Origin of the sequence: Actinosynnema sp. NPDC053489, assembly GCF_044544865.1 — a bacterium.
Taxonomy (GTDB): domain Bacteria; phylum Actinomycetota; class Actinomycetes; order Mycobacteriales; family Pseudonocardiaceae; genus Actinosynnema.
The window spans coordinates 1-44358 of sequence record NZ_JBITXT010000022.1; the positions used below are offsets into that span (position 1 = coordinate 1).

The following is a 44358-nucleotide window of genomic DNA, read 5'->3' on the forward strand; positions in this document are numbered from 1 at the left end:
TGCCGCGTGCGGCGGGAACGCCGGCGGCGGTGACAGCGGTTCGGGACATCACATCCTCCAAGGGGGTTGACGAGCGGGAGCACTGCCGAACCGGATCGAAAGTTGCGATACAGCCGGTTTACGCTTTCGCAAGCTAGGTCCGTTGATCGGCGCAGTCAACCCTCGACATCCGCCTATAGAGACGCAAGGCAGCAGGTAGTCCGGCAATGAGACCATTCGCACCAACCAGTCCGACTTGCGCAACTCCCCAGCGGCAGCCCGGCACAGGACTCCCCCGACGGACGCCGATTGGCCACGCACCCACCCGCCACCGGACTGCGACAGCGCTGCGGAAAACGCTTTCTCGATTAGTGGCGGGAGTGCTGTCCGTGACCGCGCTGGAGTTCGTCGACCCGCTGTCCGAGGGGCTCCGCACCTCCGCGGCCGACCGGGGCGTGCGCCTGTCGCGGCAGGCGCCGGCCCGGCTGGTGCGCGGCGGACGACGTTCGTGGTCGCCCGCCGGCTGCGCGGCGCGGACCGCATCTCGTGATGCGCGACGGGGCGGTCCGGGAGATCGGGCCGCGCGGGCGGTCGCCCCGCCGCGGAGGCGCTGTCCGGCCGTGCGGGCGGTCAGCCGCCCAGGACGGCGGTGTGCGGCTCGGGCGCGGTCTCGTGGTGCACGGTCAGCAGGGCGATGTCGTCGGAGGCCGGGTGGTCGCCCACCAGCTCCGACATCAGCCGGACGCAGGCGACCTCGGCGGGCATGGCGGACGCCACGCCGCGCAGCAGGTCCATCCGGTCGTCCAGGTTCTCGTCCCGGCGCTCGACCAGGCCGTCGGTGTAGAGGACGACCAGGGCGCTCGGCGGCAGTTGGAGGGTCGTGGTGCGGCGACCGCCGGCGCGCAGGTTGAAGCCGACCGGCGGCTCGACGGCCTCGTCCAGGAACCGGGCGGGCTCGCCGGGGACGGCCAGGACGGGCGGCGGGTGGCCCGCCACGCTGAGGTCCATGCGCCCGGTCGCCGTGTCGATCACCGCGTAGGCGACGGTCGCCATCGTGCTGTGCTCGAAGTGGGCGGCCTTGCGGTCGAGCTTGACGAGCACCTGACCGGGGTCGTCGAACTCCAGGGCGTAGGCGCGCAACGCGCTGCGCAACCGCCCCATCACGACCGCCGCGCCCAGCCCGTGGCCGACGACGTCGCCGATCACCAGGCCGAGGCGTCCGCCCGGCAGCTCGAACACGTCGTACCAGTCGCCGCCGACGCCGCTGTCCGCGCCCGGCACGTACCGGGCGGCCAGGGACCAGCCCTCGGTCGAGGGCAGTCGGCCCGGCAGCAGGCTGTCCTGCAGCAGCGAGGCCGCCGCCCGCTCGGCCCGCGCGCGGTGCGCGCCGACACCGCCCGCCAGCCGGTCGGCGATCAGCTGGAGGAGGTCGACCTCCTCCTCGTCGAACCGCCGGTCGACCACCGAGCCGATGTGCAGCACACCGACGAGGTCGCCCGCCGCGACCATCGGCACGCCGAGCATGGCCCGCAGTCCCCGCTGCCACAGCAGGGGGTTCACCACCGTGGACTGGTCGACGTGCGTGATCTGCACCGGGGCCCGGCGTTGCGCCACCCGCCCGGCGAAGCCCGCGCCGATCGGCACGCGGACGCCCTGGAAGACCTCCTCCTCCAGACCGCGGGTGGCGCGGGCCACCAGGTGCCCGCCGCCGGAGTCGGTGAGCAGGACCGTGACGGTGTCGACGGAGAGCAGTTCGCGCACGCGGCCCAACAGCACCTCGAACAGCTTGTCGAGGTCCAGTTCGCGCAACGCGCTGTCAGTGATCGCCTCCAGCACGCGAAGCCTCGTCTCCGAGGCCCGATCGCGACCCATCGCCAACTCCGTCCACATCCGAACTCGCGCCCGAGTGGCCGGCGGGAACGTGGCGAACGCACCACGGGGCAGCACCGGACAGACGGCTCCCCGCGACGATACAGCCGAGCCGGCCAACTCACGATCGCTGTTCGCTCGTGGCGCGCACGGGATCGGCCGGGCGGTCACGACCTCGCCCACCAGCGGCGTTGCGCCATCCGGCCCAAGGTCGCCGAAGTGGTCCGCCGCGCCCGACCGGTGGTCCGGCCGGGCGTGGCGAGGCCCTACACGAGCGACAGGTACGTCAGGGCCAGCAGGGGGCCGGGTCCGGCGAGCACGCCGAGGCCGAGCACGCCGTAGAGCGGCTTGTCCTTGACGAGCATGTACGCCAGCAGGCCGAGCGCCGCGAGGACCGCGACGCAGAGCAGCACGAGCACGACAACAGACACGGGTCTTCCCTCCGGGGGAACGCTGCGAGGACCGCGCCGGGTTATCGGGCGCGGTGAGGGCAAGGGGGAGGAACCGACCGTTCACACCCACCACCGCCGCACGCGTGCGCGGAGGCGGAAGGATCCGGGCCACCGCCGCGGTTCGCGGGAAGGCGCACGCGATCACCGGTACACGCGCGGCGGAGCGGACGAAGTCCGGTCACCGCACGAGCAGGCGTGGCGGCACGAACCCACCACCAACGCACGTGTGGCGACGCGGACCAAGCCCGGTCACTGCACGACCAAGGCACGGCGGCACGAACCCACGTGCAGCGACGCGGACCAAGTCCGGTCACCGCACGACCAAGGCGCGGCGGAGCGGAGCAAGCCCATCCACCGCCGACCGAGGCGTGGCGGCACGAACGCCGCCACCGACGCGTGGCGGGCCGGATCACATCCGCCACCGCCACCGGCGCGACGCGGCGAGCCGCGTCCCGAGCGGGCGTCACCGACGCGCGGTGAAGTGGACCGGGCTCCGCCCGACCGCCGGGCGCGGGCGCCGGATCAGGCCGGCCGCCGGCAGCACTGCCGGTGGGAGCGCTGCCGGTGGGAGCGCTGCCGGTGGGAGCGGTTCAGGGTCGGTTCGCGGTTGCCGGTGGTGCCCGGCACGACCTCGCCGTCGGCACGGCGGTCGCCGCGCTCCCGGTGCCCGCCACGTCCGGGCCCGGCCGGCCGCCGGGAACGCTCAGACCGGGCGCTGGTTGGCAGGCGATCCACCACGTGTCCGGGTACGGCGACGCCGGCACGTGCCGCGCCGTCACCGTCAGCCGGAGCCAGTCGTGGCGGTCGTCGTGCATCGACGGCTCGGGCGACAGCGACCAGCCGCTCACCGCGACCGGCGCCCGGTCGGCCGGCCCGGTGGAGGCCGGCCCGGTGGAGGCCGGCCCGGAGGAGGCCACCCCGATCGGGACGCCGAGCGCGAGCAGCACGGCGAGCAGGAGCCGCACCCGGCTCGTCCCCGTCGCTGAGCGCACCCGCCCGACCTCCCACCGCGTCCACAAGTGCGCCCAGCCTACGTGCGCCCCGCCTGCACGTCGTCCCCCGCTCCAAATGGGCGTTCGCCCCGATACCGCCGACGCCCACCGCGGACCAGGCTGTTCGGTGTCCGAAGATCCGGAGCGCCGGGAGGGAACCATGAGAGCCTTCGCCGCGCTCCGGCAGGTCCACCGCGGAGTCCGACGGGACGGTGCCATGCAAGCCTCCGACATCGCCGCGCACGTGCCGACGGTGACCGTTCACGACCCGGTGTCGTGGGCGTTGCGCGTCATGGCCGTCAACCGACTGCCGGGGATGGTCGTGGTGGACGGGTCGGGGCGGCCGCTGACCGTGCTGCCGGGCACCCAGGTGCTGCGGCTGGCGGTGGCCGAGTCGTTCCAGCAGGACCCGGCGCTGGCCCGCACCATCGACGAGGCGCACGCCGACCTGTTCTGGGAGGAGCTGGCCGACCTGACCGTCGGCGACTGCCTGCCCGCCAAGCGCGCCAAACCCCTCACGGTCGCGGCCGACGCGACGCTGCTCGAGGTGGCCGCCCTGATGTGCCGGGAGCACAGCCCGCTCATCGCGGTCGTCGCACCGGACGGGTCGCTGTCCGGCGCGATCACCCTCGAACGGCTGCTGACCAGCCTCGCGGTGTCGCGCCCCGAGTCCTGACCCCACCCCTCGCCCACCCGCACCGGCGCGGCCCACCAGCGCGCCGGTCCCACCCACGCCCGGAGGTCGTCCTTTGCCGTGCCCGTGGTCCCCCACATGACCCCGATCCTCGCCATCGGCGTGTTCGCCGTGGCCTTCTTCTTCATCGCGACCGAGAAGGCCGACAAGGTCAAGGTCGTGCTCATCGCCTCGGGCGTGATGGCGCTGGTCGGCATCGTCCCGGGCAGCGACGTGTTCTTCTCCGAGCACGAGGGCATCGACTGGAACGTCATCTTCCTGCTGTTCGGCATGATGGTGATCGTCGGCGTCATCAAGCGGACCGGCGTGTTCGACTACCTCGCCATCTGGGCGGCCAAGCGGTCGCGCGGCAAGCCGTACCGGCTGATGGTGCTGCTCATGGCGATCACCGCGGTCGCCTCGCCGTTCCTGGACAACGTCACCACGATCATGCTGGTCGCGCCGGTGACGATCGTGGTGTGCAACCGGCTGCGCATCCCCGCCCAGCCGTACCTGATCGCGGAGATCCTCGCCTCCAACATCGGCGGCGCGGCCACGCTGATCGGCGACCCGCCCAACATCATCATCGGCAGCCGCGGCGGGCTGACGTTCAACGACTTCCTGGTGCACATGGCGCCGGTGGTGGTCGTGGTCTTCGCCCTGTTCGTGCTGTTCACGCGGGTGATGTTCCGCAAGTCGTTCGAGTACCACCCCGAGCGCGTCGAGGCGGTCATGGCGTTGCAGGAGCGGCGCGCGATCACCGACACGCGCCTGCTGGCGCGCTGCTCGGTCGTGCTGGGCGCGGTCGTCCTCGGGTTCGGCCTGCACGCCGTGCTGCACGTGGACCCGGCGATCGTGGCGCTGCTGGGCGCGGGCGCGATGGTGCTGGTGTCCGGGATGGACGTCGGCGAGGTGCTGCGCGAGGTCGAGTGGTCGACGCTGGTGTTCTTCATGGGCCTGTTCGTGATGGTGTCGGGCCTGCTGCACACCGGCGTGATCGGTGCCATCGGCGACTGGTCGATCGCGGCGGTCGGCGACAACTACTTCGCCGCCGCGACGGCGCTGCTGTTCGGGTCGGGCGTGCTCGGCGCGTTCTTCGACAACATTCCGTACGTGGCGACCATGGCGCCGGTCGTGGAGGGCCTGGTGGCGCAGGCGCCCGACGCGCGAACCGGCCAGTCCCTGTGGTGGGCGTTCGCGCTCGGCGCGGACTTCGGCGGCAACGGCACGGCGGTGGCGGCCAGCGCGAACGTGGTGGCCATCGGCATCGCCAACCGCGCCGGGCACCGGATCACCTTCTGGCAGTTCACCAAGTACGGGGCGGTCGTCACGGCGCTGACGATCCTGATCGCCTGGGGCTACGTCTGGCTGCGGTACTTCGCGTGACGGTCACGGCTCGATCAGGCCGACGCGGATCGCGTAGCGGGTCAGTTCGAGCCGGTCGCGCAGGCCGAGCTTCTGCAGCAGGTTGGCGCGGTGCCGCTCGACGGTCTTCACGCTGATGAACAGCAGGTCGGCGATCTCCTTGGAGGAGTGGCCCTCGGCGACCAGCTTGAGGATCTCCTCCTCCCGGTCGGTGATGGCCTTCGCCGGCGCACCGCCCTCCCGGGCGCGGTCGAGGTAGTCGCGGATCAACGCGGTGACCGCGCCCGGGTAGAGGAACGGCTCGCCCCGCATGGTGGCGCGGCACGCCTCGACCAGGTCCCGGTCGGCGACGGACTTCAGCACGTAGCCGGACGCGCCGACCTTGAGCGCCTCGAAGAAGTACTGCTCGTTGTCGTACATGGTCAGGACCAGGATGCGCAGGCCGGGTTGGGCGCGCGACAGCTCCCGGGCCGCCTGCAACCCGGTCATCCGGGGCATGGCGATGTCGAGGATGGCCAGGTCGGGCCGCTCGCGCCGGGCCAGGGCCACAGCCTCGGCGCCGTCACCGGCCTCGGCCACCACCTCCAGGTCCGGCTCGTTGTCGAGGATCAGCCGGACACCCCGCCGGACCAGCGCGTGGTCGTCGGCGAGCAGGATGCGCACGGTCATCGCCCCTCCCCCGGCACCCGCAGCCGCACCTCGGTCCCGCCACCCGCGGCCGGACCGAGCTCCAGGTCGGCCCCGATCAGCAACGCGCGTTCCCTCATGCCCGTGATGCCCGCCCCTTCCGGCGCTCCCCGCAGCCCGCGCCCGTCGTCGCGGACCAGCAACTCCACCCCCGGACCGGACCGGCGCAGCGCCAGCTCGACGCGGGTGGCGTCCGCGTGCCGCGCGGTGTTGGTCAGGCACTCCTGGGCCACCCGGTAGACGACCAGTTCGGCGTCCTCGCCCAGCGGCGGCAGGTCGTGGTCGAACCGGCTGCGCGCGCCGAGGCCGTGGTGGTCGCCCATCTCCGCGGTGAGGGCCTTGAGCGCGCTGGTCAACCCCAGCTCCTCCAGCACGCCGGGCCGCAGGCGGCGGGCGATGCGGCGGATCTCGTCCAGGCCGGCGCGGGTCGTCTCCTGCACCTCGCGCAGCTCCGCCCGGACGTGCTCGGGCGCGCGGTCGGCCACCCGCTTCAGGTCCAGCAGCACGGCGGTCAGCGTCTGGCCCACCTCGTCGTGCAGCTCACGGGCGATGCGGCTGCGCTCGGCCTCCTGCGCGGACAGGGCGCGGGCCGCGCTCAGACCCCGCTCGGCCTCCAACCGGTCCAGCATCCCGTTGAACGCCCGGATCAGCTCCTGCACGTGACCGCGCCCCTGCGCGGCCGGCCGCGGGTGCGGCTTGAGCAGGTCGGTGTCGGCCATGGCGCGGGCCAGCCGCTCCAGCGGCGCGAGGCCGACGCGCAGCAGCACGGCGTCGATGACCAGCATCGCCACCAGGCCCGCCCCCACCACCAGCACCTCGCGCAGCAGCACGGGCGTCGACACGGTCACGGGACCGAGCGTCAGCACGACGGTCGCCACCACCAGCACCGCCGCGTTGAGCAGGAAGATCCGCCAGAACAGGAACACGCACCGCCTCCGCCCGCCAGGCTCCCCGGACCGGCGCCCGCCCGTCCATCCGTGGCGACACCCATCTTGGCCGGTCCGGCCACCCACCGCGGGCCACCGCGTCCCGCACCCGGCTCCCCAGACCGCGGCGTCCGATGTGGACGCCTTCGGCGCGGGCGCGGCTCACGGGCGCTTGCGGCCCCAGCGGAAGTAGGCCACGGGCCCGGCGAAGTTCACCGCGATCACCAGCGCCCACCACTTCTTGCTGCCGTTGACCGCACGGGCGGGCCGGCGGGCCAGGTCCGCCCACGCGACGCCCGCGAGCAGCACCTCGACCGCGCCCAAAGCCACCACGGCCCACTTCCGGGCAGGGCTCAGCTCCGGCCACTCCCTGTGCCTGTTCCCGACCACGGCGGTGCTCCTCCGGCTCGGCCACCCACTCTGCCGCAGCCGGCCGGTCGCCACCACTCCACCGGGAACCTGTCGCCTTTTCCGGTCCGATTCGGCGGCCTCCGACGCAAAACCGCAGCTCACTGCCGGTCCACCGCTGCGCTGCGAGCCCGGGCCGGCCGCGCGCTCACCCCTCGGCCACGGGTACCCGCCCGGTCACCAGGGCCTCCCCCAGCGTGGTCAGCGAGTGGACGGTCCGCGCGCCGTGCCTGGTCGTCCGGAGCAGCCCCGCGCCGCGCAGCACGCCGGTGTGCCGGCTCACCGACGCGGGCGACGTGCCGACGCGGTGGGCCAGCTCGGTGGTGCCGGCGCCCGTGCGGGCGCACTCCAGCACGGCCCGGCGGGTCGGGCCGAGCAGCTCGTCCAGCGCGCCCGGCTCGGCCCCGGTCCACCGGTCGGCGTCCGAGATCGGGTGCACGAGCACCGGTGGCCGGTCCGGGCCGAGGCGCGTACCCGGCCGGACGCCGAAGTACGTGGGCACCAGGCGCAGGCCGCGGCCGCGCAGGCTCACGTCCCGGTCGTGCGGTGAGTCGACCTCCAGCACCGAGCCGTCCCACCGGGCGTGCGGGCGCAGCCCGGCGAGCAGGCCGTGCACGCCGGCGTCCACGAGGTCGCGCGCCCGGCGGGCGCGGTCGGCGTTGACGCTCTCCCGGACGACCTCGGCGTGCGGCTCGACCAGCACCGAGTGCAGGTGCCGCAGCACGTCCGCGAGCACCGCCGGGCCGCGCGGCCCGCCCAGCACCCGGTGGACCCACGCCGGCAGCGGTCCCAGGCGCTCCAGCTCCGCCGCCAGCCGGTGCGGCGACGTCGCCCGCAGCGCCGCCAGGCCCGCCTCCAGCCCGTCGGCCGACTCCGGCGGCGTGAGCAGGTGCGGCGCCGGTGCCAGCAGGTGCAGCAGGCGCGGAGCCGGGTCGTGGCGGTCGAGCGTCCTCCGCACGGCGTTGACCCAGCCGCGGAACACCGGCGGGTGCACGCGGTCGCGCAACCGCTCGCCGGCGAGCAGGACCTCCCACAGCGGGTCGGCGGTCGGCGCGACGGTCGTGCGCACGAGGTCGTCGATCGTGAAATGGATGCGCAGCAAGATGATTCCCCCCTGGTCGGACACCCCCGGCGCCATGATGGCCGGACGTTTCCGCTCTGGCGCAACACTCTTGCGAAGTTCACCCGTCGGGACGAAAGTCGCTCCTGCCTGGGGAAACACGACCAAGGGGGAGAACATGAAAGGATTGTTGAAGTCGGCGGCGGTCGTCGTGGGGGTGGCGCTGCCGGTGGTGCTGGTGGCGGCTCCCGCCCAAGCGGCGGGGCCCAAGGGGGACGACGTGACCGTGCAGCACTACGCGTGCGACAGCACCGTGGTGCCGCCGAACACGGACCCGGTGTCGGCGATCACGGGCGGCACCTCCGGTGCCCGCATCCGCACCGGATCGTCCACGTCCTGCACCCCGGTCGGCTCGCTCGAGCCCTCGCACCGGCTCGACTACTACTGCTACACGCTCGGGAACGACGGCTACACGTGGACCTACCTGCGTGACGTCACCACGGGCAAGCGGGGCTGGGTCCGCGACGACCTGCTGCCGAACTACGGCAGCAGCTCGCACTGCCCGAACTGACCGCCGGGAGGACGACCGGGCGCCACGGCACGCAGCCGCGGCGCCCGGCCCCGCGCGAGGCGGGTGCCACCGCCACCGAGCGTCGCGAGAACCCCGCCCGACACCAATGCCGCGCGGACGACGAACAGCGCCGACAGCGTTTCCCTTTCGCGATACCGCCGACGGTTCCACGGGTGGAAACGCGGAATGTGCCGCGTTCACGTCCAGCGGGCGGTTCCTCCGATCGTCTCGGAATTCGCGCGACCGGCCCGCACGCCCGACCTCGGGACGTGGTCTGCACCAATCTTCGACTCGGACCGCGCCGCGGTCGACCGGGGCCGCGACCCCTGCCTCCGGCGCTCGCGGAGCTAAAGGAATTCACGTCACCTTTAGCAATCCACAATGCCGAACAACCACCCCGCAAACCCGCGCGAAACTCTTTCGCGACATCTTGACCACGCGGAAATCATCCTCCACAGTCTGGTGATGCGACCGGCACCCGCGGCAGTGGCGCCCCGGTCCGTGCGCCCGTTCCCAGTACTCGGGCTGTCCGCGCCGAGGTAATCCCCGCTCGTCCACCGGACGCGCGGCGGACCACCCGGCGCGAGCGGTCGTGCGGACGGCCGTGCCGCGGTCTGCCCCCACCTCGACGAAGAGGAGCACGCTCATGGCCGGATCAGGCCTTCACCCGCCCACCGCCGCCGCTCGTCGTGGCGGGCACCGCCTGGTCGGTGTGCTCGCCGCGGTCACCACGCTGTTGGGTGGTCTGGTCGTGGCGTTGGGCACGACCCCGGCGTCCGCGGCGACGGTGGACACCACCGCCTGGTACGTGCTGGTCAACCGCAACAGCGGCAAGGCGCTCGACGTCTACAACCTGGCCACCAACGACGGCGCGCGCATCACCCAGTGGACGCGCAACGACGGCAACCAGCAGCAGTGGCAGTTCGTGGACTCCGGCGGCGGCTACTACCGGGTCAAGTCGCGCCTGTCGGGCAAGGTGCTCGACGTCTACAACTTCTCCACCGCCGACGGCGGCTCGATCGTGCAGTGGACCGACAACAACAGCACCAACCAGCAGTTCCGGCTGGCCGACTCCGACAGCGGCTACGTGCGCCTGGTCAACCGCAACAGCAACAAGGCGCTGGAGGTCCAGGGCGCCTCCACCGCCGACGGCGGCAACATCGTCCAGTACACCGACTGGGGCGGCGCCAACCAGCAGTGGCAGTTCGTCCGCGTCGGCGGCGGCACCAACCCCACCACCACCACGAGCAACCCCGGCGGCGGCTGCACCCTCCCCTCGACCTACCGATGGACCTCCACCGGCTCACTGGCCAACCCCAAGTCCGGCTGGGTCTCCCTCAAGGACTTCACCAGCGTGATGTACAACGGCAAGCACCTGGTGTACGGCTCCACGGTCAACACGTCCGGGCAGTACGGTTCGATGAACTTCGGCACGTTCACGAACTGGTCGGACATGGCCTCGGCCGGCCAGAACGGGATGAACGGCGGCACGGTCGCGCCCACCCTGCTGTACTTCGCGCCGAAGAACATCTGGGTGCTGGCCTACCAGTGGGGCCCGACCGCGTTCAGCTACAAGACCTCGACCGACCCCACCAACCCCAACGGGTGGTCGGCGGCACAGCCCTTGTTCACCGGCAGCATCTCCGGCTCCGGCACCGGCCCGATCGACCAGACCCTGATCGGCGACGGCACCAACATGTACCTGTTCTTCGCCGGCGACAACGGCAAGATCTACCGAGCCAGCATGCCCATCGGCAACTTCCCCGGCAGCTTCGGCTCCACCTACACCACCATCATGAGCGACTCGACCAACAACCTCTTCGAAGCCGTCGAGGTCTACAAGGTCCAAGGCCAGAACCAGTACCTCATGATCGTCGAGGCCATCGGCGCCAACGGCCGCTACTTCCGCTCCTTCACCTCCAACAGCCTCAACGGCTCGTGGACCCCGCAAGCGGCCAGCGAGAGCAACCCCTTCGCCGGCAAGGCCAACAGCGGCGCCACCTGGACCAACGACATCAGCCACGGTGACATCGTCCGCGCGAACCCGGACCAGACGAAGACCATCGACCCCTGCAACCTGCAGTTCCTCTACCAGGGGAAGAACCCGAGCGCCGGCGGCGACTACAACCTGCTGCCCTGGCGGCCGGGCGTGCTCACGCTGCAGCGCTGAGCAACCGGCGCGAGCCCTCCTGAACCGGGCCGGCACCCCCACCCTCGCGGGTGCGGGGTGCCGGCCCGTGGATCTGGGTCAGGTCGCGTCCGGGAGGGCGATCGCCGACGGATTGTCCGATCGTCGCGATAAAAGGCCGAAGAATGCGCGGACCGGATGACCGGAAACAGTGTTCCACCGGCACGTGGCCCCGCGGCTCCCACGACCGACTTCGGGTCGTCGGCGATCACCTCGCGTTCATCCGGTCACCGCGTCGACGCGTGGGTGATCTCGGCGCGCATCCGCTCGTCCGGCGTCGCGATGTCCCACACCCGGACGGTGCCGTGCGCGTCGCGGTAGGCGTCGGTGCCGCCGGTGATGGCCATGTCGAGCGGGTTCTCACCGGTGACCCAGAGCGACTGCATGGTCAGCGATCCGCGCTCCAGCCTCACCGTGAGCAGGCACTGCGTGGTGATCCTGGCACCGTCCACCTGCACGACCTGGCACGAACCCCCGCCCTGCCCCACCCTGCGGCCGTCCTGGACCAGCCACCCGGAGTACACGTGGAGGTCACCCACGCTCGGGCCAGCCGGGGGCAGGTCGGGTGCCGCGTACTGGTCGTTCTCGACCGCGAGTTCCAGGACCTCGGTGCGGTCCGGACGGCTCGCCGAACCGGCTCCCTCACCTCGGGCGCTGAGCCCGCCGCCGACCAGCAGCGACCCCACGACCGTCACGACAATGGTTTTCCCCAGCACGTTCATCGGATACCTGAGCCTTTTCTCCGTTTCGGATCCAACCGACACCGGAGAAGTTATGAGGCCGACGACACCTTGACCAAGACCAATATCGCTATGACGTCATGACCGCGGGGGCATGCGACCCGGCGGACCCCCAGTCCCAGTCGGTGAGCGTGTCCCGCAACCTGCGGGCGGCGGCCGGGAGGTGGTCGTCGGCGGCCCAGTGCAGCGTGAGCGTCCGGCGGCAACCCGGGTCGTCGACGGCGATCCAGGCGGTGGCACCACCGGAGGTCGAACGCCTGGCGAGGTCGGGGACGAGGCCGATGCCGAGTCCCGCCTTGATGAGCTCCGCGACCGCGCCCAGCTCGTCGCCCTCGCAGACGACCCTCGGGGTGAGGCCCCGGGCCGCGAAGAGCCGGTCGAGGAGCCGGCGGTGCCAGTGCCCCCGGCCGGCGGCGATGAAGGGTTCGTCGGCGATCTCCTCGACGGTCACCGAGGTCCGGCCCGCCAGCGGGTGGTCGGGCGGGGTGGCCAGCCACACCACCTCGTCCAGCAGCCGGACGGCCTCCACGCCGTCGGCGCGGATCGGCTGGGAGGCGACGCAGAGGTCGACGTCCCGGGCCAGGAGGCGACGGGCCATCTCCCCGGCGGGCAGCCGGCGGAGTTCGACCTCCACGCCGGGGTGGGCCTGCTTGAAGGCGGTGAGCGGCCCGGTGAAGGTCAGGAACGTCTCGGAGGCCAGCCGCACGGTGCCGGACTCCCCGCGTGCGGCCTCGGCGACGGCCCGCCGGCCCGCCTCGATTTCGCCGAGCGCGCGCTCGACGTGGTCGCGGAAGAGCTTGCCCGCGTCGTTCAGCCGGAGCCGCCCGGCCCGGTCGAACAGCGGTGCGCGGAGTTCGCCCTCCAGCCGGGCGATGGTGCGGCTCAGCGACGGCTGGGCGACGCGGAGCTCGTCGGCGGCCCGGCTGAGGTGTTCGAGCCGCGCCACCACGAGGAACTGCCGGAGCGCGTTCAGGTCCACGATGTCCTCCTCCTGCCCCCGCGATCAGCCGAGGGCGACTTGCAGGCCGCGCAGTTCGTAGCCGGCGATCTCGTCCTTGAACGCGACCCGCGGCGGCCGGAGCATCCGCGCGCCGGCCGACAGCAGCTTGTGCAAGAAGATGTCCGTCTCCAGCATGGCGACGTGCGAGCCGGGGCACCTGTGCGGGCCGTCGCCGAACGACAGCCCGGTCGGCCCGGCTCCCCCGCCCGTCGACCGGCCGGGGCACAGCTCCAGCGGTCGCTCGCCGACCGCTTCGGCGTCCAGGTTGGCGTGATCGAGCTGGACCCGGACGACGGAACCCGCGGGCACGGTGACCCCGCCCACCTCGACGTCGGCGGTGGTGCGCCGCTTCAGGTGGCCGATGACCGGTTCCAGGCGCAGCACCTCGTGCAGGACCGCCAGCCGTTCCGGTTCCCCGGCCGCGAGGTACCGGGCGCGCAGGTCGTCGTCGGTGAACAGGTGCCACGCGGCCACCACGACGAACTCGCGCGTGGTCACCATCCCGGCGGCCGCGAAGGTCAGGCACTCGCCCAGGATCTCCGCCGACGAGCAGCCCTCGTCGAGCAGGTGCGAGATCAGGTCGTCGCGCCGGCGCGCCCGGCGCGCCCGCACCGCCGGCCGGACGTCGTTGACGTAGATCGCCGACCACCCGCGCAGCTGCCGCCAGATCCAGTACAGGCCGTGGAGGCTGGTGAACCCGGGCTTGCCGAACTCCTCGGGGAAGAAGTAGTCCAGCCGCCGCCTGATCCCCGGCCTGCTGTCCGTCAGCCCGATCACCGCCGACGTGATGTCGACGACGAGCTGGAAGCCCAGGTCCGCGAGGTCGGCCACGCCCCTGGCGCGCAGCGACGCCACCTGCTCGTCGGCGACCCGTTCCATCAGTGCCCGGTAGGACTCGTCCACCCGCCGGGGCGTGAAGAACCGCGCCGTCTGCCTCCGGTGCTCCCGGTGCTCCGGCCCGTCGCGGTAGAGCACGGGACGGCGGATCCCGCTCGGGAAGTTCTCCGTCGTCTCCACCCCCAGACCGGCCTGCACGGTGTTGTGGTCGCGCAGGAACGCGCGACCGGCCGCGTAGCCGTCGACCTGCCACGTCCCGTCCGGCTCCCGGTGCACGGGGCACCCGGCCCCCGGCAGGCCCCGATCAACCTTGCGCGTGCCCACGGCCACCACCTCTCCTCGGAACCTCCCTTCTAGCGGACCCTCCTGCGTCTTGGGAACGCCCCGCCCGGTGCCGCCCGGTGGATACGATCAAGTCAGGCGCGAATCGGGATGCGGGGGTGGGCGTGCGACAGCCGAAGGCACTCGTGGTCCGGGGCGGCTGGGAGGGGCACCGGCCGGTCGAGGCCACCGAGTTGTTCCTCCCCTTCCTGGAACGCCACGGCTACGCCGTGCGGGTCCACGACTCCCCCGACGTGTACGCCGACGCCGACGAGATGGCGCGGACGGACCTGGTCCTCCAGTGCGTGACGATGTCGGAGATCACCGCGGGGCAGGTGGCGGGCCTGCGCGCGGCGATCGAGGCGGGCACCGGCCTCACCGGCTGGCACGGCGGCGTCGCGGACTCGTTCCGCGCCTCGGCGGACTACCTGCACCTGGTGGGCGGCCAGTTCGCCACGCACCCCGGCAAGGAACCGGGCGAGCGCCGCGGCGGCCCCGAGGACAACTTCCTGCCGCACGCGGTGAACTTCACCGCGCTCGGCCGGGAGCACCCGGTCACCGCGGGCATCGAGGACTTCGAGCTGGTCACCGAGCAGTACTGGGTGCTGCACGACGACCTGAACGACGTGCTGGCCACCACGACCCACGCGACCCGGCCGTGGCACCCGTGGCACCGGCCCGTCACCTGCCCGGCGATCTGGACCCGCCTCTGGGGAGCCGGACGGATCGTGGTGACCACCCCCGGGCACGACCTGGACGTGCTGCGGCACCCGGCCGTGCGCACCGTCATCGAGAGGGGAATGCTGTGGGCGACCCGCACCGCGTCGGGATCGTAGGTCTCGGGGTCATCTCCCGCGCGTACCTCGACACGCTCGTCGGGCACCCCGCGGTGCGCGTCACCGCGGTCGCGGACCTCGACGCGAGCCGGTCCGCCGAGGTCGCCGCCCGGTACCCGGGTGTCGCGGCGGTGGACGTGGAGCGCCTGCTCGACGGGTCGGACGTCGACACCGTGCTCACCCTGACCACCCCCGCCGCCCACGCGCCGATCGCGCTGCGGGCGATCGCGGCGGGCAGGAACGTCTTCACCGAGAAGCCGCTCGCCGCGGCCTTCGCGGACGGCCGGGAGGTCGTCGACCGGGCCACCGCCGCCGGGGTCCGGGTCGGCTGCGCACCGGACACCGTGCTGGGCACGGGCACCCAGACCGCCCGCGCGGCGGTCGACCGCGGGCTCATCGGGCGCCCGCTGTCCGCGTCGGCCGTGATGGTCACGCCGGGGCACGAGCGCTGGCACCCCAACCCCGACTTCTACTACACCGCGGGTGGCGGCCCGCTGCTCGACATGGGGCCGTACTACCTCACCGCGCTGGTCCACCTGCTCGGCCCGGTGCGGGCGGTGATCGGCGCGGCGGGCCGGTTGCGCGACGAGCGCGTGATCGGCTCCGGTCCCCGCACGGGCGAGCGCATCCCGGTCGAGGTGCACAGCCACGTGTCCGGGGTGCTCGAACACGTCAACGGCGCCCTGTCCACCATCACCACCAGCTTCGACGGGGTCGCCACCACGGCCGCGCCGATCGAGGTGCACGGCGAGGAGGGCACCCTCGCCGTGCCGGACCCGAACCGCTTCGACGGCGACACCCGGCTCTTCCCGCTCGGCGGCGCGGAGTGGCGGACCCTCCCCCCGAGCGCCGGGTACGACGGCGCGGGCCGGGGCGTCGGCCTGCTGGACCTCGTGGCGGCCGACGGGCGAACCCCGCGCGCCGGCGGTGCGCTGGCGCTGCACGTGCTGGAAACGATGACCGCCGTCCTGCGGTCCGCCGAGGAGGGTCGCCGGATCGTGCTGACGACCACGGCGGAGCGCCCCGAACCGGTACCCCTCACGCCCGCCGGGCAGTGGTGACGCCCCCGCGGTCCCCATCGCGGCACGGGGTTCGCCGCAACACCGGCGAACCCCGTGCCGATCACGGGCTCGGTCCTCAGGGCTCCGGGTGACGCCCCGTCACGCCGGGTTCGGGCGGTTCAGCGGTTGCGCCTTCGGGCTCGGCGACGCCGGCTGGACGCGCTTGGCCCCCGCCGACGACCCGGACGCGGCCGCCGTCGGCCGCGACACGTAGTAGAACGAGCCCACGACGTCGACCAGGAGGTGGGTCCGGCCGACGTTGTTGTAGACGTGGAACCGGTTCTCGGAGCCGATCATGGTCTGCACGGCGTTGGGCACGATCGCCCCGGCCGCCGGGTTGAGGTTGGACGTGCCGGGCCGCTCGGCCCCCTCCAGCTCCGCGGGCCACACCGTCAGGTACGTCGCCGAGGTCGGCTGCACGGCGGTGACGTTGGTGGCCAGCGCCCAGGTGTCCGGACCCGCGATGGAGCCGGGTGCGGCGATGGTCGCCGTGGTGGCCGGGCCGAGTGCCGAGGGCCAGCCCTGGCCCGCTCGGGTGTCGGTGATCCGCGAGGGCACGACGGGCTCGAAGCGCAGCCCGCCCGGCAGCGTGCCGTCGTCGTAGAAGCCCACGATGTCCACGATCACGTGGGTGTCCTGGCTGGTGTAGACGCCGATGGACGGCGCACCCGTGGCACTGCCGCAGTCGGCGCACGGGATGCTGGGGACGACCGCGAAGTTCGTCGCGGTGGCGTTGGTCGCGTAGTTCAGCGTGGAGGTGTTCGGCAGGCCGGGGCCGTAGCCGTTCCACGCGGTGAGGTAGCCGGGGGCGCGCGTCTCGGTGGCGGTGATGTTGACCGCGAACGCGCGGACGCTGCGGTTGATCGCGTCGTCGTCCCACGACGCCGACACGGTGACGTAGTAGTCCGCCGGGAGCCGGCCGATGCCCCACTCGCGGGTGTCGGCCAACCGCACCGGGTTGGCCAGCGGGTGGTACTGGCCGCCCTGGTAGGAGGGGCGGCCCTGGGAGTAGTAACCGTTGACGTCGGCGATGAGGTGGACCGGAGCGCCGTTGTTGTAGAGGTTGACCGCGCCGTCCGCACCGACCTTCACGGTGACCGAGTTCGCACCCGTCCAACCCGGCGAGTAGTTCAACGACGAGACGGTCGGCCGGGTGACCCCCGTGGGGTAGACGGAGACGTGGCCGGGACCGGTCGGCTCGGTGACGGTCACGTTGAGCACCACGGTCGACGCCTCCGCCGGGACCCCGGCCCGGCCGGTGACCTGGAGCCGGAGCGTCTGGCCCGACCCGACGGCCGCCCGCGGCGCGCCCTGCCCGGACCGGGTGTCCAGCACGCGCGTGGGCGTCAGCGGGTAGTAGGTGCCCCGATCGCCGAGCGCGTCGAAGCCCTCCAACGACAGCAGCCTCCTGACCCGGCCACCGAGCGAGTCCTCCGGCAGGGTCAGCTCCGCGGTCTGCGCGCCGATCGCGGTGGCCGTCGGCGTGACGGTCAGCGCGCACCTCTGCCCGTAGGTCAGTGTCCTGCCCGAGCAGGTGTCCGCCGTCACCCGGAACGCGGTCGGGTTCGCCCCCGTGAGCGCCGCCGCGCCGAACGTCGTGGGCAGGGTGCCGGTCACCTCGACCGGGACCTCCAGCGGCGCGCCTTCCCCACCCCACGGCTGCCGCCCGAACTGCAGGCGGTAGTCCGGGCTGTCGACGGCCCGGTAGCCGAGCCCGGACCGGAACCGGATCTCGCCGCGGGCGGTCTTGTCGAGGCCGCTGCAGCGCACCGAGTAGTCGGCCGCGAACGCGGTGAAGCGACCGGTGGCCTCGTCGTAGGCGGCTTCACGGACGTTGAGGGTGCCCGAGGTCGCCGCGGCTTGGTCGCACCCCTGCCCGTCGCCGCTGACGTTGAGCACCGTGATCGAGTCCGACGGGTGGAACGAGCTGTTCGTCGGGTACGACCGGCCCGCCTCGAACCGCGTGCCGATCGGTGGTGTGACGTCGACGTTGTGCCAGTGGTCGGCGCGGAACCCCCTCATCACCAACGCGTAGTCGTTGGCCGTCTGCTGGTAGACCTCGAGCGTGGTGCGCGACGGCTCGTAGGAGAAGCTCCCGTCGAGGTAACCCCACCCCTCGAAGTGCGCCATCAGTGCCGTGTACGGCGCGGCGGGCGGCTCCGCGGCCGCCGCGGTGGGCGCCGCGACCGCGAGTGTCGTCGCGACCAGGACCGCGGCGGCGCAGGCTTTGGCGCCACGGGAAGTACGCACGGAATCCCCCTGTTGGCAGTGCCTCGACCACGGGAATCCCCGGGTCTCGCGCAGGATAGGGGGAGCGCTCCCGCGCGGAGGGCCGATTGCGGGAACCGGTGCGGTGGCCGCCCCGGTCGGCGACCGTCCTGAGTGGACTTCCCGTCGGGTGCGGATCGAGCGGTCCGCACCCGACGGGCGGGTCAGGCCGCGATCGGGCCGAAGATCCAGTTCCCCCGGGCGTCCTCCTCCGGGCTGCGGAAGAACTGCTCGTTGGCGGCGTGCAGTTCGGCGCGGTCCAGCCAGCCGTTGCCGTCCAGGTCCAGCTTGTCGAACGCGGCGTTGCCCGCCTCCTCCGACAGGCGGAAGGCGCTGGCCGCCATGCGCACGTACTCGGTCCTCGTGATCCGGCCGTCGCCGTCGACGTCCATCAGGTCGTAGAAGGCGTCGGCGACCGGCGCGATGTGGGTACGGTAGCCCTCCTCCGAGGCGGTCACGAAGCGGTCCATGCCCGAGGAGTACTCCCGGACGTCGACGCGCTCGTCACCGTCGCTGTCCATCGGGAGGGTGACCGTCTCCCACAACCGGTCGTAGCGCTCGCGGACGCGTTCGCTCTCGGGCGAGCCCGGCGCGTAGCCGAACGCGGTGACGAGGCGGTCCGCGGACGCCGTGTAGTCCATCCTGTCGATGGTGCCGTCGTCGTCCACGTCGAGCAGGGCGAAGAGGTGCGCGAGTTTCCGTTCGAGCAGTTCGTTGAGCATGGCGTGCCGCTCTTTCTCCCGGGGGCATTACCCTGGCGACGCTAACGCCGCCACCCGTGACGCGGCCACAGGGAGGTTGCCCCATGGATAACCACGTGGTAGATGGTGCCAATGGTTTCGTGGCCTCACATCTCATCGGCGCCCTCGTGGCACGCGGCGACTCCGTGATCGCATTGGCGCGGGCCAGCGAGGGAGTCGTGAGGAGGAAGGTCTCCGACGCCCTCGCCACCCTGGACCTGAACCCCGCACTGGTAGAAAAAGTGCAGGTCAGGCCGTTCTCACTGGCGGAACCGGACCTCGGAACATCGACTGCCGAAGTATTTTCCGAGCCTTGCGCGTATTGGCACAGCGCCGCTCTCATCACCTTCTTCCCCCGCCGCGAGGCGGAACTGCACGCGGTCAACGTGATCGGCTCGGCCAACGTCGCCGCCGCGTTCGCGGAACACGCGAAACCCGGTTCCCGGTACGTCCACGTCAGCACGGCCTACCAACACGGGACCACGCAAAGTAGAGCGTTGGAGCAATGGCCCTCCTACGGCCACCCGTCCGAGTTCAGAAATGATTACGAGCACTCGAAGAGAGTGGCTGAAGTAGCACTTTCGCAGACCGGATTAGCGCGTAGGGGTGACGTCCTCGTCGCCCGATTGGGTGTCATGGTTGGTCACTCCGCCACCGGACGGGCGTTGACCGACCTCGGCATGTACGACTTCCTCCGGGTCGTCGCGCTGTTCGCCCGGCGCACCCCGGGCCGGCGCGTCCGCTTCGTCTGCCACCCGGCGGCGGCCCTGCACCTGACCACGATCGACGGCACCGTGGACCGGTTGCTGGCACTGGCGGGCGGCCCGCTCGACCGCCCGGTGCGCCACCTCGTGCCGCCGGTCGCGGTGCCGGTGACCGACCTGTTCGCCGCGATCTCCGCGCACCTGCCCGTCGAGCTGGTCGCCGTCACGGCCGCGGACGTGGCGGCCGAGCCGTTCGACAGGTTCGAGGCGATCGTCAACATGCGCTGCAAGTTCACCTCGCCCTACCTGCGCCACGAGTACGACTTCGAGTCCCACCCGGACGCCGAGCCGCCACCCGTCACGCCCGAGGTCCTCGACCGGCTGGTCTCCTGGTACGTCCGCGAGGGGCTCCCCGCATGACGGACTTCGTCACCGGCTTCCGCGCCGGCTCCCGACCCGACCGGACGGTCACCTACCTCCCCGAGGGGCGCCCCGCGGTCGGGCTGACGCACCGCGACCTCGACCGGAGGGCGCGGGCCGTGGCGTCCTGGCTGGCCGCGTCCGGGATGGCGGGCGAGCCGGTGCTGCTGCTCTACCCCGCCGGGCTGGACTTCCTCGTCGCCTTCCTCGGCTGCCTCTACGCGCGTGCGGTGGCGGTGCCCGCGCCCCTGCCGCTGTCGGGGTCGTCGCGCGTGGACCGGGTGGACCGGCTGCTCCGGGACTCGGGCGCGCGGATGGTGCTCACCGACGAGGCGCACGTCGCCGTGCTGGGCGACCTGTCGGCGCGCACCTTCGGCGAAGGCGCGTCCCCCGACCCGTGGGAGCCGCCGGACGCCGGTGCCGTCGCCTACCTCCAGTACACCTCCGGGTCGACGAGCAGGCCGCGTGGCGTCGAGGTCACCCACGGCGGCCTGACGCACAATCTGGAGGTGTTCCGGCGGGTCAGCGGGGACGTCCCGGTGCGCCGGATCGGCGGCTGGCTGCCGCACCACCACGACATGGGGCTCGTCGGGTTGCAGCTCCAGGCCCTGCACGCGGGGGCGGACCTGGTCCTGCTCTCGCCGGAGGCCGTGGTCGCCCGCCCGATCCGCTGGTTGCGCGCCATCAGCGACCACCGGGTGGACTGGACCGTGGCCCCCGACTTCGGCTACGCGTGGGCGACCCGCCGGGTCTCCGACGAGGAGCGCGCCGGACTCGACCTGTCCTGCCTGACGATGGCGGTCAGCGGCGCGGAGCCGATCCGCATCGCCACGCTCGACGCGTTCACCGAGCGGTTCGCGCCGGTCGGGTTCCGGCGCACGGCGCTGAACCCGGGGTACGGGCTCGCCGAGTCGACCCTGGTGGTCACCTGCACGTCACGGGGCCGCGGGCCGACCGTCCGCCGGTTCACCCCGGCGTCGCTGGCGGCCGGCGAGGTGGTGCTCGCGCCGGACGACGACGGCGTGCCGCTGGTCGGGTGCGGCGAGCCGGGCGACCTGGACGTGCGCATCGTCGACCCGGCCACGGGAGCCGGGGTGGCCGACGGCACGATCGGCGAGATCCGGGTGGCCGGGCCCAGCCTCGCCGCGGGCTACCACGGCGACCCGGCCGCGACGCGGGCCGCGTTCGTCACCGGTCCGGACGGCCGGTGGCTGCGCACCGGCGACCTGGGCTTCCTGCTGGACGGGCAGCTGTACGTCACCGGGCGGCTCAAGGAGCTGATCATCATCCGCGGCCGGAACCTGTACCCGCAGGACGTCGAGTTCGCGGCGCGGGAGGCGCACCCGGACGCGGGCCGGGGCGCGGCCTTCGGCGTGCGGGACGCCGACGCGGGGGAGCACGTCGTGCTGGTGCAGGAAATCCGCCGCTCCTCCCCCGACACGCCCGCCGGGTTCGCCGACGTCGTGCAGGACGCCGTGACGAGGCGGTTCGGCGTGCCCGTGAGCCTCGTGGTCGTGCGGTCGAACACCATCCGCCACACCACGAGCGGCAAGGTGCGCCGGGGGCACATGCGCGACCTGTTCCTCGGCGGCGGGATCACGGCGCTGCACAGCGCGCTGTCCCCCGCCGTCGCCACCATCGTCGCCACCGCGGAGGCCGACCGTGCCTGACGAGTCGTTGGAAGCCTGGTTGGTCGCGACCGTGGCGGGCTACCTCGGCCTGCCGCCGTCGCGGGTCGGGACCGACGTGGCCCTGCGCTCGCTCGGCTTCGACTCGGTGCACGCCATGGGGTTGTGCGTCGACATCGAGGAGCGCTGGGGCGTCCTCGTGGAACCGACGCTGGCCTGGGACTTCCCGACCATCGACGCCATCGTCGCGCACCTGGGCGGGCGGATCGGGCCGGCGTGAGCCCGGCGCCCCACCGGTGAGGGGGTGGGCGGCGCGTGCCGCCCACCCCGCCGGGTCACGGCGCCACGAAGGTCAGCACCGAGTTGGAGCGGATCGAGTCGGCCCGGTCGGCCTTGACCCGCACCGCGCCCACCGCGGTGTGGGTGAGCGTCACCTCGCCGTTGGCGTCGGTGGTCGCGCCGTTCACGGTCGCCCCGGCGATCGGCGCACCGCTGGAGGCGTCCACGACCTTGTACGTGGCCGGCTTGCCGACCCGGGCCACCGCCGGACCGGACAGCGACAGCACGTGGGACTTGCTGAACGCGTCGAACGCGAACAGCACCTCGTCGCCGAACGCCACCTGCTGCTGGCAGCCGCCGACGGGGGTGAACTCCTTGTTGAGCAGGATGCCCCAGAACTCGGTGGCGGTCTGCTCGTCGCCGGCGACCCTGGTGATGAAGAAGTCGTCGAAGGACGCCCAGTAGGTGCCGTCGAAGGTGAAGCCGCCCAACCGGGCGCCGTCGTCGAGCGCGCCCGTGGCCGTGGGGCCGGGCGTCGGATTGGTGCCGTTGTTGGTGCCGTCGCAGTGGTGGGTGCCGCCCGACGGCGTGGTCACGTCGTGCGGGGTGGTGAACACCGGGGCCTCGAAGATCGTGCCCGAGCGGCCCTCCACCCGCAGCCTGACCACCGTGCCGTGCGCACTCGTGTCGGCCGCGGCGGGCGCTGCCTGGGCCGGGGCCGCGACCGCCGCGGAGGCGACGGTGACCGCCACCGCGCCGAGCAGCGCCGACAGCGCGGCCCTGACGCGCCGACCCGATAAACCTGACGACATGGGCAATCCTCCTGTTGTGTCGGGCGGCCGTCCGGCGCCGAGCCGTGGACGTGCCACCGCCCTGGACCCGCTATCGCCGCCGCCGGAGCCGGTGTTTCACCCGGGAGATTCCACGCCGGCGCGCATGTCCGAATAGCCGGAACCATTCGACGCAACCGCGACGAACGTTTGCCGCAGTGGCGGGCGATAGGTCGGGTCATCCGAACTTCGACATTCCGAACCCGTTCCGGCGGGCACCGTTCGGGCAGGTTTGCGCCGAATGCCCCCGCCGCGTGCCGCGTGCCGAAAACCGCTGCGGGGAGGACTCATTCCCGGGCACCACGGGCGATTCAGCCGTTCGGTCGCCCGCAACGGTCGGGCGACCCGATCGCAGCACCACTCCAATGTAGTCGCGCCTCAACTGGAATAGCGCCCCCGAACACGGGTGATCCGGCGTCGCCTTAACATCCCGTTGACAGTCCCGTTCGCCCGCCTTTAGGTTTGGCCATCATCGCGCTTGCCTGGAGATCAATCGGGGAAAGGTCTTTTATGCAAGACGACGTCATCGCTTCCGCGGTACGGGAGTTCGGCACCCCCTGTTACCTCTACGACGAGGCGCTCATCAGGCGCAACGCGGCCAGGTTCGGCGCGCTGGACTACCCCAGCAGGTCGGTCCACTTCGCTTCGATGGCGAACAACAACCCGGAGCTGCTGCGCCTGGTGCACGGCCTCGGCCTGGGCATTTTCGTGAACTCGGTCCGGCACCTCAAGCTGGCCCTGGACTGCGGTTTCGGCCCCGAGGAGATCATTTACACCTCGACCGGTGTGCGCCGCTCCGACCTGGAGTTCATCGCCGACCTCGGCGTGCACGTGAACCTGGACTCCGTGGGCCAGCTCCGATTGTTCGGGGAGATCGCGCCGGGTCGGTCGTGCGGCATCCGGCTCAACATCGACGAGAACTCGCTCGGCAACGTCTTCATCGGCGCGGAAAGCCGGATCGGCGTCCTGGAGACGGAGATCCCCGAGGTGTTGGAGATCGCCGCCCGGTACGACCTGAAGCTGATCGGCACGCACGTCTACCTGGGCACGAACATCGTGTCGCTGGACACCATGATCGCCGGGGTGGAACGCACCCTGCAGCTTTCCAACCACTTCGCCGACCTGGCGTACGTCGACCTCGGCGGTGGCTTCCCGGTGCCGGAGGAAGGCGTCCCGGAATTCGACTACCCGGAGTACAACCGCCGGATCACCGACCTCTTCACCCGCTACTCCGCCGAACGGGGGCGCGAGATCCGGCTGGTGCTGGAACCCGGTCGGGCCATGTTCGGCGACACGGCCGTGTTCTGCACCGAGGTGCTCGACGTGAAGGACCGGCCGGACCGCAGGCTCGCGTGCGTCGACGCCAGCGCCTCGCTCATGCCCCGCTCGCTGTTCTACGGCGAGTTCAACGCGGTGGACGTGCTCGGCCGCGCCGGCGATCCGGTCGAGGACAAGCCGACCGACGTCGTGGGCTCCACCACCTACTCGCGCGACTTCCTGGCCAAGGGCGCCAAGCTGCCCGCCGCCAAGGTCGGCGACGTCCTCGTCTTCCGCAACACCGGCAGCTACGGCTACTCGATGATGACCCAGTTCCTGGGCCAGGACGCCCCGACCGAGGTGCTGGTCGCCGCCGACGGCACGGCCCGGGTGATCCGGGAGCGGGGCGGTGCCCGCCCGTGATCGAGTTCGACGGGTCCCGCTGGACCTTCGAGGAGATCGCGCCCGGCGAAGCGCACTGCCACCGCGTGGTCGAGGTCGTCGCCGCCGAGCACAGCGACGTGCAGCGCGTCGAGGTGCTGGAGACGGAGAGCTACGGCCGCGGCCTGTTCCTCGACGGGCGCATCCAGCACGTCGCCGCCGACGAGTACCTCTACAGCGAAGCGCTGGTGCACCCGGCGATGACGCTGCTCGGCGGCCGGGCCGCCCGGGTCCTGTGCATCGGCGCGGGACCCGGCGGCGCGGTGCGCGAGCTGCTCGGCTACCCCGGCGTCGGGGAGGTCGTCCAGGTCGAGATCGACACCACCGTGCTGGACGTCGCCCGCCGCCACCTGCCGGGCTCGGCCGTCGCGACGAACGCCGCCGACCCCCGGTTCCGCCTGGAGGTCGCCGACGCGCTGGACTACCTCGCCCGCCGCGGCGAGCCGTTCGACCTCGTGGTCAACGACCTCAGCGAGCCGTTCGACGGCAGCCCGGCCGCCCGGTTGTTCGGCGCGGAGGCGTTGCGGCTGATCCGGTCGCGGCTGCGGCCCGGCGGCGTCTACGCGTCGTGGGCGGGCTCGGTCGGGCCGCGGTCGTCGACCATGGCGGCCCGGATCGCCGCCGAGGTGCGCTCGGTCTTCCCGCACGCCCGCGAGTACGTGCTGCACCCCCAGTCCTACGGGACGGTGTGGTTGAACGTCCTCGGCCTGACGTCGCCGCTGGACCCGCTCGCGCCGACGCCCGAGCGCATCGACGCGCAACTGGCCGGGACGCTGCGCGCGCCGACGCGGTTCTACGACGGCATCACCCACCACCACATGTTCCTCGTCCCCAAGGACATCCGTGCCGCCCTCGCCGAGCGCGGCGGCGGGTCGACGCCCATCGGCCTCGGGATCAAGGTAAGGAGCGCGTCGTGACCACGCACGACCACCAGGCGACGGCCGAGGACTTCCACGCGGTCGCCGCCCTCTACGACGACGCGATGGAGGGCAACAACAGCGTTCACGACCTGGTGTACCCCAAGGTGTACGGCGAGGGCGAGTACGTCGGCCAGTTCAGCGACAACAGCGCCGGCGAGCTGCTGGCGATGGCCGCCGCCATGGACCTGCCGCCGGGCTCGCACGTGCTCGACATCGGCTGCGGGACCGCGCCGGTCGCCGCCCTGTTCGCCGACCGGTTCGCCTGGCGGGTCACCGGGATCGACGTCTCCGCCACCCCGCTGGCCAAGGGGCGGCGGCGGATCGCCGACGCGGGCCTGGGCGACCGGGTGCGGCTCGTCCAGGGCGAGGTCTACCAGCACCGGTTCGGGCAGCTCTTCGACGGCGCCTACGGCACCGGCGCCTTCTGCCACTTCGACCCCGCGCGGCTGTTCGCCCGCTGCGCCGCGCTGCTCCGACCGGGCGGCAGGCTCGCGTTCATGGAGCGGGTGCGCACCGGCGAGTTCACCGAGCGGGAGTGGCGGCACCTGACCTCCGAGTGGGCCTGCCCCACGGTCAGCACCACCGAGGAGTACCGGACCGCGTTGACCGGCAACGGGTTCCGCGTCGAGGAGGTCCGGGACCTCACCGCGACGTTCCGCGACTGGCAGGACCGGTCGGTGGTGGTGCGGCGGGAGCTGCGGGACGAGATCGTCGCGCTCACCTCGGTCGAGTACTACGAGACCAGCGTGCGGCTCGCCGACTACGAGAACGCGGTCACCAAGGCGGGCAAGCTCGGGTACGCGCTCGTCGTGGCCACCCGGGAGGTCGGGTGACCGCCCTGTGGCCGCGGCAGGTGGTGGAGCCGATCTCCCCGCACGAGGCGCACGTCCACGAGGTGGTCGAGGTGCTGGCCGAGGGGCGCACCGCGGTCCAGTCCTACGAGGTCGTCCGGCTGGGCGGGCACGGTCGGGCGATGGTCATCGAGGGCCGCGTGCAGTCCACCGAGGCGGACGAGGCGATCTACCACGAGGCTCTGGTGATGCCCGCGCACGCGGTCGCGCCGTCGGTCGGGCGGGTGCTCTGCCTGGGCGGTGCGAACGGCGGTCTGCTGCACCGGGTGCTCGCGCTGCCGGGCGTGACCTCGGTGCGGCAGTTCGACGTGGACGCCGAGCTGCACGAGCGCTCCGTGGAACTCCTGCCGCACATGCACCTCGACGCGCTCGCCGACCCCAGGGTCACCCTGGAGTTCGGCCACCCCCGCGACCTGCTGGACGGGCTGACCGGGACGTTCGACCTCGTCCTGGCCGACCTGCCGGACTCGGTGCCGGGCTCGCACGTGCCGGCCCTGTTCACGGCGGAGTTCTACGCGCGGATCCGCGAACTGCTGGGCGGGACGGGCGTGTTCGCCACCCAGGCCGGACCGGCGAACCCGCTCGCGCCCGACTTCTTCGCCGGTGTCCTGCGCACCGCGCGGTCGGTGTTCCGGCACGCCACCCCCTACACCTCGGCGGTCCCCTCGTTCGGCGTGCCCTGGGGTTTCGTGGTCGCCTCCGACCACCCGGGCGCCGCCGACCCCGGCCGCGCGGCGGTCCCCGAACCGCCTCGTCCGGTCACCACCTACGACGCCGAGACGCACCGCCACATGTTCGCCGTCCCCCGGTTGCTGCGCGCCGGCCTGGAGGGCGGCGGACGGGTGATCACCGACGCCGACCCGATGTGGCAGGCTTGACCCGCTCGTGCGGACGACTGGCGAAGGGCTCCCGGTGCAGGGGAAGACGGAGGTGTCGGCCGGCATCGCGGTCGGCGTCCTGGCGAACATGGCGTGGGGACTGGCGTTCCTGGTCCCGGTGCTGCTCGCCGAGTTCGACCCGGTCGTCATCACGGTGGGCCGCTACCTGTGCTACGGCCTGGTGTCGCTGGTCCTCGTCGTGGCGACCCGCAACCGGCTGCGCTACCCGGCGGCCGCGTGGCGCTCGGCCGTGCTGTTCGCCGTCACGGGCAACATCGGCTACTACTTCCTCGTCGTGCAGGGCGTCGCGCTGGTCGGTGCGCCGGTGGTCACGGTCGTCATCGGCACCCTCCCGGTCACCGTCGCGCTGTACGGCAACCTGCGGCACCGCGACTACCCGTTCCGCCTGCTGGTCCCGTCCCTGCTGCTCATCGGCTGCGGCCTGGTCCTGGTCAACCTCGTGGAGGTGGACTGGTCCGGCGCGGGCGGGCGCGGCCTGGTCGGCCAGCTCGTCGGCATCGCCTGCGCGGTCGTGGCGCTGGCGTCGTGGACCTGGTTCGGCGTGGCCAACTCGACCTTCCTCAAGGCCAACCCGTCGATCACGTCGGCGGAGTGGTCGACCCTGGTCGGCGTGGTGACGCTGGTGCTCTCGCTGCTGGTGACCCCGTTCCTGGTCGGCGGCGGCGTGGCCGCGCCGGGCGCGAACCCGTGGTGGCTCCTGGTGGGCAGCCTGGTGCTGGGCCTGGTGGTCTCGTGGGGCGGGACCCTGCTGTGGAACCGCGCCTCCACCCTGCTCCCGGTCTCGGTGGCGGGTCAGCTCATCGTGTTCGAGACCCTGAGCGGCCTCTTGTACGTCTACCTCGCCACGGTTCGCGTCCCACCGCTGTTGGAGGTCGTCGGGATCGTCCTGGTCGTGGCGGGGGTCCTGATCGCCCTGCGCCGGGCCCGGCGGCACGCGGCGCGGGTGGTGCCCGCGGACGGCCCGGCCTGAACCGCGGGCCGGTGGTGGGGGGCGACCCGGGATGAGCGAGGAACCTCGCGGTGGAGCGCGCAACCGGATCGCCGGCGACGCGAGCGGCGTGGTGCAGGCGGGTCACGTCCACGGTGACGTCCACGTGCACGCGCGACCGGTGGCACGACCGTTCGACGGCCGGGTCGTGGTGGGTGACCTCCCCCGCCGGCCGGCGGCGTTCCAGCCGCGCACCGCCCTGGTCGACCGGTTGGCGGCGACCGCGTTCGCCGTGCTCGTCGGCGCGCGCGGTACCGGCAAGACGCAGCTCGCCGCCGCGTATGCCCGCACGGCGATCGAGGACGGGTGGCGCGCGGTGGTGTGGATCGACGCCACGGACCACGACAGCACCGCCCTCGGATGGCAACGGCTCGGGCAGGCGCTGGACCCCAACTCCTCGGACGGCACGGTCACCGACGTCGCGGAGGCCGCCCGGGAGTGGCTGGAGGGCGCGGCCGACCGGGCGCTGGTGGTGTTCGACAACGCGGTCGACCCGGACGTCGTCGCCCGCTGGCTGCCCCGCCACGGACCGGCCCGGGTCGTCGTGACCACGACCGACCACGCGATCGCGGACTTCGGCACCGCCATCGCCCTCGACCTCTTCGACTGGCGGGAGAGCCTCGCCTACCTGCGGGAGCGCACCGGGTCGACGGACGAGGAGGGCGCGCTCCGACTGGTCGCGGAGGTGGACCGGCTGCCGCTGGCCCTCGCCCTGGCCGCGGCGCTGGTCCGCCGGCAGCGGATCACCTACGAGGTGTGCGTCCAGCGCCTGCGCGCCTTCCCCGTCGAGCGCTACCTCCCCCGCCACCCCGGCGACCCGTACCCGCGGGGCGTCGCCTAGGCGGTGCTGCTGTCCGTGGAGGCCGCGACGGAGGCCGACCCGACCGGGTTGGCCGAGGTGCTCCTCGGCGCCCTGGCCGTGCTGTCGCCCGGTGGGACGTCCCGGCGCCTGCTCCACGAGGTCACCCGGAACCTCACGCGGTTCCGCGACGAGGCGGAAGCGGCGGCGGACGCGGTCCTGGGCAGGCTGGCCGAGGAGTCGATCGTGACGTTCGACGTGTCCGGCGGGCTGGCGGCCGTGCACCGGGTCACCGGTCGCGTGCTGCGCGACCGGTTGGCGGGTGCGGAGATCCGGCAGGTGGTGATCGAGGTGGTGGTGCGCGCGCTGGAGAGGTTCACCGCGCACGACCTCGAACGGCACCTGCCGGAACGCGCGTGGGTCGAGCACCTCGCCGAGCAGGTCGACGCGGTGCGCTCGCACGACCTGGACGACGACCACGCCCGACGGGTGCTCCGGCTGCGGCGTTCGATCGGCGGGTACCACCTCCAGGTCGGTGACGACGACCGGGCGATCACCGTGCTGACCGAGGTCGTCGACGAGTACCGTGCGCGGTCCGAGGACGCGGGCGACGACCTGCGCCTTTCGATGACCTCGCTGGCGCAGGCCCTCGGCCGGGTGGGACGGCACGGCGAGGCGATCGCCGTGCAGGAGGAGGTCCTCGCCGCCGCGTGCGCCCGGCACGGCCACGTCGACCCGGTGCACGTGGCGCTCACCCGCTCGAACCTCGCGCACTTCCACCGGCGGGCCGGGAACGTGGACGAAGCGCTGTGGCTGGAGAGGCGGAGTTGGCAGCACCGCAGGGCGTTCCTCGGCGTCGAGCACCCCTCCACCCTCATGGCGCAACTGCGGGTGGGCGTCGCCCACCTGGCCGCGGGCGACGTCGAGTCGGCCATCCGGCTGCTCGACTCGGCCGAGTCGACGTGCGCCCGCGTCGACCCGGGGAGCCTCCTCCTGCTCGACCTGAAGGTCACCCTCGCCTCCGCACAGCTCGAAGCCGGTCGCCAGGAGGACGGGATCACCCGGTACGAGGCGGTCCTGGCGGACTGGTCGCCGTCGTGGGGTGCGGTCGGTGACCAGTCGCACGTGCTCGTGGTCGCCGAACTCGTCGCCCTCCTGCGCGCCACCGGGCGCCACGGCGAGGCCCTGACCCACTGCGAGGCGGCCCTCCACCGGATCGACGAACAGGTCCGCGTCCGGGCCGCCGGGCTGCGGCTGCGCGGGGAACTGGCCGAGCTGCACCACGGCGCGGGCCGGACCGGGGAAGCGGCTCGGATCTACGAGGCGATGGCCCGCGACGCGGAGCGGGTGTACGGCCGCGACCACCCCATCACCCGCGACTGCCGGGAGCGGTGGGCCTGGTTCTCGGGCCGTCAACGGGCCGGGGTGCCCGCCACGGCGACGTAGGCGCGGTTCCCGCGGGCGTCGAACGTGATCGTCCGGTCGTCGCGCCGGTGCTCCACCGCGCGGCCGGAGCCCTCCTCGGCGAAGTGGTAACCGCCGGCGAACAGGGTGCTCGACACCTTCAGCTCCCCCGTAGAACCCGCCTCCAGCACGATCCTGGTCGGGACGCCGCCGGCCCACTCGGCGTGCACGGTGACGTTGCCGCGGGCGCGCAGGCCGGTGAACCCGCCGTCGGGCCACGACGACGGCAGGGCCGGCAGCACGGCGATGACGCCGTCGTGGCTCTGCAGCAGCATCTCCGCCACCCCCGCCGTCGCGCCGAGGTTGCCGTCGACCTGGAACGGCGGGTGGGTGTCCCACAGGTTGTCGAGGGTGCTGCCCTCCAGCAGCTCCACCAGCATCCGGTGGGCGTGGTCGCCGTCCAGCAGCCGCGCCCAGAAGTTGATCTTCCACGCCTTGCTCCAGCCGGTGCCGCCGTCACCGCGCGCGGTCAGCGACACCTCGGCGGCGCGGGCCAACGCCGGGTCCCGCCGCGGCGTGATCCGCCGGCCGGGGTGCAGCGCGAACAGGTGCGACACGTGCCGGTGCTCGTCGTCGGGGTCGTCCAGGTCGGCCTTCCACTCCTGGAGCTGCCCCCAACCGCCGACCCGCAGCCCCGGGTCGAGCCTGGCCAGCACGTCCCCGGCCGCCTCCACGACCGCGTCCTCCCCCAGGACCCGGGCGGCTTCCCGCGCGTTGGCGAACAGGTCCCACACGATCTGCTGGGACATGGACGCGCCGGCCGAGAACCGACCGTGCTCGGGCGAGTAGCTCGGGCTCACCACGAGCTTGCCGTCGCGGGGGTCGACCACCAGCTCGTCGCGCCAGAAGTCGGTCAACGCCCGCAGCAGCGGGAAGGCCCGCTCGCGCAGGAACCCCACGTCCCCGGTGAACAGGTAGTGCTCGTAGTGGTGCCGCGCCAGCCAGGCCGCCGCCTCCGGGAACCAGAACGCGGTCGCCCAGTCGTGCACGCCGGTGAAGCCGAACGGGTTCGTCTCGTTCTGCACCACCCACCCCTCGCGCCCGAACATCTCCGCGGCGGTCTTCGTCCCCGGCGCGACCAGCGCCTCCACGTAGTCGAACAGCGGGGCCGCGGTCTCCGGGAGGTTGGTGGTCTCGGCCGGCCAGTAGTTCATCTGGAGGTTGATGTTGACGTGGTAGTCGGCGCTCCACGGCGGCGATTCCGAGTCGTTCCACGCGCCCTGGAGGTTGGCGGGCAGCGACCCCGCCCGGGACGAGGCGATCAGCAGGTAGCGGCCGTACTGGAAGAACAACGCCTCCAACGCCCTGCGGTGCGCCGCGGGCAGGTCGGCGCCGCGGTAGGCGCGCAACAGGTCGTCGGTGGGCAGGTCGGGCACCTCCTGGCCGAGGTCCAGGGAGACCCGGTCGAACAGGGCGCGGTGGTCGGCCACGTGCCGGGAGCGCAACCGGCGGTACGGCTCGGCCGCCGCGGCGTCCACCCGGGCGGTGACGGCGGCGTGCGGGTCCTCGCCGCGGTACGTCGGGTACCGGTCGGCGTAGTCGGTGCCCGCGGCCAGGACCAGCACGGCCTCGTCCGCGCCGGAGACGGTGACCGACCCGTCGGCGTTGTCCGCGCGCGTGCCGCCGGTGACGAGGACCTGGACCTGCGACTCGAACCGCAGGGTGTTGTCGCTCAGGTTGCCGGCCACCGTGATCCGGCCGTTCCGCGCGGTGGTGACCGCCGAGCGGTTGTCGGGGGTCGTCACCGAGGCCGTGAAGCCGACGCCGCCCGGCCGCGACGCGCCGAACCGGCCGACGACCACCCCGTCGACGGCGGAGGCGAAGTACTCGCGGGAGAACGTGGTGCCACCGGCCCGGTAGGTCACCTCGGCCGTCGCGTTCGCGATGTCGAGGCTCCGCCGGTAGTCCGTGACGTCCGGCGGGGCCGGCGACAGGCGGATGCGGAGGTCGCCGAAGCCCTGGTGCGCGCCGAACCCCCTCCGGGGTTGGCCCAGCGCGGAGGCGACCCACTCCGGGTCGACCTGCCCCTCGGCGGCGATCCGGTCCCGCACCCGCCGAACGGCGTCGGGGCGCGGGGTGCGCCAGTTGCCGAAGTCGTAACCGGGTGAGCCGGGACCACCGGTCCACAGCGTCTTCTCGGTGAACTGGAGCCGTTCGTCCCGCACGCCGCCGAAGACCACCGCGCCCAGCGCGCCGTTGCCGAGGGGCAGCGCCTGCGACTCCCAGTCGGTGGCCGGTTCGTCGTACCACAGCGCTGCCCGCTCGACGCCCATGTCCCCGCACCCTAGGGACCCGGTCCCCGGGCGCCAACCCTCAGATGCCGTGGTGCTGCAGCCACAGCTCCAGCACGCCCACCTGCCACAGCTCGGTGCCGCCCGCCTTGGTGAGGTGGCCGTTCGGGTCGGCCAGCAGGGTGTCGACGTAGTCGGTGCGCAGGACGCCGCGCTGCCGGGTCGCCGCGGACGTCAGGGCCGCGCGCACCATGTCCAGCACCTCGCCGTCCAGCCGGGTGAGCGCCGGGACCGGGAAGTAGCCCTTCGGGCGGTCGACCACCTCGACGGGCAGCAGCTGCCGGCCGATGTCCTTCAGGATCGCCTTGCCGCCCTGGCCCGACTTCAGCTCCGGCGGGCACGCCGCGACCAGTTCCACCAGGTCCTGGTCGAGGAACGGCACCCGTGCCTCGACCCCCCACGCCATCGCCATGTTGTCCACCCGCTTGACCGGGTCGTCCGGCATCAGCAGGTGCGTGTCGGTCCGCAGCACGGCGTCCAGCGCCGTGTCCGCGCCGGGCCGGTCGAGGTGGGCCGCCAGCAGCGCGGCGCTGGGGTCGTGGTCACCCAGCCACTCGGGCCGCAGCACGTGCGCCAGGTCGTCGTGGTCGGTGAACGCCTCGCGCAGCACGCGGGCGGCGTCGCGCCGCGCCGCGCCGGCGGCGGGCTGGTGGTAGTGGTAGCCGCCGAACACCTCGTCCGCGCCCTGGCCGGACTGCACCACCTTGACCTCCCGGGACACCTCCCGGCAGATCAGGTGGAACGCGGTGACGTCGTGGGTGCCCAGCGGCTCGCTCATCGCCGCGACGGCCTGCCCGACCGCGGCCGGCAGCTCGGCGTCGCCGATGCGGAACCGGTGGTGGTCGGTGCCGAACTTCTGCGCGACGGCGTCGGAGTAGGCGAACTCGTCGCCGTCGAGCCCGTCGCGGTCGGTGAAGCCGATGCTGAAGGTGCTGGGCCGCTGCCCCTCCTCGGTCAGCAGGGCGACCAGGAGGCTGGAGTCCACCCCGCCCGACAGCAGCACGCCGACCTCGACGTCGGCGACCGTGCGCCGCCGGACCGCCGTGCGCAGGGCCTCGCGGACGGCGTCCTGCCAGTCCTCGGCCGTCCACCCGGCGTGCTCGGGCCGGCGGGTGTAGGTCGGCTCCCAGTACACGTGGTCGCGGGGCGGGCGGCCGGGTTCGAGGACGCGCACGGTGGCGGGCGGCAGCTTGCGCACCCCGCGCAGGATCGTGCGCGGCGCGGGGACGATCGAGTGCCACGTGAGGTAGTGGTGCAGGCCGACGGGGTCCAGGCCCGTGTCCACGCCCCCGCCGGCCAGCAGCGCGGGCAGGCTGGAGGCGAACCGGACCCGGTCCGCCAGTTCGGCCACGTACAGCGGCTTGATCCCCAGGCGGTCGCGCACCAGCAGCACGCGGTCGCGCCGCAGGTCCACCAGGGCGATGGCGAACATGCCGACGAGGTGCTCGACGAACCGCTCACCCCACCGGTCGTAGGCCTTGAGGACGACCTCCGTGTCGCTGGTGGACGTGAAGCGGTACCGGTCCGACAGCTCCGCCCGCAGCTCCTTGTAGTTGTAGATGCACCCGTTGAAGGCCACCGCCAGCCGCAGCCCCGGGTCGACCATGGGCTGCGCGCCGGTGTCGGACAGGTCGATGATCGAGAGCCTGCGGTGCCCGAGCGCGACCCGGCCCTCCGACCAGTGCCCCTCCCCGTCGGGCCCGCGCGCGACCATCGCGCCGGTCATCCGCTCCACGGCCGCGGTGTCCGGGACCGCGTCCCGACCGGTCACGACCTCACCGGCGATTCCACACACTCGGTCCACCTCCAGGTGACTCGGACGACGGCACGGCCCCCACCAAACGCATACCCCGATCGGACGAAAACAAGCACCGAGCGGCTGACCTGGGCTTTCGAGGACGAGCCGCAGTCCATACCCTCGATTGACGTTGTCGAAACACAGATGTGACGACGAATGCCTTGACGTCGTCCCCCCGCCGGCCTGGGGTGTACGCCATGCCCTCCCCGTCCACCCTCCCCGACGCCGGGCCGAGGCACGACCTCGACCTGGACGCCGCCACGATCCCGCGGCTGGTCGACCTGATGGCGACGGGCCGGTTGACCTCCGTGGAGCTGACCAGCGCCTACCTGGAGCGCGTCGCCACCGTGGACCGGCTGGTGCGGTCGGTGCTCTTCGTGCACCCAGGGGCGCTGGACCAGGCGGCCGAGAGCGATCGGCGCCGGGCCCGCGGCGAGGCGCGCGGGCCGCTGGACGGCATCCCCGTGCTGGTCAAGGACAACATCGACACCCGCGGCCTCGGCTCGACGGCCGGGTCGCGGGCGCTGGGCGTACCGCCGACCCGCGACGCCGAGCTGGTCGTGCGCCTGCGCGAGGCGGGTGCCGTCGTGCTGGGCAAGACCAACATGACGGAGTGGGGGAACTTCCGCTCCGCCTGGTCCACGTCCGGCTGGTCGGGCGTGGGCGGGCAGACGCACAACCCGCACGTGCTGGACCGCAACCCGTGCGGTTCGTCCTCGGGGTCGGGCGCGGCGGTCGCGGCGGCGCTGGCGCAGGTCGCGGTCGGCACCGAGACGAACGGCTCGATCGTGTGCCCGGCGGGCCAGGCGGGCGTGGTCGGGTTCAAGCCCACCCGCGGCCGCATCAGCGGCGACGGGATCGTGCCGATCTCGACGCGCCAGGACACCGCCGGCCCCATGGCGCGGCACGTCGTGGACGCGGCGATCCTGATGTCGGTGCTGGAGGGGCGCGGGGTGGACTACGCCGCCGCCCTCGCGGCGGACCCGCTGCCGGGTGCGCGGGTGGGCGTGTGGCGCAGGGCCGGCCTGGACGCGGGCGCCGACGCGGTCTTCGAGTCGGCGGTGGAGGTGCTGCGACGGCGGGGCGCGACGGTCGTCGAGGTCGACCTGCCCCACCAGGCCCGGATCGAGGCGACCGGGCTGCCCGCGCTGGCCGCGGAGTTCAAGCACGACCTGGAGGCCTACCTCCGGACGCGCCCCGGCGTGCCGCGGACGCTGCGGGAGCTGATCGAGTTCAACGAGGCCGACCCGGTGGAGCTGAGCCGGTTCGGCCAGGACCTGTTCTTCGCGGCCGAGAAGGCGCCGCCGGTCACCGACCCGATCTACCTCGACCAGCGCCGCACGGCCACCGACCTGGCACGCCGGTCGATCGACGAGGTGATGGGCGCGCACCGCCTCGACGTGGTCGTGGCCCCGACCAACGGGCCGGCGTGGCGGACGGACTACGCGGGCGACCCGGCCGGGCTCGGCTCGTCCACCCCGGCGGCCGTGGCCGGCTACCCCAACGCCACCGTCCCGGCGGGGTTCCTCGGCCCGCTGCCGATCGGCGCGTCGTTCCTGGCCGGGCGCGACGCCGACGTGGCGGTCCTGCGGTTCGCGGCGGCGTTCGAGCGGGCCGCGCCGGTGCGCCGCGCGCCGACCTACCTGCCGACCCTGCCGTAGCGCCGCTCCCGCCCGGTTCCCGGGATTTAACCCGCTGGGGTACCACCGGCCACCGGCGCGAACCGCGCCGCGCGGTCCGCGGTTGAACGCCACCGCGCCGGGAAGTCCCGCCGGTGACGGCACCGAGGTCGTGCGCCCGCCGGCCCGACGACCGGGGCGCACCGGGCGCAGGGAGGGAGACGGCGTGGGTGTGACCGGATCTGTCGGGTACCGCGCGCGGCGGTCCCGACCGTGGCTGCGGATGTTCTTCGCCGGGTTGGTGCTGTGGCTGGCGACGGTGGTGATCACCTACGCCACGGGGAACGCCAACCTGGTGCCCACGCTGGTGCTGCTGGGCAGCTTCCTGGTGCCCGCCACGTTCGTCGCGTGGGCGTTCGCGCACCGCCACTCCGGCGAGGTCACCGCGGAGCTGGTGTTCCGCACGTTCGCCGTCGGCGGCGTGCTCGGCGTGCTGGCCGCCTCGCTGCTGGAGAGCTACCTGCTGCGGCCCTCGCCGTGGCTGTTCGCCGGGGTGGCGCTGATCGAGGAGGCCGTGAAGCTGGGCGCGCTGGCCCTGCTGACCCGCCACCTGGTCGAGAAGTCGCCCCGCGACGGGCTGGTGCTGGGCGCGAGCGTCGGGTTCGGGTTCGCCGCCTTCGAGTCCGCGGGCTACGCCCTGACCGCCGCCATCACCGCCAACGGCCTGTCGCTGATGGACCTGGTGACCACGGAGCTGCTGCGCGGCCTGCTCGCGCCGTTCGGGCACGGCCTGTGGACGGCGATCCTCGGTGGCGTGCTGTTCTCCCGGAGCACCCGCGAGCACTTCCTGCTGACCGGCCGGCTGCTCGCCGCGTACCTCGGCGTGTCGCTGCTGCACGCGCTGTGGGACTCGATGAACAGCATCGCCGTCCTCGTCACCCTGGTCCTCACCGACCAGCCGTGGCAGCGGCGCCTGCTCGCCCAGGGCTACCTGCCCCAGCCGACCGAGGACCAGGTGCGGCTGTTCACGGTGTTCACCTGGTCGGGCCTCGTGCTGATCTCCGCCGTCGGGCTGCTGTGGCTGTTCGTGCTGGTCCGCTCCTCCCGCACCGCTCCCGTCCCGGTCACCGCGGTGCGCGGCTACCGGGTGCCGAGCCAGGCGCCGTGGTGGCCGGGCGGGCCGCGCTGACCGTTCACCGCTCGGCGCGCCGGGGGCGGGTAGGGACGCGTGATTACCGGGTACCCCCCGGGGCGGCCACCCCGGTGACCACCGACGTACCCGTTCGAGGAGGACCCATGGCCGACCAGCGCCGTCGCGAGCCCCGCCACGCCGACCAGGTGTGGACCCGGCAGGAGCGGTGGGAGGAGCGCCCGGACGGGCGGGCGCGGAGGGCGGGGTACCAGGAGACGGAGGTCCTGCCCGCCGCTCCGGCCCGGTCCGCCGTCCCGGAGCCGACCTCGTGGGACGAACCGCGCGCGAGCCGGCCCCGCACCTCGACCAGGCCGTTCGACGCCGGTCGGCTGTGGGCGGGCGGCGCGGCCACCGCGCTCGTCGCCGGCCTGCTCGCGGTCGTCGGCATCCTCGTGGCGCGGGGGCTGCTCGGCGTCGCCGTGCTCGCGCCCAAGGGCGAGGGCGCGTGGGGCAACGCCAACACCCTCACCTACTCGCTCGTCTCGGCGGCGTGCGCGCTGGCCGCGACGGGTCTGGTGCAGGTGCTGCTGGCCACCACGCCGAGCGCGACCCGGTTCTTCGGCTGGATCATGGTCCTGCTGACCCTGATCGCCGTGGTCCTGCCGCTCAGCCTGGACGTCAGCACCGAGGCGAAGGTCTTCACGGCCGTGCTCAACCTGGTCATCGGCCTGGCGATCACGCTGCTGCTGCGCGGCGTGGCGGCCAACGCCCTCCGGACCCGCGACCTCTGAGGGCGCTCACTCCCACTCCCACGCGATGCCGTGCACGCCGGGTTGGGCGTCCAGCACGCACGAGTGCGCCGTGCCACCCGCCCCGATGGTCAGCTCCTCGCCGTGCTCGGCGGCGGGGTCGGCGCGGGCGCGGTGGAAGCGGTGGGCGCGCACCGGTTGGGCCGACGGGTCGAAGGTGGCTTGCAGCAGCAGGAACCGCGCGGGGGTGCGCAGGCCGTGCTGGATGGTGCCCGACAGCGGCGGCGCGCCCGCGTAGGTGATCTCGAAGTCGAACACGTAGGTCTCGCCCGCGCGCAGGGCGTGGTCGAAGCGCAGCTCGACGGCCAGCAGCTCGTTGTCCGGCTCGGTGCGCACCCGGCCGACCCGGCAGCCCGAGGTGCGCGACAGGGTCGGCTGGTGGTCGGCGGAGCCGAGCGGGTGGAAGAAGCAGACCCACCGGTCCACCCCGTCGGCCTTGGCCGCGACCACGATCTCCGTGGTCACCGAGCGCTCGGTCCGGTCGGCGGCGATGGTGACGCCCATCCGCAGCGACAGCACCGACAGCCGGATGTTGCTGTCCAGGTCGATGCCGTCGCACGCGTCGAGCACGGACGCGTCGAGCCCCAGCGCGGCGGCCAGCGGGATGCTCCCGGGCACGTGGCCGATCCAGCGCCCGCGCGGGCGCTGCGGGCCGATGAGCCGGACCAGCGCGTCCGGCGGCAGCGACAGGCAGTCCTCCAACGCCCGCACGGCGCGCAGCGAGCGTTCCCCCTCCGGGGAGCGGTGGCCGCGTCGCCAGTAGCTCAGCGTGGCCTGGCTGACCCGCGCCCCGCGCGCCGCCATGCGCCGCTGCACGGCCTCCAGCGACAGCCCGGTGTGGCGGATGGCCAGGTCGAGGGCGTCGTGGAACGTGCCCTGGCGCAGCGCGGCGGCCAGGTCGTGGGACGGGGCAGCGTCCGGTTTGCGTGCGGCGGTCGTCACGGTGCCACCTCCTGTGCGGACGACCAAGCATGTGCACGTGGTCGCCGTCGTTCAAGGGCGCCGTGCGACCTCGGCAACACCGTGAAGGCGGTGTGATGGTGTGAAGGCCCCCGACCTGCGCTTCCGGGCCCGCCCGGCGACCCAAAGCGTGAGTATTCACAGCACGCCGGAGCGGGTGCCGCACGTGCGCGGCACCCGCTCCGCCCCATCCCGCCCGGTCAGCCGAGCGTCAGCGTCGCGTCGTCCACGGCCCACGAGGTCTGGAGGTTGCCGTCCTCGGTGCCCGCGAACTTCACGGCTACCGTCTGGCCGGCGAACCGGGAGACGTCGACCGCCTTGAGCGCGTACGCGCTGTTGCGGTCCAGGTTGGACAGCGTCGCCACGGTGGAGCCGCCCACCGACACCTGCAGCGTGTCGTAGGCGGTGGCCTCGGTCTCCGCCGTCCAGACCCGGACGTAGAAGCTCAGCGTGGCCTTGCAGCCCGCCGGGATGGTCACCGACTGGGTGATCGCGTCGGTGTGCGCCGAACCCCAGCCGCCGAACCAGGACACCCAGGTGCCGGTGCGCGCCGGTGCCTGCGAGCCGAACTGGCCGATGGTGCCGTTGGGGTCGCTCCACGCCGTGCGGCCGGACTCGAAGCCGGGGTTGACCAGCTTCTGGCCCGAGCAGCCACCGGGGTTGGTGGTGGTGGTGGTCGTCGGCGAGGTCGGGGTGGTCGTGGTGGTCGGTGAAGTGGTGGTCGGCGAGGTCGTGGTCGTCGACGGGGCGCACATCGGGTCACCCGACTGGGCGGGCACGCTCACCGCGTCCCAGGCGGCCTTGACCGCGTTGAACTCGGCGCAGCCACCGGGGAAGAGGTTCTTCGCCGCCTGGAGGGTCCACGTGCGGTAGCGCAGGTAGCTGCTGCCCGACGTCTTGAGCTGGACCGCGCCGTGGATGACCTTCAGCGCCTTCTGGATGCCGATGCCGGCCACGGTGCTGTTGTCGCAGGTGGGGCTGGCCGGCTGGCCGTTGGTCGGGTTGCTGCCCTCGGCCAGCAGGTAGAACCAGTGGTCGCCCGGCCCGGCGGCGGCGTGCACCTCGGCGTTGGGGATGCTGCTGGAGTAGCAGTTCGGGTCGTTGTTGTGCTTGGACGGCTGGTACATGTAGCGCAGGGGACCCGAGCCGACCAGGTTCACCTCCTCGCCGATGACGTAGTCGGGCTCGTCGTAGGCGGACGGCTCGTTGGCGAACCACTCGGTGGCCGCGCCGAACGTGTCGGCGATGAACTCCGACGTGCCGCCGCCGGAGAACCCGCCCGAGCCGGAGTGGTCGTCGATGCCGTGACCCATCTCGTGGCCCAGGATGTCCAGCGAGGCCACCCACTGCCCGCTCGGGTTGTGTCCGATGTGGACGTAAGCGGGCCGGGAGCTGTAGTAGTAGGCGTTGTTGTCGTCCAGGCCGACGTTGATCTTCCACGCGCCGCCCTGGCCGTCGAAGCTGTCGCGCCCCAACCACTGCGCCAGCATCTTGTTCTCGGTCTGCGCGGCGTAGAGCGCGTCGACGCAGCCGGTCTCCTTGCTGGTGGCGCTGCCGTTGCCCCAGCTGTCGTCGGGGCCGGAGAACACCGCGCCGGTGCCGTAGTCGCGGCAGTCCAGGGCGGAGACGGACGGGTCGGCCAGGTAGTACGTGCTGCCGGACCTGGTGGTGTCCAGGGGCAGCGACGGCCCGTTCCACTTGCCCGTGCCGGTGCCCGCCGCGACGTGCTCGACGGTGCGCAGCACGCGGCCGTCGACGGCGTCCACGTACACGCTGAGGCTGCTCAGCTCGCCGTGGCGGTCGCGGCCCTCGACGCTGCTCTCGAACGCGAGCCGCCCGGCGCCCTCGGCGACGACGACCTGCCTGCCCGCGGCGACCAGCTTCGCGCCGGTGAGCTGCCCGAGGGCCACCGCGTCGGCCTGCGCCTGCGTGAGCTTGGCCGCCTTGACGTCGACCTCGCCCAGGGGCTGCTCCTGCGCCACGGACGTGGTCAGCACCGTGCCGTTGCGGTCGGTGGCGATGACGAGGTCGCCGCCCACCACGGGCAGGTCGCCGTACGTGCGGTCGTACACCACGTACTGGAGGCCGCCCGCGGCCCGCACGGCGCGCCGCACGAACTTCTCCCTGCCGCTCGCGCGCAGGGCGGCGGGCGGCGCGGCCACCAGCGCGGCGGCCGCGTTGGTGGCGTTGGCCCGCGCCTGGGCCTCCGACACGGCGGGCGTGGACGGGGTGGGCGGCGCGGGCGCGGCGATGGCGGTCCCGATGACGACCATCCCGACCGCGAAGGCCCCGCCGACGGCGGCGAGGCGGTGAGTGGATCTCATGGCGTTCCTCTCCCGGGAGCCGCCGGCGTGCGACGGCGGCTCCCGGAATGCAGGGGAGAACGGTTTCGCGACGGTGCGAGAGGGCCGTCGCCGTGTGGACCGGACCACGCTAACTCCGGGCGTGGCGGGCCAGAAGCCCTATCACAGCACGGGAAGTTCACGTGCCGGTCGCGTCAAAACCGTGAAGCGCCGGACGGGTGGCGGAGATCCGATGAGCGCGGAACCGTTGCGCCGCAACAGGTGCGCCGGTTCCGGCCGGGCTCCGCCCGTCAGCCGGCGGGACGCGGGCGGGTCGGGGCGGGCGGTGCGGCGGTGCTGCCCCGGACGACCAGCTTCGTCGGCAGCTCCAGGCGTTCGTGCTCGGTGGTCCGCCCCTCGGCGAGCGCCAGGACGAACCCGGCGGCGGCGGCGCCCATCTGCGCCAGCGGTTGGTGGACCGTGGTCAGCGGCGGGTCCGACCACTGGGCGATGGGCAGGTCGTCGAACCCGACGACGCTCAGGTCGCCCGGGATCGCGAGGCCGGCGGCGCGGGCGGCGTGGTAGGCGCCCAGGGCCTGGAGGTCGTTCGACGCGAAGAGGGCGGTCGGCCGGTCGGGCAGGCGCAGCAGCTCGGCGGCCGCGTCCCGGCCGCCGTCGAAGTACAGCGGGGCCGTGCGGACCAGGTCCGGGTCGTGGGGGATGCCGCCCTCGTCCAGCGCGGCCCGGTAGCCGTCCAGGCGGGCGCGGCAGCACAGCAGGTCGTCGGGACCGCGCAGCACCCCGATGCGCCGGTGGCCCAGCCCGATCAGGTGGCGGGTGGCGACCAGGCCGCCGTTCCAGTTCGCCGCGCCCACCGACGCGATCGGGTGGCTGGGTTCGCCGGTCGGGTCGAGCGCGACGAGCGGGATGCCCCTGCTGTGGAGCTGGGCCAGCTGGTGCTCGGTGAACACCGCCGACACGGCGATCACCCCGACCGGTCGCCGGGCGAGCATCTGGCGCGCCCACGTGCTCTCGGGGGTGTGGGAGCCGTCCATCTCGGTCAGCGTCACGGCCAGCCCGCGTGGCCGCACAGCGTGCTCGATGCCCCGCACGATCTCCAGCGCCCACAGGCTGTCCAGCGCCTGGAACACCACCTCGACGATGGGCACGGCCTCGGACTTCTCCGACTTCCGGTACCCGTGCTCCCGGATCAGCTCCTCGATGCGCCGCCGCGTCCCGGTGGAGACGCCGTCGCGCCCGTGGATCACCTTCGACACCGTGGAGGCCGACACGCCGGCGAGCGCGGCGATGTGCGAGACCCCGACCTCGTTCCGCTTGCGCACCGTCGTGTCGTCCACGGGTTCAGCGTATGCGGTGGGCGCACCCGGCCGGCCGAGCCCGTCGAGAGAAAATTTCTCTCGACGGAGAGAACGTTGACGCGCACGGCCGCGTGCGCCATGGTGGAGGACACCTCAAGCCGGGCGTCAGGCCCGGTCGAAGCTCTGGGAGCGCTCCCAATCCAGGACTACGGAGGACAGACGCATGTCACGCAGATCCACGTCAGGGCGCTTCCGAGCGGCAACGGCCCTCGTGGCCGCCGGCCTCGTGCTGGGAACGGCCCTGGCGGTCGACACCGGCAGCGCCGCCGCGGACTCCTCGACCAAGTACCTGGGGGTGTTCCGCGAGACCAGCCCCACCGAGGTCCCCTCGGGGACGGTGAGCCGCTACGGCGTCACCCCGGCGAGCGTCCAGTGGTTCGACAGCTGGGGCACCGGCAACGCCTTCAACGCCGCCGCCGCGCGGACCCTGTGGGACCAGGGGGTCATGACCCACTACACCTGGGAACCGTGGAACACCGCCCTGGCGGTGGACGACCCGAACCAGATCCACCTCCAGGACGTCGTCGACGGGAAGTGGGACGGCTACATCCGGGCGCGCGCCGCGGAGTTCGCCTCGGTCGGCGCGCCGATCATGGTGCGCTGGGGGCACGAGTTCAACGGCAACTGGTACCCGTGGGGCATCGCCAACAACGGCGGCGACCCGGCCCGGTACGTCACCGCCTACCGGCGCGTCCACGACCTCGTGGTCGCCGCGGGGGCGACGAACGTGCAGTGGGTGTGGTGCTTCAACAACGGGTCCACGCCCGACAGCACCTTCAACGACCCCGCGCGGTCCTACCCCGGTGACGACTACGTCGACTGGGTGGCGGTCGACGGCTACAACTGGGGGTTCGGGCCGTCGTGGGACCCCACCGGCGACCACTGGACGAGCTTCGAGGCCGCGTTCTCCAGCGCTTACGCCAAGGCACGCGCCATCGCGCCGAAGCGCCCGGTGACGATCGCCGAGATCGCCTCCAGCGAGGACGGCGGCGACAAGGCGCGGTGGATCGACGACCTGTCCGCCGCCCTGGGCTCCGGTCGCTACCCGGACCTGAAGCTGGTCAACTACTTCGACCAGGACAAGGAAGAGCTGTGGTCCGGCACCTCGTCGGCCGCGGCCAAGGCGGCCTTCACCTCGTGGGTCGACCAGGGCTACATGCGGGGCAGGGGCGCCGACCTGGCGAAGGTCGTCGGGCAGTACAAGGGGACCGGCCCGACGACGACCACTACCACCACCGCGCCGACCGGTGCGTGTTCGGCGGCCTACCGCACGGTCAACTCCTGGTCCGGCGGGTTCGAGGGCGAGGTCACGGTCGTGGCCGGGGCCTCGGGCGTCAAGGGCTGGACGACCCGCTGGACCGCGCCGGCCGGGCAGGCGGTCAACCAGGTGTGGAACGGCGTGCTCAGCGTCAGCGGCTCGGCGGTGTCCGTGCGGAACGCAGGCTGGAACGGCACCCTGCCCCCCAACGGCACGGCCAAGTTCGGCTTCCTGGCCGGCGGGTCACCGACGGCGCTCGCGCTCACCTGCCAGAGCCCCTGAGGAACCGCTCCCCGTGGCGGCGGCGCCCCCGCGGGGGGGGGGGGGGGGCGGGGGGGGGGGGGGCGCCGCGCCCGGGCGGCGCCGCCCCCCCCCCC

General features: G+C 73.0%; 38 protein-coding genes. 20 read left to right on the top strand and 18 right to left on the bottom strand.

The window, feature by feature from the left end; all coding sequences use genetic code 11:
* Positions 1-609: 609 nt before the first annotated feature.
* The 3 genes from ACIGNX_RS32935 to ACIGNX_RS32945 all read right to left on the bottom strand — a co-directional run bounded on the left by ACIGNX_RS32935 (position 610) and on the right by ACIGNX_RS32945 (position 3292).
* The gene (locus tag ACIGNX_RS32935) at positions 610-1851 is read right to left on the bottom strand and encodes a PP2C family protein-serine/threonine phosphatase (protein WP_396545142.1); all 1242 of its coding nucleotides are present in this window, start codon (positions 1849-1851) and stop codon (positions 610-612) included.
* A gap of 263 nt (positions 1852-2114) precedes the next feature.
* Positions 2115-2279 carry a hypothetical protein gene (locus ACIGNX_RS32940; RefSeq protein ID WP_396545144.1) on the bottom strand — a complete coding sequence of 55 codons (165 nt, stop codon included), beginning with the start codon at positions 2277-2279 and terminating at the stop codon, positions 2115-2117.
* Positions 2280-2890: 611 nt separating this feature from the next.
* The gene (locus tag ACIGNX_RS32945; RefSeq protein WP_396545146.1) at positions 2891-3292 is read right to left on the bottom strand and encodes a hypothetical protein; all 402 of its coding nucleotides are present in this window, start codon (positions 3290-3292) and stop codon (positions 2891-2893) included.
* A gap of 217 nt (positions 3293-3509) precedes the next feature.
* On the opposite strand from ACIGNX_RS32945, the gene ACIGNX_RS32950 reads away from it, so the two are divergent.
* Together ACIGNX_RS32950 and ACIGNX_RS32955 are read left to right on the top strand one after the other, a co-directional pair.
* Positions 3510-3968 carry a CBS domain-containing protein gene (locus ACIGNX_RS32950; protein WP_396545148.1) on the top strand — a complete coding sequence of 153 codons (459 nt, stop codon included), beginning with the start codon at positions 3510-3512 and terminating at the stop codon, positions 3966-3968.
* Between the two features lie 96 nt (positions 3969-4064).
* Positions 4065-5351, top strand: a complete 1287-nt coding sequence (locus ACIGNX_RS32955) for an SLC13 family permease (RefSeq protein ID WP_396545150.1) — start codon at positions 4065-4067, stop codon at positions 5349-5351.
* A 3-nt stretch (positions 5352-5354) separates the two neighbouring features.
* On the opposite strand, the gene ACIGNX_RS32960 is transcribed toward ACIGNX_RS32955, so the two are convergent.
* The 4 genes from ACIGNX_RS32960 to ACIGNX_RS32975 form a co-directional block, all read right to left on the bottom strand.
* Complete coding sequence (locus ACIGNX_RS32960) at positions 5355-5999, bottom strand: response regulator (RefSeq protein ID WP_396545152.1); 645 nt, start codon at positions 5997-5999, stop codon at positions 5355-5357.
* Positions 5996-6943 (bottom strand): histidine kinase, encoded by a 948-nt coding sequence (locus ACIGNX_RS32965; protein ID WP_396545153.1) that lies wholly within the window; start codon positions 6941-6943, stop codon positions 5996-5998. The genes ACIGNX_RS32960 and ACIGNX_RS32965 overlap by 4 nt, the downstream gene beginning before the upstream one ends.
* 162 nt (positions 6944-7105) lie before the next feature.
* A complete protein-coding gene (locus ACIGNX_RS32970; protein WP_396545155.1) occupies positions 7106-7333 on the bottom strand; it encodes a PLDc N-terminal domain-containing protein in 228 nt (75 codons plus the stop codon).
* A 166-nt stretch (positions 7334-7499) separates the two neighbouring features.
* Positions 7500-8453, bottom strand: a complete 954-nt coding sequence (locus tag ACIGNX_RS32975; RefSeq protein WP_396545157.1) for an ArsR/SmtB family transcription factor — start codon at positions 8451-8453, stop codon at positions 7500-7502.
* A 136-nt stretch (positions 8454-8589) separates the two neighbouring features.
* On the opposite strand from ACIGNX_RS32975, the gene ACIGNX_RS32980 reads away from it, so the two are divergent.
* Positions 8590-8982 carry an SH3 domain-containing protein gene (locus tag ACIGNX_RS32980; protein ID WP_396545159.1) on the top strand — a complete coding sequence of 131 codons (393 nt, stop codon included), beginning with the start codon at positions 8590-8592 and terminating at the stop codon, positions 8980-8982.
* 646 nt (positions 8983-9628) lie between these two features.
* Positions 9629-11152 (top strand): non-reducing end alpha-L-arabinofuranosidase family hydrolase, encoded by a 1524-nt coding sequence (locus ACIGNX_RS32985; protein ID WP_396545161.1) that lies wholly within the window; start codon positions 9629-9631, stop codon positions 11150-11152.
* A gap of 245 nt (positions 11153-11397) precedes the next feature.
* Here ACIGNX_RS32985 and ACIGNX_RS32990 read toward each other — a convergent pair whose 3' ends face one another.
* From ACIGNX_RS32990 to ACIGNX_RS33000, 3 genes are all read right to left on the bottom strand, one after another.
* Entirely contained in the window at positions 11398-11865 is a 468-nt protein-coding gene (locus ACIGNX_RS32990; protein WP_396545163.1) for a hypothetical protein, read from the bottom strand.
* A gap of 115 nt (positions 11866-11980) precedes the next feature.
* A complete protein-coding gene (locus tag ACIGNX_RS32995; protein ID WP_396545165.1) occupies positions 11981-12889 on the bottom strand; it encodes a LysR family transcriptional regulator in 909 nt (302 codons plus the stop codon).
* A gap of 24 nt (positions 12890-12913) precedes the next feature.
* Complete coding sequence (locus ACIGNX_RS33000; protein ID WP_396545167.1) at positions 12914-14071, bottom strand: cytochrome P450; 1158 nt, start codon at positions 14069-14071, stop codon at positions 12914-12916.
* Between the two features lie 122 nt (positions 14072-14193).
* On the opposite strand from ACIGNX_RS33000, the gene ACIGNX_RS33005 reads away from it, so the two are divergent.
* On the top strand, positions 14194-14904 hold the full coding sequence (locus tag ACIGNX_RS33005; protein WP_396545169.1) for a ThuA domain-containing protein: 711 nt from the start codon (positions 14194-14196) through the stop codon (positions 14902-14904).
* Positions 14874-15965, top strand: a complete 1092-nt coding sequence (locus ACIGNX_RS33010) for a Gfo/Idh/MocA family protein (RefSeq protein ID WP_396545171.1) — start codon at positions 14874-14876, stop codon at positions 15963-15965. The genes ACIGNX_RS33005 and ACIGNX_RS33010 overlap by 31 nt, the downstream gene beginning before the upstream one ends.
* A gap of 99 nt (positions 15966-16064) precedes the next feature.
* On the opposite strand, the gene ACIGNX_RS33015 is transcribed toward ACIGNX_RS33010, so the two are convergent.
* Positions 16065-18215 carry a hypothetical protein gene (locus ACIGNX_RS33015; RefSeq protein ID WP_396545173.1) on the bottom strand — a complete coding sequence of 717 codons (2151 nt, stop codon included), beginning with the start codon at positions 18213-18215 and terminating at the stop codon, positions 16065-16067.
* A 182-nt stretch (positions 18216-18397) separates the two neighbouring features.
* The gene (locus ACIGNX_RS33020) at positions 18398-18955 is read right to left on the bottom strand and encodes an EF-hand domain-containing protein (RefSeq protein WP_396545175.1); all 558 of its coding nucleotides are present in this window, start codon (positions 18953-18955) and stop codon (positions 18398-18400) included.
* An 83-nt stretch (positions 18956-19038) separates the two neighbouring features.
* Between ACIGNX_RS33020 and ACIGNX_RS33025 the strand changes: the two genes are divergently transcribed.
* Genes ACIGNX_RS33025 through ACIGNX_RS33035 form a run of 3 tightly spaced genes read left to right on the top strand, consistent with a single transcriptional unit; the run spans position 19039 to position 22005 of the window.
* Complete coding sequence (locus ACIGNX_RS33025) at positions 19039-20097, top strand: SDR family oxidoreductase (protein ID WP_396545177.1); 1059 nt, start codon at positions 19039-19041, stop codon at positions 20095-20097.
* On the top strand, positions 20094-21767 hold the full coding sequence (locus tag ACIGNX_RS33030; RefSeq protein ID WP_396545179.1) for a fatty acyl-AMP ligase: 1674 nt from the start codon (positions 20094-20096) through the stop codon (positions 21765-21767). The genes ACIGNX_RS33025 and ACIGNX_RS33030 overlap by 4 nt, the downstream gene beginning before the upstream one ends.
* The gene (locus ACIGNX_RS33035; RefSeq protein ID WP_396545181.1) at positions 21760-22005 is read left to right on the top strand and encodes an acyl carrier protein; all 246 of its coding nucleotides are present in this window, start codon (positions 21760-21762) and stop codon (positions 22003-22005) included. Before ACIGNX_RS33030 ends, ACIGNX_RS33035 begins: the two co-directional genes overlap by 8 nt.
* 55 nt (positions 22006-22060) lie before the next feature.
* Here the strand turns inward: ACIGNX_RS33035 and ACIGNX_RS33040 are convergent, their stop codons facing one another.
* The gene (locus ACIGNX_RS33040; protein WP_396545183.1) at positions 22061-22816 is read right to left on the bottom strand and encodes a hypothetical protein; all 756 of its coding nucleotides are present in this window, start codon (positions 22814-22816) and stop codon (positions 22061-22063) included.
* Positions 22817-23344: 528 nt separating this feature from the next.
* Here ACIGNX_RS33040 and ACIGNX_RS33045 point away from each other — a divergent pair.
* From ACIGNX_RS33045 to ACIGNX_RS33075, 7 genes are read left to right on the top strand one after another with little or no spacing between them, the layout of a single operon-like run.
* Positions 23345-24514 (top strand): diaminopimelate decarboxylase family protein, encoded by a 1170-nt coding sequence (locus ACIGNX_RS33045; protein WP_396545185.1) that lies wholly within the window; start codon positions 23345-23347, stop codon positions 24512-24514.
* The gene (locus ACIGNX_RS33050) at positions 24511-25449 is read left to right on the top strand and encodes a hypothetical protein (RefSeq protein ID WP_396545187.1); all 939 of its coding nucleotides are present in this window, start codon (positions 24511-24513) and stop codon (positions 25447-25449) included. The genes ACIGNX_RS33045 and ACIGNX_RS33050 overlap by 4 nt, the downstream gene beginning before the upstream one ends.
* Positions 25446-26285, top strand: a complete 840-nt coding sequence (locus ACIGNX_RS33055) for an SAM-dependent methyltransferase (RefSeq protein WP_396545189.1) — start codon at positions 25446-25448, stop codon at positions 26283-26285. Before ACIGNX_RS33050 ends, ACIGNX_RS33055 begins: the two co-directional genes overlap by 4 nt.
* Positions 26282-27181: a hypothetical protein gene (locus ACIGNX_RS33060; RefSeq protein WP_396545191.1), complete on the top strand. Its 900-nt coding sequence runs from the start codon at positions 26282-26284 to the stop codon at positions 27179-27181. The genes ACIGNX_RS33055 and ACIGNX_RS33060 overlap by 4 nt, the downstream gene beginning before the upstream one ends.
* 34 nt (positions 27182-27215) lie before the next feature.
* Positions 27216-28172, top strand: coding sequence for a DMT family transporter (locus tag ACIGNX_RS33065; protein ID WP_396545193.1), 957 nt, complete (start codon positions 27216-27218; stop codon positions 28170-28172).
* A 31-nt stretch (positions 28173-28203) separates the two neighbouring features.
* Positions 28204-29031: an NB-ARC domain-containing protein gene (locus tag ACIGNX_RS33070; RefSeq protein WP_396545195.1), complete on the top strand. Its 828-nt coding sequence runs from the start codon at positions 28204-28206 to the stop codon at positions 29029-29031.
* 3 nt (positions 29032-29034) lie between these two features.
* Positions 29035-30435: a tetratricopeptide repeat protein gene (locus ACIGNX_RS33075; protein ID WP_396545197.1), complete on the top strand. Its 1401-nt coding sequence runs from the start codon at positions 29035-29037 to the stop codon at positions 30433-30435.
* Here ACIGNX_RS33075 and ACIGNX_RS33080 read toward each other — a convergent pair.
* Both ACIGNX_RS33080 and ACIGNX_RS33085 read right to left on the bottom strand, forming a co-directional pair.
* On the bottom strand, positions 30402-32726 hold the full coding sequence (locus ACIGNX_RS33080; RefSeq protein ID WP_396545198.1) for a glycosyl hydrolase family 95 catalytic domain-containing protein: 2325 nt from the start codon (positions 32724-32726) through the stop codon (positions 30402-30404). The genes ACIGNX_RS33075 and ACIGNX_RS33080 overlap by 34 nt on opposite strands.
* A 40-nt stretch (positions 32727-32766) precedes the next feature.
* Positions 32767-34548 (bottom strand): N-acetylglutaminylglutamine amidotransferase, encoded by a 1782-nt coding sequence (locus ACIGNX_RS33085; RefSeq protein ID WP_396545200.1) that lies wholly within the window; start codon positions 34546-34548, stop codon positions 32767-32769.
* Positions 34549-34739: 191 nt separating this feature from the next.
* Here ACIGNX_RS33085 and ACIGNX_RS33090 point away from each other — a divergent pair, with 191 nt between their 5' ends.
* The 3 genes from ACIGNX_RS33090 (at position 34740) to ACIGNX_RS33100 (ending at position 38084) form a co-directional block, all read left to right on the top strand.
* Positions 34740-36203 carry an amidase family protein gene (locus ACIGNX_RS33090; protein ID WP_396545202.1) on the top strand — a complete coding sequence of 488 codons (1464 nt, stop codon included), beginning with the start codon at positions 34740-34742 and terminating at the stop codon, positions 36201-36203.
* A 190-nt stretch (positions 36204-36393) separates the two neighbouring features.
* Entirely contained in the window at positions 36394-37350 is a 957-nt protein-coding gene (locus ACIGNX_RS33095) for a PrsW family intramembrane metalloprotease (protein ID WP_396545204.1), read from the top strand.
* A gap of 332 nt (positions 37351-37682) precedes the next feature.
* Positions 37683-38084: a DUF6069 family protein gene (locus ACIGNX_RS33100; RefSeq protein WP_396545285.1), complete on the top strand. Its 402-nt coding sequence runs from the start codon at positions 37683-37685 to the stop codon at positions 38082-38084.
* A gap of 6 nt (positions 38085-38090) precedes the next feature.
* Here the strand turns inward: ACIGNX_RS33100 and ACIGNX_RS33105 are convergent, their stop codons facing one another.
* The 3 genes from ACIGNX_RS33105 to ACIGNX_RS33115 all read right to left on the bottom strand — a co-directional run bounded on the left by ACIGNX_RS33105 (position 38091) and on the right by ACIGNX_RS33115 (position 42702).
* Positions 38091-39044, bottom strand: a complete 954-nt coding sequence (locus ACIGNX_RS33105; RefSeq protein WP_396545206.1) for a helix-turn-helix domain-containing protein — start codon at positions 39042-39044, stop codon at positions 38091-38093.
* Positions 39045-39262: 218 nt separating this feature from the next.
* On the bottom strand, positions 39263-41386 hold the full coding sequence (locus ACIGNX_RS33110; RefSeq protein ID WP_396545208.1) for a M4 family metallopeptidase: 2124 nt from the start codon (positions 41384-41386) through the stop codon (positions 39263-39265).
* A 269-nt stretch (positions 41387-41655) separates the two neighbouring features.
* Positions 41656-42702 (bottom strand): LacI family DNA-binding transcriptional regulator, encoded by a 1047-nt coding sequence (locus ACIGNX_RS33115; RefSeq protein ID WP_396545210.1) that lies wholly within the window; start codon positions 42700-42702, stop codon positions 41656-41658.
* 184 nt (positions 42703-42886) lie between these two features.
* On the opposite strand from ACIGNX_RS33115, the gene ACIGNX_RS33120 reads away from it, so the two are divergent.
* The gene (locus ACIGNX_RS33120) at positions 42887-44263 is read left to right on the top strand and encodes a cellulose binding domain-containing protein (protein WP_396545212.1); all 1377 of its coding nucleotides are present in this window, start codon (positions 42887-42889) and stop codon (positions 44261-44263) included.
* Positions 44264-44358 lie beyond the last annotated feature (95 nt).

What these genes read in the sequence shown, in the direction of transcription:
- ACIGNX_RS33030 (WP_396545179.1), top strand. Translation starts at nt 20,094, where the DNA reads ATGACGGACTTCGTCACCGGCTTCCGCGCCGGCTCCCGACCCGACCGG.
- ACIGNX_RS33070 (WP_396545195.1), top strand. Translation starts at nt 28,204, where the DNA reads ATGAGCGAGGAACCTCGCGGTGGAGCGCGCAACCGGATCGCCGGCGAC.
- ACIGNX_RS32980 (WP_396545159.1), top strand. Translation starts at nt 8,590, where the DNA reads ATGAAAGGATTGTTGAAGTCGGCGGCGGTCGTCGTGGGGGTGGCGCTG.
- ACIGNX_RS32955 (WP_396545150.1), top strand. Translation starts at nt 4,065, where the DNA reads ATGACCCCGATCCTCGCCATCGGCGTGTTCGCCGTGGCCTTCTTCTTC.
- ACIGNX_RS33090 (WP_396545202.1), top strand. Translation starts at nt 34,740, where the DNA reads ATGCCCTCCCCGTCCACCCTCCCCGACGCCGGGCCGAGGCACGACCTC.
- ACIGNX_RS32985 (WP_396545161.1), top strand. Translation starts at nt 9,629, where the DNA reads ATGGCCGGATCAGGCCTTCACCCGCCCACCGCCGCCGCTCGTCGTGGC.
- ACIGNX_RS33020 (WP_396545175.1), bottom strand. Translation starts at nt 18,955, where the DNA reads ATGCTCAACGAACTGCTCGAACGGAAACTCGCGCACCTCTTCGCCCTG.
- ACIGNX_RS33025 (WP_396545177.1), top strand. Translation starts at nt 19,039, where the DNA reads ATGGATAACCACGTGGTAGATGGTGCCAATGGTTTCGTGGCCTCACAT.
- ACIGNX_RS32935 (WP_396545142.1), bottom strand. Translation starts at nt 1,851, where the DNA reads ATGGGTCGCGATCGGGCCTCGGAGACGAGGCTTCGCGTGCTGGAGGCG.
- ACIGNX_RS32950 (WP_396545148.1), top strand. Translation starts at nt 3,510, where the DNA reads ATGCAAGCCTCCGACATCGCCGCGCACGTGCCGACGGTGACCGTTCAC.
- ACIGNX_RS32960 (WP_396545152.1), bottom strand. Translation starts at nt 5,999, where the DNA reads ATGACCGTGCGCATCCTGCTCGCCGACGACCACGCGCTGGTCCGGCGG.
- ACIGNX_RS33045 (WP_396545185.1), top strand. Translation starts at nt 23,345, where the DNA reads ATGCAAGACGACGTCATCGCTTCCGCGGTACGGGAGTTCGGCACCCCC.
- ACIGNX_RS33040 (WP_396545183.1), bottom strand. Translation starts at nt 22,816, where the DNA reads ATGTCGTCAGGTTTATCGGGTCGGCGCGTCAGGGCCGCGCTGTCGGCG.
- ACIGNX_RS33110 (WP_396545208.1), bottom strand. Translation starts at nt 41,386, where the DNA reads ATGAGATCCACTCACCGCCTCGCCGCCGTCGGCGGGGCCTTCGCGGTC.
- ACIGNX_RS33120 (WP_396545212.1), top strand. Translation starts at nt 42,887, where the DNA reads ATGTCACGCAGATCCACGTCAGGGCGCTTCCGAGCGGCAACGGCCCTC.
- ACIGNX_RS33080 (WP_396545198.1), bottom strand. Translation starts at nt 32,726, where the DNA reads ATGGGCGTCGAGCGGGCAGCGCTGTGGTACGACGAACCGGCCACCGAC.